This window comes from Streptomyces sp. NPDC028635 (assembly GCF_040637635.1).
Taxonomy (GTDB): domain Bacteria; phylum Actinomycetota; class Actinomycetes; order Streptomycetales; family Streptomycetaceae; genus Streptomyces.
On record NZ_JBEZWX010000020.1, the window covers coordinates 1 to 56657 of the forward strand.

Consider the following 56657-nt stretch of genomic DNA (forward strand, 5'->3'; position numbering starts at 1 on the left):
CCGCCCGCAGCGGCCGGCACCGAGACACTGAGCGCTCGTCGGGAACGGGCGGCCGGACCGAGGACGGACACCCCCCACCCCGGCCCCGACTCACGAACCGCCAGTAGGCGCGACGCACGCCACGACGCGACCGCAACGGGCCGCCGCAGGCACAAAAGGGGCGCGGGGAACTGCGCGACCAGCCCCCACCGGCCCGCAGACGAACGGCATGCCCCACGCACCCCCAAACGAACGCCGCCCCCACGCACCCGCAGCCAAGCGACCCGCCCCCCCATGCCATCCTGACCCCCATGACCACCCCCATCCGCGTCCTCCTCGCCGACGACCAGGCCCTGCTCCGCAGTGCCTTCCGCGTGCTCGTCGACTCCGAGCCCGACATGGAGGTGGTCGGCGAGGCGTCCGACGGCGCCGAAGCCGTCGCCCTCGCCAAGGAGCACCGCGCCGACGTCGTCCTCATGGACATCCGCATGCCCGGCACCGACGGCCTCGCCGCCACCCGCCTGATCAGCGCCGACCCCGATCTGGCCGGCGTCCGCGTCGTGATCCTCACGACCTTCGAGGTCGACGACTACGTCGTGCGATCCCTGCGCGCCGGAGCCTCCGGCTTCCTCGGCAAGGGCTCGGAACCCGACGAACTCCTCAACGCCATCCGCGTCGCCGCCGCCGGCGAGGCGCTGCTGTCGCCCGCCGCCACCCGCGGCCTCATCGCCCGCTTCCTCGCCCAGAGCGACCCGGCCGACGGGGACGGCGACCGCGACTCCGCCCGCGCCGACCGCCTCGCCGCCCTCACCGTCCGCGAGCGCGAGGTGCTGGTGCAGGTCGCCGGCGGCCATTCCAACGACGAGATCGCCGAGCGCCTCGAGGTCAGCCCGCTCACCGTGAAGACGCACGTCAACCGTGCCATGGCCAAGCTCGGCGCCCGCGACCGCGCCCAGCTCGTGGTGATCGCCTACGAGTCCGGCCTGGTCCGTCCACGGGTGGAGTGACCTCAACCCGGCCGTACTGCACCCGGAGTATGCGCCGCATAAGGAAACGGGACCTGCGGCCTACGGAACGGCACCCGGGCATGCCACAAGGTGAGAGGGCCACGCTTCTGCCGCTCGCAGAAGCCACCGCTTCTGCCGCTCACAGAAGGAAGACCCTGACGCCATGTCCTGGCTGTCCCGATTCAGCCTGGCACAACGTGCCCTGATAGGCCTGATGTCCCTCATCGCGCTGGTGTTCGGCGCGATCGCCATCCCGCAGCTGAAACAGCAGCTCCTGCCCACCATCGAACTGCCGATGGTCTCCGTCATCGCTCCCTACCAGGGCGCCTCCCCTGACGTCGTCGAGAAGCAGGTCGTCGAGCCGATCGAGGACCGCCTCGACGCCGTCGACGGCATCACCGGCGTCACCTCCAAGGCCGGCGAGGGCAACGCCGTGATCATGGCGTCCTTCGACTACGGCAACGACACCAAGCGGATCGTCGCCGACGTCCAGCAGGCCGTGAACCGCGCCCGCGTCCAGCTCCCGGACTCCGTCGACCCGCAGGTCGTCGCGGGCTCCACCGACGACATGCCGACCGTCGTCCTCGCCGTGACCTCCGGCAAGGACCAGCAGGCCCTCGCCGACCAGCTCGACAAGACGGTCGTGCCGGCGCTGAAGGACATCGACGGCGTCGGCCAGGTCACCGTCAGCGGTGTGCGCGACCTCCAGGTCGCCGTCACCCCGGACGACGCCAAGCTGGCGGCGGCGGGTCTGACCGCGCAGTCCCTCGCCCAGGCCCTCCAGGCGGGCGGCGCGACGATGCCGGCCGGCGCCTTCGACGAGGGCGGCCACAACCGCACCGTCCAGGTCGGCGGCGGCTTCACCTCCCTGGAGCAGATCCAGAACCTGACGATCCCCGCCCGGGACGGTCACCGGGCGGCCCGGCTCGGCGACGTGGCGACGGTGAGGCAGCAGGAGGCCCCGGCGGACTCCATCACCCGCACCGACGGCAAGCCCAGCCTCGCCGTGATGGCCACCATGGACCATGACGGCAGCGCCGTGGCGATCTCCGACGCGGTCAACGACAAGCTCCCGGACCTGCGCAAGGACCTCGGCAAGGACGCGACGATCACCGTCGTCAGCGATCAGGGCCCGGCGGTGTCCAAGTCGATCTCCGGCCTGACCACCGAGGGCGCGCTCGGCCTGCTCTTCGCGGTCCTCGTCATCCTGGTCTTCCTGGCGTCGATCCGCTCCACCCTGGTCACCGCGGTCAGCATCCCGCTGTCCGTCGTCCTGGCGCTGATCGTGCTGTGGACGCGCGACCTGTCCCTGAACATGCTCACCCTGGGCGCGCTGACCATCGCCATCGGCCGGGTCGTGGACGACTCGATCGTGGTGCTGGAGAACATCAAGCGCCACCTCGGCTACGGCGAGGAGCGCCAGGAGGCGATCCTGAACGCGGTGCGCGAGGTCGCGGGCGCGGTCACCTCCTCCACCCTCACCACGGTCGCCGTGTTCCTGCCGATCGGCCTGGTCGGCGGCATGGTGGGGGCCCTGTTCGGCTCGTTCAGCATCACGGTGACGGCCGCCCTGCTGGCCTCGCTGGTGGTGTCGCTGACGGTCGTACCGGTGCTGTCGTTCTGGTTCCTGCGCGCCCCGAAGGGCACCCCCGAGGACGCCGAGGAGGCCCGCCGCAAGGCCGAGGAGAAGGAGGCGAACAGCCGCCTCCAGCGCTTCTACGTCCCCGTCCTGCGCTTCGCCACCCGCCGCCGCCTCACCAGCGTGCTCATCGCCGTCGTCGTCCTCGTCGCCACCTTCGGCATGGCGCCGCTGCTGAAGACGAACTTCTTCGACTCCGGCGACCAGAAGGTCCTCACCCTGAAGCAGAAGCTCCAGCCGGGCACCAGCCTGGCCGCGACCGACGCGCAGGCCGAGAAGGTCGAGCGGCTGCTCGCCTCCACCGACGGCGTCAAGGACTACCAGGTCACCATCGGCTCCTCCGGCTTCATGGCGGCCTTCGGCGGCGGCACCGACAGCAACCAGGCCTCCTACCAGGTCATGCTGGAGGACTCCGCGACGTACGACGACGTGCAGGACCGCATCGAGACCGGCCTGAAGAAGCTCCACGGCATCGGTTCGACCACCGTGTCCGCCGGTGACGGCTTCGGCAGCCAGGACCTCAGCGTGGTCGTGAAGGCCGCCGACGGCAGTGTCCTGCGCACCGCCGCGGAACAGGTCCGCAAGACCGTCGCCTCGCTGGACGACGTCACGGACGTCACGAGCGACCTCTCGCAGAGCGTGCCGCGCATCTCGGTGAAGGCCAACGCCAAGGCGGCCGCGGCCGGCTTCGACGACCAGACGCTGGGTGCCGCGGTCGGGCAGGCCGTGCGCGGCACCCCGGCGGCCAAGGCGGTCCTGGACGACACCGAGCGCGACGTCGTCATCACCTCCGCCAAGCCGGCGCGGACGCTGGACGAGCTGCGCAACCTGCGGCTCGGCCCGGTGAAGCTCGGTGACATCGCCGAGGTGAAGCTGGTGGACGGACCCGTCTCCATGACCCGGATCGACGGACAGCGCGCGGCGACCATCACCGCCAAGCCGACCGCCGACAACACCGGCGCGGTCAGCGCGGACCTCCAGTCGAAGATCAAGGCGCTGAAGCTCCCGGCGGGTGCGACGGCCGAGATCGGCGGCGTGACGCAGGACCAGGACGACGCGTTCAAGAACCTCGGCCTGGCCATGCTCGCGGCGATCGCGATCGTCTTCATGCTGCTCGTCGCGACGTTCCGCTCGCTGGCCCAGCCGCTGATCCTGCTGGTGTCCATCCCGTTCGCGGCGACGGGCGCGCTCGGCCTGCTGGTCGCCACCGGCACCCCGATGGGCGTCCCCGTGATGATCGGCATGCTGATGCTGATCGGCATCGTGGTGACGAACGCGATCGTCCTGATCGACCTGATCAACCAGTACCGCGGCCAGGGCTACGGCGTCGTCGAGGCCGTGATCGAGGGTGGCCGCCACCGTCTGCGTCCCATCCTGATGACGGCACTGGCGACGATCTTCGCCCTGCTCCCGATGGCGCTCGGGGTCACCGGCGAGGGCGGCTTCATCGCCCAGCCGCTCGCCGTGGTCGTCATCGGCGGCCTGATCACCTCCACCCTGCTGACCCTCCTCCTCGTCCCGACGCTCTACGCGATGCTGGAGCTCCGCAAGGAGCGCCGTGCGAAGAAGCGCGCCGCCAAGCGGGAGGCGAAGCCGCAGGAGGAGCTGGAACCGGCCGGGGTCTGACCCCCGGCGGATGCAACGGCACCGCTGCCTATCCTGTGACCCTGTGCTGCTGAACGGGGGAAGGGGAGTGGGGGAGCGGTGCCGCTGCGCAAGGATGACCCCAGGTCGGTCGGCGGGTACCGGATCGTCGACCGGCTCGGGGCGGGCGGCATGGGTGTCGTCTACCGCGGCCGGTCGCGTTCGGGCCGTGAGGTCGCCGTCAAGGTGGTGCACGCCCAGTACGCCGCGGACGGTGTGTTCCGGGCCCGTTTCCGGCAGGAGATCGCGGCCGTCCGAAGGGTGAGCGGCGCGTTCACCGCGCCCGTGGTGGACGCCGACCCGGAGGCCGCGCGGCCGTGGATGGCCACGCAGTACGTGCCGGGGCCGTCGCTGGCCCTGCTGATCCGCACTCAGGGCGCGATCGTGGGACCGGCGTTGCGGAGCCTGGCCCTGGGCCTGGTGGAGGCGCTGCGCGACATCCACCGCGCCGGGGTGGTGCACCGCGACCTCAAGCCCGGCAACGTCCTGATGGCCGACGACGGGCCCCGGGTCATCGACTTCGGCATCTCCCGGGCGGCGGGCGACCAGACGCTGACCGAGACCGGGCATCTGATGGGCACCCCGCCGTTCATGTCGCCGGAACAGCTCACGGACGCCCGCTCGGTGGGCCCGGCGTCGGACGTCTTCTCGCTGGGCGCGCTGCTGGTGTTCGCGGTGACCGGGCGCGGCCCCTTCGACACGGACAGCCCCTATCTGACGGCGTACCGGGTCCTGCACGAGGAGCCGGAGCTCGGGGCCGTACCGCGTCCGCTGCGGGACCTGCTCGCCCGCTGTCTGGCCAAGGAGCCGGCCGACCGGCCCGCACTGGACGTCCTCGCCCGGGAGTTCGCCGCCCTGCTGCCGGAGGAGACGCCGGACGACCGGCTCACGATGGACCTGGGCCGTGCCCCGGCTCCGGAGGCCGCCGGCGAGCGCCCCCGGCGCCGTGGCCGTGCGCCGGCGATGACGGCCGCCACCGTCGGCACGGTCGGCCTGGCGCTCACGGCGTATCTGCTGTGGGGAGGCGCAGGCGGCACCGAGCGCACCGCGGCCCGGTCGTCCGCGACGGCTTCGCCGGCCGCGCGGTGGGGGGCGGTGCCGCAGGGCTGGCATCCGTGGCGGACGACCCTGCACGACCCCGCCACGGGGGGCGAGGACGGATCGCGGATGCTCAGCGGCGGGATGACGGACGCGGCGTCCTGCCGGGCGAGCGGGGGCGACCTCTACTGCGGCGGCTCCGCGGTCCGCCCCAAGCGGATCGACGGCCGCACCGGTGCGATCCGCTGGCGGGCCGCCCTGCCGCGGGGACTGCCCCTCAACCGGTACGAGTCCCATGTGCTCGGCGTGCGCGACGGGGTCGTGGTGGCGGTGCAGACCGTCAGCAGCGTCTCGCAGAGCCCCACCGTCACCGAGGTCGTGGCACTGGACACGCGCACCGGCCGGCAGGTGTGGTCGCGCGTGGTGACCGCCGACGACGTCGGCCCGGCGATGTCCGCCGGTCTGGTGCTCACCCCGGAGGGCGACGGCCGTACGGTGACGGCGAGGTCACCGCGGGACGGCAGCAAGCGGTGGACGCTGACCCTGCCGGTCAGCGAGCACTGCACCCTGCGCGACGTGGAGGGCAGGCCGTACGCGCAGTGCGGCAGTTACGGGTCCGGGTCCGCGGACGGGCAGCTCGTCGTCGTCGATCCGTCCGACGGCTCGGCCCGCCGGCTGCGCGCGCCGTCCGGCCGGACGATCCTGATGGGCACGGTCTCGGGACGACTGCTCCTCGCCCAGTACGAGGAGGACGTGACCGCCGGTCCCACCGCCGACGTGTCCTGGACCCGCTTCGTGCTGCTGGATCCGGTCACCGGGGCACGCACGTCCGTCAAGGCGGCCGAGGAGTACCGGGGAGGGCTGACGCTGGCGGACGGCAGGCTCTACGTCGCCGGGTCCGCCGGCCGGGTCACCGCCGTGTCGCCCGGGACCGGCCGGCGACTGTGGCAGACCACGACGACGCTGCAGCAGCCGGGGAACGCCCTGGCCGACGAGCGGACCGGCACCGTGTACCTGGCCGGCGGGAACGGGCGGGTGGCCGCACTGGACGGGCGCAGTGGGGCCTTGCTGTGGGAATCCTCCGCGCAGGCGGACCGCGTCGACGGCGACAGCTGGACCAAGCCCGGGGCGGTGACGAACGACGGCACCCTGGTCGTGGACACCCCGGACGGCACCGTGTTCTCCCTCGACCCGGCTCACCCCGACCGCAGGCCCGCGGCGGGGTGAGCGGGATCGCCGGGACCGGCTACGGCAGCGCCAGCATCCGTTCCAGCGCCAGCTTCGCGAACGCCTCGGTCTCCTTGTCGACCTCGATGCGGTTGACGAGCTTGCCGTCGGCGAGGGACTCCAGGGCCCACACGAGGTGCGGCAGGTCGATGCGGTTCATCGTGGAGCAGAAGCAGACGGTCTTGTCGAGGAAGACGATCTCCTTGCCCTCGGGGGCGAAACGGTTCGCCAGGCGGCGGACCAGGTTCAGCTCCGTGCCGATGGCCCACTTGGAGCCGGCCGGGGCGGCCTCCAGCGTCTTGATGATGTACTCGGTCGAGCCGACGTAGTCCGCCGCGGCGACGACCTCGTGCCGGCACTCGGGGTGGACGAGCACGTTCACGCCGGGCACGCGCTCGCGCACGTCGTTGACCGAGTCCAGGCTGAAGCGGCCGTGCACCGAGCAGTGGCCCCGCCACAGGATCATCTTCGCCGCGCGCAGCTCCTCGGCGGTCAGCCCGCCGTTCGGCTTGTGCGGGTTGTAGAGCACGCAGTCCTCCAGGGACATGCCCATGTCCCGGACGGCGGTGTTGCGGCCGAGGTGCTGGTCCGGCAGGAACAGCACCTTCTCGCCCTGCTCGAACGCCCACTCGAGGGCGCGCTGCGCGTTGGAGGAGGTGCAGATCGTGCCGCCGTGCTTGCCGGTGAAGGCCTTGATGTCGGCGGAGGAGTTCATGTACGACACGGGCACCACCTGCTCGGCGATCCCGGCCTCGGTCAGCACGTCCCAGCACTCGGCCACCTGCTCGGCCGTCGCCATGTCGGCCATTGAGCAGCCGGCGGCGAGGTCGGGCAGGACGACCTTCTGGTCGTCGGAGGTGAGGATGTCCGCGGACTCCGCCATGAAGTGCACACCGCAGAACACGATGTACTCGGCCTCCGGCCGGGCGGCGGCGTCGCGGGCCAGCTTGAAGGAGTCGCCCGTGACGTCTGCGAACTGGATCACCTCGTCCCGCTGGTAGTGGTGACCGAGCACGAAGACCTTGTCGCCGAGCTTCTCCTTGGCCGCGCGGGCGCGCGCCACCAGGTCGGGGTCGGACGGCGACGGCAGGTCACCGGGGCACTCGACGCCCCGCTCGCTCTTCGGGTCGGCCTCGCGGCCGAGCAGCAGCAGGGCGAGGGGGCTCGGCTGCACGTCGAGCTCCGGGGTCTGGGCGGTGGTCACGACACGCACCCTTTCTACTTTTCGTCGAACTGACGCTATATATCATAACGGCTTCACGTCAGTTTGACGATGGCCCTCATGTCGATGTGACGTGAATCCCCATGCCCGGGTGTCCTCTCCCGCCGCGGGCCGCTGTGCGCCCACCGGTGCGTGTGCGAGCATGAAAAAGAGCCGAGGACGAAAGAACCGGGGACGTCCCGGAATGAATCCGTGGCCCTGCCGGTTGCACACGTCGGCAAGCAGTCTCCGTACAACCTTGGAGAGATGTAGATGTCCGTATCGGACGAGACCAGCACCGTGACCGACGGCATCGTCCTGACCGACGCCGCCGCGTCCAAGGTCAAGGCCCTGCTCGACCAGGAAGGCCGTGACGACCTCGCCCTGCGCGTCGCCGTCCAGCCCGGCGGCTGCTCCGGCCTGCGTTACCAGCTCTTCTTCGACGAGCGGTCCCTCGACGGCGACGTCGTCAAGGACTTCGGCGGGGTCAAGGTCGTCACCGACCGGATGAGCGCCCCGTACCTCGGTGGCGCCACCATCGACTTCGTGGACACCATCGAGAAGCAGGGCTTCACGATCGACAACCCGAACGCGACCGGCTCCTGCGCCTGCGGCGACTCCTTCAGCTGAGCCGCGCCGCACAGCCGGCACAGCGGAAGGCGGCGACCCCCGGGTGGGGGTCGCCGCCTTCGTGCGTACCGGCTACCGGGGGTCGGCCGGCAGCCGCGCCCCCACCTTCTGCAGCGGAATCCCGTGGCCGTCCGGCCCGACCACCCCGCGGTCGCCCAGCGGCTCCTTCAGCTGCACCGTGCGGTGGTAGAACTTCGCGATCATCGGGCAGATCTTGTCCTTCCACGGATGCGCGGTCACCGTGACCACCACCCGGTCGGTGCTCTCCCGCGCCGTCACGTCGTACGACGCGCACACCCCGCCCGTGAACGTCACGGTCAGCTCCCTGCCCTCGGCCGTGTAGCCCTCGGCCCGCACGCCGTACGGCGCCGGGGCCGAGCCGTTCGCGGGCCCCGTCGGCCGGGGGCTGGGCCGCCCGGTCGGCTCACCGGGCGGCGCCGACGGCGGCGTCGAGGGCCGGGCCGGGGTCAGGTACTTCGGGTCGAGCGCCGGATACGTCACCGTGGAGTCCTCCCGGGCGCCCGCCGGCCGCACCTGGAACAGCCAGGACGGGACCAGCACCTGCCGCCCCGCCGAGTAGTGCGTGGCCAGCCCGAACACCGCCTTGCGCACGGTGACCACCTCCCGCTGCCCCGCGCCCGGGGACCGCCCGCAGGGCGCCTCCAGCCGGTCTTTCAGCGGTACCGGACTGGCGCAGCCGCCGATGCCCATCCGGTGCTCGGTACTCGTCCCCGGCGCCGCGTTCATCAGCGCCAGCGTCCGCTCCGCGCTCAGCACGGGATAGGTGTCGCCCTTGACCGGTGTGCGCAGCATCCCGCTGCCGCCGACCACCTGCCCCTGAGCGTCGACGATCACCCCGGTGGTCCAGCCGTAGGTGGGCAGCCCGCCGATCTCCGGGTCCGCGTTCACCGCCCGGCGCACGCCCATCACCTGGCTCGCGTCCAGCTTCGCGTCGTCCTGGCCCACCGCCTTCAGCACCGGCGCGGCCGCCTTCTCGGCCACCGCCACGCTCACCGGGTCCCCGGCGCCGGCGGTCCCGGCCTGGCCCGGCGCGCACACGGACCCCTTGCAGTTGTCGGTGCCGGGCGCGAACCGGGTGAACGTCCACGTCCCGGGCGCCTGCCGGTTCACCTGGAGCATCGGTCCGGCACCGTCCTTGCTCGTGCCCACCCGCCAGGTCTGCCCCTCGGCCACCGGCGCCCCCTCCAGGCCGAGCGCCTTCGCCAGCCGGGCCACGTCCTCGCGGGGCACCTCGCCCGCCGCCCGGTACACCGGCGCCGAACCGGGCCCCTCGGGCAGCGTGCCGCCGGCCCGGTAGGTCACGCCGTACGGATTCGGCTCCCCGGGCGCGATCCCGTTCGTGCCGCCGGTCCCCGGGGACGCCGGCCCCGTACCGGCCGCGTAGTCGTCGAGTGCCAGGGGCGTCGGCGAGCCGTTCTTGCCGGACGCCCCGGCTCCCTGTGAGCCGCCGGCGGCGTTCGCCGCGAGATACGCCCCGCCGCCTCCGACCAGCAGCACCGCGGCCGCCACGGAGGCGACGGCCAGCGGAGACCGCCGGCGCGCGGCGCCCCGCTCACCGATGGTCCCGTGCTCCTCGGGGCCGGCCGGTGCGTCGTCGTTGTCGGGTCGCTCGGTGTTCACCGCATCGCTCCTTCGGCTGCGCAGCTGTCCCTCAACCCTGACCAGGCCCTGTCAAAGGTGCCTGCTGGAGGGTCGTATCGCCCGTCCCCTTTCCGGGGGACAGCGATGGGACGCAGCGGGGGAGCGTACGGTTCCCTTCCGTACGCCGAGCCGGACGCGCGGGCGCGCGCCGTCAGTCGCCGTAGTCCGACATCGCCTCCAGCAGCCTGGCGGAGGTGTCCGGAACCCGCACGCCGTGGATGTGCGAGGGAGGTACGGGACGGGACGCGGCCCGCTCGGGGGTCGCCCAGTGCGGAGCCATCCGGGCGCTGTCACCGATGAGCGAGGCCAGGCCGCCCTCCGGGTCGGCGGGCGCGGTCCGCGGGAACTCGAGGTTCGTCATAACGGAACCGTAGGCACCGGCCGCGCCGCCGGGAAAGATCTACTATCGGGTAGTTTCGTCCACTGCGCAGCCGGCCCTCCAGCGGGTAGCGTGAACTGTCAATCCCCCTCCACACAGGAGCGTCCACGCCGTGCGCATCGCAGTCACCGGCTCCATCGCCACCGACCACCTCATGACCTTCCCCGGCCGCTTCGCCGACCAGTTCGTCGCGGACCAGCTGCACACGGTCTCCCTCTCCTTCCTGGTCGACCAGCTGGACGTACGGCGCGGAGGGGTCGGCGCGAACATCGCCTTCGGCATGGGCCAGCTCGGCACCCGGCCCGTCCTCGTCGGCGCCGCCGGGGCCGACTTCGACGAGTACCGGGCCTGGCTGGACCGGCACGGCGTCGACACCGGCTCGGTCCGTATCTCCGAGACGCTGCACACGGCCCGCTTCGTGTGCACCACCGACGCCGACCACAACCAGATCGGCTCCTTCTACACCGGCGCCATGAGCGAGGCCCGCCTCATCGAGCTCAAGACCGTCGCCGACCGCGTCGGCGGCCTCGACCTCGTCCTGATCGGCGCCGACGACCCCGAGGCGATGCTGCGCCACACGGAGGAGTGCCGCTCCCGCGCCATCCCCTTCGCCGCCGACTTCTCCCAGCAGATCGCCCGGATGAGCGGCGACGAGATCCGGATACTGCTGGACGGCGCGACGTACCTGTTCTCCAACGAGTACGAGAAGGGCCTCATCGAGAACAAGACCGGCTGGAGCGACGAGGAGATCCTCTCCCGCGTCGGCCACCGCGTCACCACGCTCGGCGCGCGCGGCGTGCGCATCGAGAAGGCCGGCGAGGACGCGATCGAGGTCGGCTGCCCGGAGGAGGACCGCAAGGCCGACCCGACGGGTGTCGGCGACGCCTTCCGGGCCGGCTTCCTGTCGGGCCTGGTGTGGGGCGTGTCCCTGGAGCGGGCGGCGCAGGTGGGCTGCATGCTGGCGACCCTCGTCATCGAGACGGTGGGCACGCAGGAGTACCAGCTGCGGCGCGGCCACTTCATGGAGCGCTTCACGAAGGCGTACGGCGACGAGGCCGCCTCGGAGGTCCAGAAGCACCTGTCCTGAACGCCGGGCGGCCTTTCGTCCTGGTCGCGGGGGGCGCCGGGGGATGTCCCCGGCCCCCTTCAGCTCACCCGGCGCACCAGGTAGGCCGTCCCCTTCACAGCCGGCTCCTCGCCGGCGTACTCCTGGCCGCGCATCTCGCACCACGCCGGGATGTCCAGGCGGGCCGCCTCGTCGTCGGAGAGGACACGGACGGTGCCGCCGACCGGTACCGTGCCAATGACCTTGGCCAGCTCGATCACCGGCAGGGGGCAGCGCTTGCCGAGGGCGTCCACGACCAGTTCGTCCCCGGTGACCGCCGCCACGGCCGGCGCCGGCGCCCCGAGCTGCTCCCGGACGCCCGCCACCGCCTCCGGCAGCACCTGAAGGAACCGCTCGACCTCCTCCTCCGGCGTCCCCGGGGGCAGCGACACCCGGACGTTGCCCTCGCTCAGCACGCCCATCGCCTTCAGCACGTGGCTCGGCGTCAGGGTGCTCGACGTACAGGACGAACCGGACGAGACGGAGAAACCCGCCCGGTCCAGCGCGTGCAGCAGCGCCTCCCCGTCGACATAGAGACAGGAGAAGGTGACGATGTGCGGCAGCCGCCGCTCCGCGTCGCCCACCACCTCGGCGTCCGGCACCAGTCGCGGCACCGCCGCCCGGATCCGGCGCGTCAGCTCCCGCAGCCGTACCGCCTCCTGGGCCGCCTCGGCGCGCACGGCCCGCAGCGAGGCCGCCGCCGCCACGATCGCCGGGATGTTCTCGAAGCCGGCCGCCCGCCCCGACTCCCGCTCGTCCGGCGGCCCTTGCGCCGCGAACCGCACCCCCTTGCGCACGGCGAGCAGCCCCACCCCGGACGGCCCGCCCCATTTGTGCGCGCTCGCCGCCAGCAGCGACCAGTCGCCCTCGACGGGTCCCCACGCCAGCGACTGGGCCGCGTCCACCAGCAACGGCACCCCGGCCGACCGGCACGCCGCGGCCACCTCGGCGACCGGCTGCACCGTCCCCACCTCATGGTTGGCCGCCTGCAGACACGCCAGCGCGGTGTCCTCCCGCAGGGCGGCGCCGTACGCCGAAGCGTCCACCCGGCCGCCCCGGTCCACGCCCACCTCGGTCACCGTGCCCCCGTCCGCCCGGTGCGCCTCGGCCGAATGGAGGACAGAGGAGTGTTCGACAGCCGACACGATCAGGTGACGTCCGACGCGCCGCCGCCCGGCCAGCGCCCCCGCGACCCCCGTATGAACGGCCCGGGTCCCCGACGAGGTGAACACCAGCTCATCGGCCCGGCACCCCACGACTTCGGCGGCAGCCTCCCGCGAGGCGTCCAGCAGCATCCGCGCCCTGCGCCCTTCCCTGTACAGCCGGGCAGGATCCGCCCACCCCTCATCCAAAGAGGCCAACAGCGCCTGACGAGCAACGGGATGGAGAGGAGCACCGGAAGCAGCGTCGAAGTAGCCCATACGGCAACGTTAGAACCACGGTCAGGGCAGCATCCCCAGGGGCGCGGGGAACTGCGCGACCAGCCGCGACGGGCCCGCACCCGCCAATCCAGCGAACCCACGGAGTGACTAGGCACCCCTCCCCGCGAACCCTCGGAGAGCGTCGGCTAGGGTTTGGTCCGCATAAACATCCAAACCCCTGCCCGACGCAGGGCGGCGACCGACCAGCGAGAAGGCCGCAGCCGAACAGCGCGGGCGAGACTCTCGGGAAGGCGCTACGTGAGTCCCAACGGCTCCGACCGCTCGCCGCGGCGCCCGATGCGGCGGAAGCTGCTGCAGGCACTGACCGCGGGCCTGGTCCTGGCGACCGCAACCGGTTGCACATACAAGGACTTCCCCCGCCTTGGTATGCCCACCCCGACCACGGAAGAGGCTCCGCGGATCCTCTCCCTGTGGCAGGGCTCCTGGGCTGCCGCGCTCGCCGTTGGCGTGCTGGTGTGGGGTCTGATTCTGTGGAGTGCTTTCTTCCACCGGCGCAGCCGCACCAAGATCGAGGTTCCTCCGCAGACCCGCTACAACCTCCCCATCGAGGCCCTGTACACGGTCGTTCCGATCCTCATCGTCTCGGTGCTGTTCTACTTCACCGCCCGCGACGAGTCGAAGCTGCTCAGCCTCGACAAGAAGCCCGACGTCACGGTCAACGTGGTCGGCTTCCAGTGGAGCTGGTGCTTCAACTACATCGAGAGCGTCAACGGTTCCTCCGGTGACGCCAAGACCGCCCCGGAACTCAACGCGATCCCGGAGCGGTTCACCAAGGCGTTCCCGGCCGGCGCCGGCGGCGTCTACGACTGCGGTGTCCCGGGCAGCCGGAACCCGCAGACGAACAACCCCGGTCCGACCCTCTGGCTGCCCAAGGGCAAGACGGTCCGGTTCGTCCTCACCTCGCGGGACGTCATCCACTCGTTCTGGGTGCTGCCGTTCCTGATGAAGCAGGACGTCATCCCGGGCCACACCAACGCGTTCCAGGTGACCCCCAACGCGGAGGGCACCTTCCGGGGCAAGTGCGCCGAGCTCTGCGGCGTCGACCACTCCCGGATGCTGTTCAACGTGAAGGTCGTCTCTCCCGAGCGCTACGAGCAGCACCTGAAGGACCTCGTCAAGAAGGGGCAGACCGGTTACGTTCCCGCCGGCATCGCGCAGACGGGGCACGAGAAGAACCGGGAGTCGAACGTCCTGTGAGCATCGTCAACGAACCCCAGGGTGCCTCGGCGGCCGACAAGCCGTATTACGAGGACGAGCTGCCGGTGCGGCGCAAGCAGCCCGGCAACGTCGTGGTCAAGTGGCTCACCACCACCGACCACAAGACCATCGGAACGCTGTACCTGGTCACGTCGTTCGCGTTCTTCTGCATCGGCGGCGTCATGGCGCTGCTCATGCGCGCCGAGCTGGCGCGCCCGGGCCTGCAGATCATGTCGAACGAGCAGTTCAACCAGGCGTTCACGATGCACGGCACGATCATGCTGCTGATGTTCGCGACGCCGCTGTTCGCGGGCTTTGCCAACTGGATCATGCCGCTCCAGATCGGTGCCCCCGACGTCGCCTTCCCGCGGCTGAACATGTTCGCCTACTGGCTGTACCTGTTCGGCTCGACGATCGCCGTGGGCGGCTTCCTCACCCCGCAGGGTGCGGCCGACTTCGGCTGGTTCGCCTACTCCCCGCTGTCGGACGCGGTCCGCTCGCCGGGCATCGGCGCCGACATGTGGATCATGGGTCTGGCCTTCTCCGGCTTCGGCACCATCCTCGGCTCGGTCAACTTCATCACCACGATCATCTGCATGCGCGCTCCGGGCATGACGATGTTCCGCATGCCGATCTTCGTGTGGAACGTGCTGCTGACCGGTGTCCTGGTCCTGCTGGCCTTCCCGGTCCTCGCGGCCGCGCTGTTCGCCCTGGAGGCGGACCGCAAGTTCGGTGCCCACGTCTTCGACGCCACCAACGGCGGCGCACTGCTGTGGCAACACCTCTTCTGGTTCTTCGGACACCCAGAGGTGTACATCATCGCCCTGCCGTTCTTCGGCATCATCTCCGAGGTCATCCCGGTCTTCTCGCGTAAGCCGATGTTCGGCTACATGGGTCTGATCGCGGCCACCATCGCGATCGCCGGTCTGTCCGTGACGGTGTGGGCGCACCACATGTACGTCACCGGCGGTGTGCTGCTGCCGTTCTTCTCCTTCATGACCTTCCTGATCGCGGTCCCGACCGGTGTGAAGTTCTTCAACTGGATCGGCACCATGTGGAAGGGCAGTCTGTCCTTCGAGACGCCGATGCTGTGGGCGACCGGCTTCCTGATCACCTTCACCTTCGGTGGTCTGACCGGTGTCATCCTGGCCGCGCCGCCGATGGACTTCCACGTCTCGGACTCGTACTTCGTGGTGGCGCACTTCCACTACGTCGTGTTCGGCACCGTCGTCTTCGCGATGTTCTCCGGCTTCCACTTCTGGTGGCCGAAGTTCACCGGCAAGATGCTCGACGAGCGCCTGGGCAAGATCACCTTCTGGCTGCTGTTCGTCGGCTTCCACGGCACCTTCCTGATCCAGCACTGGCTGGGCGCCGAGGGCATGCCGCGCCGTTACGCCGACTACCTGGCCGCGGACGGCTTCACCGCCCTGAACACGATCTCGACGATCGCGTCCTTCGTGCTCGGCCTGTCGATCCTGCCGTTCCTCTACAACGTGTGGAAGACGGCCAAGTACGGCAAGCCGGTCGGCGTCGACGACCCGTGGGGCTACGGCCGCTCCCTGGAGTGGGCCACCTCGTGCCCGCCGCCGCGGCACAACTTCCTCACCCTGCCGCGGATCCGCAGCGAATCCCCGGCGTTCGACCTGCACCACCCGGAGATCGCCGAGCTCGACCAGCTGGCGCACGCCGGCCACGGTGAGAAGGCCATCGCGGGCGGCAAGGAGGCCGGCAAGTGAAGATCCAGGGCAAGATGTTCATCTGGCTGAGCGTCTTCATCCTCGTCATGGCGTGCGTCTATGGCGTGTGGTCGAAGGAGCCGGCCGGTACCACCGCACTCTTCCTGGCCTTCGGCCTGTCCATCATGATCGGCTTCTACCTCGGCTTCACGGCCAAGCGGGTCGACACCGGTGCGCAGGACAACAAGGAGGCCGACGTCGCGGACGACGCGGGCGAGCTGGGCTTCTTCAGCCCGCACAGCTGGCAGCCGCTCGCCCTCGGCATCGGCGGTGCGATCGCCTTCCTCGGTGTCGCGGTCGGCTGGTGGCTGCTGTACTTCTCGGTCCCGATCATCCTGATCGGCATCTGGGGCTGGGTCTTCGAGTACTACCGCGGTGAGAACCGCACCCAGTAACACGCGCTGGACCCCGCTGAGCCCGGACACTCCTCACGGAGCGTCCGGGCTCACGCGTTCGCAGGGGCCCGCGTGTCCGTTCGCCGTAATCCTCTTCACTCAGGAGAGTGACCCCGCGCGCCGCCATTGACGAAGCTTCCTAGCGTGAAGTCATGAGCACGCCTTCCCGCCCCCGCACAGCCGTCGGCTGCACGCTGCTGGTGATCGCCCTGAGCGCGGCCGCCACCGCCTGCGGCTCGGACGGCAACCCGCTCGCCGACCGCCCCTACGACGCGGCCGACCAGATCGCCTTCAACGGCCCCTCAGGGGACGGGAAGAAGGCCGACCCGGACAAGCCCCTGGAAGTCACCGCCGAGGACGACGACCGGATCACGGACGTCACCGCCGTGGACGCCACAGGGCGCTTCGTGGCGGGCGAACTCTCCGCCGACGGCACCCGCTGGCACAGCACCGAGCCGCTGGCCGCCAACGCCCACTACACGGTCCGGGTGAGCACCGAGGACGACGACGGCGCCCCCGGGCGCAAGGTCCTCACCTTCGACACCGGCAAGCCCACGGCGAAGAAGACCCTCACCGTGAAGTTCGGCCCCAAGTCCGGCACCTACGGCGTCGGACAGCCCATCACCGCCGAGCTGAGCCAGCCCATCAAGGACAAGAACCAGCGGGCCGTCGTCGAACGCGCCCTGAAGGTGACCTCCACCCCCGCCGTGCAGGGCTCCTGGTACTGGGTCGACGACAAGCAGCTCCACTTCCGGCCCCAGGAGTACTGGCCCGCCCACGCCACCATCGAGGTGCGCAGCAACCTGGACGGCATCAAGATCGGCGACCGGCTCTGGGGCGGCAAGTCCGCCCCGGTGAAGCTCTCCACGGGCGATCGGGTCATCGCGGTCACGGACGCCGCGGCGCACACGCTGACGTACTACAAGAACGGTGAGGAGGTCGAACAGTTCCCCGTCACCACCGGCAAGCCCGGCTTCGACACCCGTAACGGTGTCAAGGTCGTGCTCGGCAAGGAGTACTTCGTACGGATGCGCGGCACCACCATCGGCATCGCCGAGGGCAGCGCGGACTCCTACGACCTGCCGGTCTACTACGCCACCCGGGTGACCTGGAGCGGCGAGTACGTGCACGCCGCCCCGTGGTCCGTCGGCTCCCAGGGCTACGCCAACGTCTCCCACGGCTGCACCGGCATGAGCACCGCCAACGCCGAGTGGTTCTTCGACCACGTCCGCGAGGGCGACGTCGTCCAGGTCGTGAACTCGGCCGGCGAGACGATGGAACCCTTCGGCAACGGCTTCGGCGACTGGAACCTGGACTGGAAGAAGTGGCGCACGGGCAGCGCCGTCACCAACGCCAAGACCAACACGACCAGCTCCCAGGACGCGGCCCGTCTCCAGCCCAGGGCACTCTGAGCAACCCAGGGGCGCGGGGCTGCACCGACGTGCGGCTCCGCCGCGTGGGCGCGACCGGCCACGGACGGCCCGCAGGCGCCCGAAGGCCTCGCGCCCCGACTCCCCAGGCGCTGGCCGGCCCGAGTCCCTAGGCGCTGGCCAGCCGCTCCGTGCGCAGCAGAGAGGCCAGCGCCCCGGCGAACTCCACGGGCTCCACCGGCAGCGCCACCGCCGCGTCCGCCCGGCTCCACGTCGCCAGCCACGCGTCCTGCGGCCGTGCGATCAGTACCAGCACCGGCGGGCACTGGAAGATCTCGTCCTTGAGCTGCCGGCACATCCCCATGCCGCCCATCGGCACGGCCTCGCCGTCCAGCACACAGGCGTCGATGCCGCCCTTGTCCATCTCCCGCAGGACCGCCTCGGGCGTCGCGCACTCGATGAACTCCACCACCGGGGCGTCCGGCGCGGGCCGCCGTCCCGTCGCGAGCCGTACCTGCTCCCGCGTGTTGGAGTCGTCGCTGTAGACCAGCACCGTGGCGGTCGGCCGCATGGTTCCTCCGAGACGTCAGCGTCGTAAGAGACAAGCCCGTTGCGGCGGATGCTACTCCCTCGCGCAGCCCGTCAACACCTGTTGGAACACCTCTGCGATGGGCCATCCGGGCAGTACACACCCGGGGAACACTCCGAACGGCACCCCCCGGAGTGAGGGCGGGATAAGCGACCGACATAATGTCGGTCGTGGCGACAGCAACGACAGTAGATACCGGGCACGCGCACCCGTCGGTCAATCGGCCGAACCTCACCAGCGTCGGAACCATCATCTGGCTGAGTTCCGAGCTGATGTTCTTCGCGGCCCTCTTCGCGATGTACTTCACCCTGCGTTCGGTGACGGGTGCCGATCACTGGAAGGAGATGGCGCATGCCCTGAACGTGCCCTTCTCCGCGACGAACACCACGATCCTGGTGCTCTCCTCCCTCACCTGCCAGCTCGGCGTGTTCGCGGCCGAGCGCGGGGATGTGAAGAAGCTCCGGGGCTGGTTCATCGTCACCTTCATCATGGGTGCGATCTTCATCGGCGGTCAGATCTACGAGTACACCGAGCTGGTGAAGAAGGACGGCATCTCGCTGTCCTCGGACCCCTACGGTTCGGTGTTCTACCTGACCACCGGCTTCCACGGCCTGCACGTGACGGGCGGTCTCATCGCCTTCCTGCTGGTCCTCGGCCGTACCTACGCGGCCAAGAGGTTCACGCACGAGCAGGCGACCGCCGCCATCGTCGTGTCCTACTACTGGCACTTCGTCGATGTCGTCTGGATCGGCCTCTTCGCCACGATCTACCTGATCAAGTAGCGAGAAGATCCCACGCGCGTTCTCGCAACGCACCACCCAGAAGCATCGACGCTGAAGATCCTGACACCGGGGTAATCCGTGAAAAAGCTTTCCGCACGACGACGCCATCCGCTGGCGGCGGTCGTCGTCCTACTCCTCGCGCTGGCGGCCACGGGGGGTCTGTACGCCGCGTTCGCGCCCGCGGGCAAGGCGCAGGCCGACGACTCCTCCCAGTCCCTCGCCATCGACGAGGGCAAGAAGCTCTACACCGTGGGCTGCGCCAGCTGCCACGGCACCGGCGGTCAGGGCTCCTCCGACGGTCCGAGCCTGGTCGGCGTGGGCGCCGCCGCGGTCGACTTCCAGGTGGGCACCGGCCGTATGCCGGCCTCCACCTCGCAGATGGCCCAGATCCCGCGCAAGAAGAACATCTACACGCAGGCCCAGATCGACCAGATCGCGGCCTACGTGGCCTCGCTCGGCGCCGGCCCGGCCGTCCCGACGAAGCAGCAGTACGGCCCGGAGGGCGCGGACATCGCCAAGGGTGGCGAGCTGTTCCGCACCAACTGCGCGCAGTGCCACAACTTCACCGGCAAGGGCGGCGCGCTGACGAACGGCAAGTTCGCCCCGACGCTCGAGGACGTGGACCCCAAGCACATCTACGAGGCCATGCAGACGGGCCCGCAGAACATGCCGTCGTTCCCCGACACCACCATGTCGGAGCAGAACAAGAAGGACATCATCGCGTACCTGCACGCGGTCAACGGCAGCGAGACGGAGAACCCCGGCGGTCTCGAGCTGGGCGGCCTCGGCCCGGTCAGTGAGGGTCTGTTCGCCTGGATCTTCGGCCTCGGCGCCCTGATCGCGGTCGCCGTCTGGGTCGCCGCTCGGACCGCAAAGGCCAAGAAGTCATGAGTAGCCAAGACATTCCAGAAGAGAACCTGCCCGCAGAGCAGGCCCACGCGCACGGCGCGGTAGGCGTCGCGGACGGCGAGAACCCGTTCGCCGACCCCGGCCTGCCGCCCCACGAGCACCGGATCCAGGACATCGACGAGCGGGCCGCCAAGCGGTCCGAGCGTGTGGTCGCCCTGCTGTTCACGGTGTCGATGCTGGCCACCCTCGGCTTCATCGCCGCGTACGTGACGATCCCGCATCACAAGTCGATCTTCGTCTTCCCGATCGGCCACCTCAGCGCGATGAACTTCGCGCTGGGTCTGACCCTCGGCACGGCGCTGTTCTGCATCGGCGCGGGCGCGGTCCACTGGGCCCGCACCCTGATGTCCGACGTGGAGGTCGCCGACGAGCGTCACCCGATCGAGGCCTCCCCGGAGGTCCGGGCGAAGGTCCACGCGGACTTCCGCCAGGGCGCCAAGGAGTCGGCGCTGGGCCGGCGCAAGCTGATCCGCAACACGATGTTCGGCGCGCTGACCCTGGTCCCGCTGTCGGGCCTGTTCCTGCTGCGCGACCTCGGTCCGCTGCCCGGGACGAGCCTGCGTCACACGCTGTGGTCCAAGGGCAAGCTCCTCGTCAACGTGAACACGAACGAGCCGCTGCGTCCCGAGGACGTCGCGGTCGGTTCGCTCACCTTCGCCAAGCCCGAGGGCCTGGAGGAGCACGACGAGAACTTCCAGACCGAGATCGCCAAGGCGGCCCTGATGATCGTCCGGCTCCAGCCGGAGAACATCAAGGACAAGCGTGAGCTGGAGTGGTCGCACGAGGGCATCGTGGCGTACTCCAAGATCTGCACCCACGTCGGTTGCCCGATCTCGCTGTACGAGCAGCAGACGCACCACGTGCTGTGCCCCTGCCACCAGTCCACCTTCGACCTGTCCGACGGTGCCCGTGTGATCTTCGGTCCCGCCGGTCACGCCCTGCCGCAGCTGCGCATCGGTGTGAACGACGAGGGCTACCTCGAGGCGCTCGGCGACTTCGAGGAGCCCGTCGGTCCTGCTTTCTGGGAGCGCGGATGAGTACTCACGCCAACGAAGCACCCCGCTCACGCGGGAAGGCACCGGCCGGCGAGCGCGTCGCCGACTGGGCCGACGGCCGGCTGGGGATCTACTCCCTCGCCAAGTCCAACATGCGCAAGATCTTCCCCGACCACTGGTCGTTCATGTTGGGCGAAGTGTGCATGTACAGCTTCCTCATCATCATTCTGACGGGTGTCTATCTGACGCTGTTCTTCCACCCGTCGATGAACGAGGTCGAGTACCACGGCACGTATGTCCCGCTGCAGGGGCAGATGATGTCCGAGGCGTTCAAGTCGACCCTGCACATCTCCTTCGACGTGCGCGGTGGTCTGCTCATCCGGCAGATCCACCACTGGGCCGCGCTGATCTTCCTCGCGGGCATGTTCGTGCACATGATGCGCGTGTTCTTCACGGGCGCGTTCCGCAAGCCGCGTGAGGTCAACTGGCTGTTCGGCTTCCTGCTGTTCGTCCTGGGCATGTTCACCGGCTTCACCGGTTACTCGCTCCCGGACGACCTGCTCTCCGGCACCGGTGTCCGCTTCATGGAGGGCGCGATCCTGTCCGTGCCGATCGTCGGCACGTACCTGTCGTTCTTCCTCTTCGGCGGCGAGTTCCCGGGCGGCGACTTCGTGGCCCGCTTCTACTCGATCCACATCCTGCTGCTGCCGGGCATCATGCTGGGCCTGATGGTGGCCCACCTGATCCTGGTCTTCTACCACAAGCACACCCAGTTCGCGGGCCCCGGCAAGACGAACAAGAACGTCGTCGGCATGCCGCTGCTTCCGGTGTACATGGCGAAGGCGGGCGGCTTCTTCTTCCTGGTCTTCGGTGTCATCGCGGTCATCTCCGCGATCGCGCAGATCAACCCGATCTGGGCCATGGGCCCCTACCGGCCGGACCAGGTGTCCACGGGCGCCCAGCCCGACTGGTACATGGGCTTCTCCGAGGGTCTGATCCGCTTCATGCCGGGCTGGGAGATCAACTTCTGGGGTCACACGCTGGTCCTCGGCGTGTTCATCCCGCTGGTGATCTTCCCGCTGGTCCTGGTGGCGATCGCGGTCTACCCGTTCATCGAGGCCTGGGTCACCGGTGACAAGCGTGAGCACCACATCCTGGACCGCCCGCGCAACGCCCCGACGCGCACGGGTCTCGGCGTCGCCTGGATGACGGTGTACCTGACCCTGCTGATCGGTGGCGGCAACGACCTGTGGGCCACGCACTTCCACCTGTCGATCAACGCGGTCACCTGGTTCGTCCGGATCTTCGTCTTCGTCGGACCGGTCCTCGCGTTCCTGATCACCAAGCGGATCTGCCTCGGCCTGCAGCGCCGGGACAAGGAGAAGGTGCTGCACGGTCGCGAGACCGGCACCATCAAGCGCCTGCCGCACGGTGAGTTCATCGAGGTCCACGAGCCCCTCAGCCAGGAGGCGCTGCACACCCTCACCGCGCACGAGCAGTACCAGCCGCTCGAGATCGGCCCCACGGTCGACGAGAACGGTGTCGAGCGCAAGGTGAAGGGCGGAGAGAAGCTGCGCGCCAAGCTCAGCGAGGCGTACTTCGGTGAGGAGGCGCAGGTTCCGAAGCCGACCGCCGAGGAGTACAGGGAGATCACGAGCGGCCACGGCCACCACTGATCGCTGCGTCAGCCACGCCACGGTCGAAGGGCCCCGTCCGGTGTTCGGACGGGGCCCTTCGCCGTGTCCGCCCGGCCACCGTGCCCGCCCGGTCGCCGTGCCCGCCCGGGCTTCCCCGGGGGAGGGGGGGCTGCGGCCTGTACGGCCGCCGCCTGCCGCCGGGCTCCGTCCGGTGTTCGGACGGGGCCCTTCGCCGTGGGCGGGGCTGGATAGGGTGGAGGTGTCATTCGATGCGTGAGACGACCAGGAGCGGCTGATGAGCGCTGTGACCCCCGCTGGAGGCGACACCGCGGCGGGCCGTTCCTGGCCCCGTGTGCTGAACGGCCTGCTCGAGGGCCGTGACCAGAGTGCCGAGGACACCGCCTGGGCGATGGACCAGATCATGCTCGGTGAGGCCACCGACGCGCAGATCGCCGGGTTCGCGGTCGCGCTGCGGGCCAAGGGCGAGACGGTCGAGGAGATCACCGGCCTCGTCCGGGCGATGTACGACCACGCCAACGTCATCGAGGTGCCCGGTCCGACCGTCGACATCGTCGGCACCGGCGGCGACGGCGCGAAGACGGTGAACATCTCCACGATGTCCTCGATCGTCGTGGCCGGCACGGGCGCGAAGGTCGTCAAGCACGGCAACCGCGCCGCGTCCTCGGCCTCCGGCGCCTCGGACGTGCTCGAGAAGCTCGGCGTCAATCTCAACCTGCCGCTGCACCGGGTGCCCCAGGTGGCCGAGGAGGCCGGCATCACCTTCTGCTTCGCGGTGAAGTTCCACCCGGCGCTGCGTCATGTGGCCGCCGCGCGAGGCCAGTTGGGCATCCGCACCACCTTCAACGTGCTGGGTCCGCTGACCAACCCGGCGAAGGTGCGGGCGCAGGCCGTCGGTGTCGCCGACGCGAAGATGGCGCCCATCGTGGCCGGCGTCTTCGCCGAGCGCGGCAACTCCTCCCTGGTCTTCCGGGGCGACGACGGCCTGGACGAACTGACGATCACCTCCACGTCCCGGGTCTGGATCGTCCGCGACGGCAAGGTGACCGAGGAGACCTTCGACCCGCGGGAGGTCGGCATCGACCTGGCCCCCGTGGAGGCCCTGCGCGGCGCCGACGCCTCCTACAACGCCGAGGTGGCCCGGCGCCTGCTGGACGGCGAGCAGGGCCCCGTCCGGGACGCCGTCGTGCTCAACTCGGCGGCCGCGCTGGTCGCCCTGGCGCCGACCGACGCCCCCCTGGCCGACCAGATCCGCGCCGGCATGGCGAAGGCCGCCCACTCCATCGACTCCGGCTCCGCCAAGCGCACGCTGGAGCGCTGGGTGGCCGCCAGCAACTCCTAGCGTCCACCGAAACGCGTCCCGCGATCCGGACTCGGGTTGCGGGACGCCGATCACTTCCGTTACGTTCCTTGACCAGGTCATGAGTGACAGTCATGAGGCCCCGGCCGACTGTCCGGCAACCCTCCGTCCGTGGCGGGGTGCCCCGGGTGAAGACCAGGCCGCAGTCAGCAAGGTCTGCGGCAAGCGCGGACCCCTCGCGAACCCAGGGGTCCTGGTCGTCGAGGAGTCTTCCGTGAGCAAGCGAATGCGCTAGGGCCGCAGAGCCCCGCCTCCGCACACCCTCTTTCACTCGTTCCCGCGCCGTCTCGCGCGTCCTCACGGGAGTTCCGCCATGTCTGTCCCCACCGCTGCCTCCGACCGTTCCGTTTGTGCCCCGCTGCCCGTTCTGGGCCGGGATGTCACCGTCCCGCTCGTCACCGGCGGCGAGGTCACCTACGCGGCACTCGACTACGCCGCCAGCGCCCCCGCCCTGCAGCGCGTCTGGGACGACGTGGCCGCGTACGCGCCGTACTACGGCAGCGTGCACCGCGGTGCCGGCTACCTCTCCCAGCTGTCCACGGACCTGTTCGAGAACGCCCGGAAGACGGTCGCGGAGTTCCTCGACTGCCGCGAGGGCGACCAGGTCGTGTTCACCCGCTCCACGACGGACTCGCTCAACCTGCTGGCCCGGGCGATCCCGGCCGACTGCCAGGTCTTCGTCTTCGAGACCGAGCACCACGCCTCGCTGCTGCCCTGGCAGCACGCCGAGGTCACCTACCTCAACGCCCCGCGCACCCCGCAGCAGGCCGTCGAGACCCTGGAGCGCGCCCTCGCCGGCCGAGACCCCCACGGTCCGGCCCTGGTCTGCGTCACCGGCGCCTCCAACGTCACCGGCGAGCTGTGGCCGGTGCGCGAGCTGGCCGCCGCCGCGCACGCCCACGGCGCCCGGATCGTCCTGGACGCCGCCCAGCTCGCCCCGCACCACCCGGTGAGCGTGCGCGACCTCGACGTCGACTGGGTCGCCTTCTCCGGCCACAAGCTGTACGCCCCCTTCGGCTCCGGCGTCCTCGCCGGCCGCGCCGACTGGCTCCGGGCCGCCGACCCCTACCTCGCCGGCGGCGGCGCCAGCCGCAAGGTCGCCCGGCGCGAGGACGGTGGAGTGGACGTGGAGTGGCACGACAGCGCCGCCCGCCACGAGGCCGGCTCCCCGAACGTGATCGGCGTCCACTCCATCGCCTCCGCCTGCAAGGCGCTGACCGAGGCCGGCTGGGACACCCTGGTCGCGCGCGAGCAGCACCTGATCGCCGCGGTCCGCGAGGGCCTGGCGGACGTGCCCGAGGTGAAGATCCTCTCCCTGTTCGGCGACGACGCGCCGCGGGTGGGCGTGATCTCGTTCGTCGTCGAGGGCTGGAACAGCTCGCATTTCGCCGCGGCCCTGTCCGCCGAGTACGGCATCGGCGTCCGCGACGGCCTCTTCTGCGCCCACCCGCTGGTGCGCACCCTGCTCGGCAGCGACCCCCAGACCCAGGGCGAGTGCGGCGCCCCCGAGGCGGCCCCCGGCGAGAAGTCCCTCAACGCCATCCGCGTGAGCTTCGGCGCGGGCACCCCGGACGAGCACGTCGAGCGCTTCGTCACGGCGGTGCGGGAACTGGTCACCCAGGGCGCCCGCTGGACGTACCGGACGGAGGACGGCCGCTGCGTCCCGGCGGTCTGAGGGGACCCGACGCCCGGGGAGGCGGTGTGCGCGCGGTCAGGAGTCCAGACCGATGGCGAACGCCGCCTCCAGGTCGTGCTGGGAGTACGTCCGGAACGCCACGTGCGTGTCCGTGCCCTCCACGCCGGGGATCTTGCTGATCCGTCCCGGGATGACCTCCGCCAGGTCCTCGTGCCGGCGCACCCGCACCATGGCGATCAGGTCGTACGTGCCCGTCACGGAGAAGACCTCGCTCACCGACTCCAGCGAAGCGATCTGCTCGGCGATCTCGGGGATCCGGTCCACGCTGGTCTTGATGAGGACGATCGCGGTGATCACGGCTGGTTCTCTCCCTCGGGGGCCGGAGCAGGGGCGGCTTTCACTCTAGTGGTACGGCGGAAGAGGGCCCACGCGACCAGGAAGCCCAGCCCGAACCCGATCAGATGCGCCAGGTACGCCACCCCCGGCCCCTCGGTCGCCCGCCCCGCCGCCAGCCACTGCAGCGCCGCCCAGAACGGCAGGACGACCCACGCCGGGAAGCGCAGCGGCACGAAGAACAGGAACGGCAGGAGACTGGTCACCCGGGCGCGGGGAAAGAGGGAGAGAAACGCGCCGAGGACCGCAGAGATCGCCCCCGAGGCGCCGACCAGCGACTGCTCGGATGCGGCGTGTGCGGCGGCGTATCCCAGCAGGGCCAGGCAGCCGCAGCCGACGTAGAAGACGACGAACCGGCCGCGGCCCATCCGTTCCTCGGTCATCGCTCCGAAGACGTAGAGGAAGAGCATGTTGCCGAGCAGATGCACCCAGCTGCCGTGCACGAACAGGGCGGTCACGGGTGTCAGGACCGCTCGCGGGGAGCCCTGGAGGAGTTCGGCCGGGACCACGCCCCAGCGCCGGAAATACGCCCGCTGGGCGGTGAGCAGCTCGTCACCGTGGCCGTAGACGGGGTTGACGCCCGCCGCCGGCCCCAGCAGGAAGATCAGGCAGCACACGGCGATCAGTCCGTACGTCACCGGGGCCGAGGTGCGCCGGAGGGTCCTGGCCGCCTTGCCGGCCGCGGTCGTCCAGTTGCCGATCATGTCTACAGAGCATGACGTAACGGGATGCATCGGACGAGGCCGCCTCGCCGCCGTGGACGGACCAGCGGCGAGTCACCGCCAGGCCGTAGGGTTACGAGCCACACGCACCGGGGAGCCCGGTGCGTCACGGACACTGGAAGAAAGCGAACAGTCACGATGACGGTTCCCCTGCCGACCGCCACGACGCGGTGGCGCTGCACGCTCTGCGGCAACCTCACCCGCTTCGACGTGACCCGCTCGTCGAAGGTCGTCGAGTACGTGCACCTCGATCTCGCGGGCGAGCCCAAGGTCGAGGAGCGCGAGGTGCTCAGTGAGACCATCGAGTCGGTGCGCTGCCGCTGGTGCAACGCCGTGGACCAGGTGGAGCTCGTGGACCGGCCCGCGGCCGAGGCCTGAGCGCAGCGCCCCGCACGGCCGACAGGGAACCGTACGACAGGTACAGGAGTGACGGATGGTGGAGACCACAGGCGGGGGGCCGGGCGACGGCGCCGCTGAGGTGCTCGACCGTCCGCTGCCCGACGGCGTGCGCCGCAGAGTCGTCCAGATCGTCGCGGACGGCTTCGGCGGACTGACCGTCGGCGAACTGCCCGCGCAGCTTCGGCAGTACGCGCGGTTCGCGCCGAACCGGCGGGCCAAGTTCGCCGGGAACGCGATGGCGGCCGCGCTGGAGACCGATCCGCTGTTCCGGCAGCGGATCGGCGAGAAGTTCAGAGAGGCGCAGCCGGAGCTGGCCGGCGCCCTGGACTCCGGCTCGCCGCCCCCGGCCGCGGACCCGCTCGACGTGGCGGCCGCGGCCTATGTGCTGCGGCCGGCGGCCTGGGTCAAGCTGGTCACGGCGGCCGGCGAGGAGGCGCAGCGCGCCCACGCCGAGCGCGTCGACGAGGAGAGCCGCGCCGAGCTGGAGCGGCTGCGCGAGCTGCTCGCGCAGACGAAGGAGCACACCCGGGCCGAGACCGATCGGCTGCGCGCGGAGCTGGACCAGGCCAGGAAGGAAGCGGAATCGCTTCACCGCAAGCTGCGTGCCGCCCTCAGCGACGTCAAGCGCGGTGAGGCGGCCGTGCGCAAGGTGCAGGCCGAGATGGAGGCCGTACGCGCCGAGACGCAGGCGCAGGTGTCCTCGGCGGAGAGCGAGTCACGGCGCCTCAAGGCGCGCCTGGGCGAGGCGGAGGCCGCCCTGGAGGCGACCCGCCGCGCGGCACGCGAGGGGCGCAGCGTGGAGGACATGCGCGTCCGGCTGCTGCTGGACACCCTGCTGGACGCCACCCAGGGGCTGCGGCGTGAACTCGCCCTGCCGCCGGTTTCCGTGCGCCCGGCCGAGACCGTGGACGCCGTCGAGCCGGGGCGGATGACGCCGAAGGACATCGCGGCGCGCGCCCTGTCGGAGAACGACCCGGCGATCCTCGACCAGTTGCTCGCGCTGCCGCAGGCACATCTGGTCGTCGACGGCTACAACGTCACCAAGACCGGCTATCCCCAGATGCCGCTGGAGAAGCAGCGCCTGAGGCTCCTCGGGCAGCTGTCCGCGCTCGCCGCGCAGACCGGCGCCGAGGTCACCTGTGTCTTCGACGGGGCCGAGCTGGTGGCGCCGGTGCTGCTGGCGCCGCCGCGCGGGGTGCGGGTGCTGTTCTCCAAGCCGGGCGTGACGGCGGACGAGCTGATCCGCCAGCTGGTGCGGGCCGAGCCGCCCGGCCGTCCGGTCATCGTCGCCTCCACCGACCGGGAGGTGGCCGACGGCGTCGCACGCGCCGGTGCCCGGCCCGTGGCTTCTGCGGTACTCCTCAAGCGACTGTCCTAGAAGGTGAACGCACGGCCCCAATGCCCGAATTGAGGCTCGTCGCGCTCCACGCACGGTCAATCCGGTGTCACCCCTGGTGAGTTGTGTGCAAAGAATGCATGGCGGGGCTGGATTTTTTGCTGTGAGGATTTGAATGATCACAAGAAGGTCACTAGGGTCTGCCATCGAACCTCCGAACGGGTGATCACTCACAAGAAGGAGTTCGCCTCCGTGGCGTCCCACCGTCGACCCAAGCAGCCGAGCCGTGCACGTGTGACCGTGCTGACCACCGCAGCCGCCGCTGCCGTCGCCATCAGCGCGCAGGCGGCCAGCGCCGCGCCGAGCGAGAAGCCGAGCAAGGACGAGGTCAAGGCCAAGGTCGACAAGCTCTACGAGGAGGCCGAGCAGGCCACCGAGAAGTACAACGGCGCCAAGGAGAAGCAGGAGAAGCTCCAGAAGGACATCTCCACCATCCAGGACAACGTGGCGCGCGGCCAGGAGGAACTCAACGAACTGCGGGACGGCATAGGCCAGGCGGCCGCCGCCCAGTACCGCAGCGGCAGCATCGACTCCTCCGTCCAGCTGTTCCTCTCCGCCGACCCGGACGACTACCTCGACAAGGCCTCCACGCTCGACCAGTTGAGCGGCCAGCAGGTCGAGGCGCTGAAGAAGATCCAGGAGAAGCAGCGCCAGCTCGCCCAGGAGCGTTCCGAGGCCGCCGCGAAGCTCAAGGACCTCTCCGCCACCCGCACCGAGCTGGGCAAGAAGAAGAAGGAAGTCCAGGGCAAGCTCGCCGAGGCGCAGAAGCTGCTCAACTCCCTGAGCGCCGCAGAGAAGGCCGCGATGGCCGCCGAGGACGCCCGCGCCAGCCGCTCCGCGAGCAGCCGCGTCGACCTCGGCAACTCCAAGGCCGCCTCCGGCCGCGCCGCCGCCGCGTTCTCGGCCGCCCAGTCCAGGCTCGGTTCCCCGTACGTCTACGGCGCCACCGGCCCCTCCTCCTTCGACTGCTCGGGCCTGACCTCCTGGGCCTACGCCCAGGCCGGGGTCTCCATCCCCCGCACCTCCCAGGCCCAGGCCAACGCCGGCACGCGCATCTACTCCATGAGCGACCTCCAGGTCGGCGACCTGGTGCTCTTCTACGGCGACCTGCACCACGTGGGCCTGTACGCGGGCAACGGCCAGGTGCTCCACGCCCCGCGCACCGGCACCGTCGTGCGGTACGAGTCGATCAACAACATGCCGTTCCAGTTCGGCGTGCGGATCTGACCCTCGTCGAGCGCGCCGGGACACCCCGGAGTCGACAAGATCAACACGTCGTGCCGCCCGAACGGGCGAATCCTGGCGACGGGAAATGACCCCACGCCCCGCCGATGACCTGCGTCAGCGGCGGGGCGTCACCGTGTGTGGCCGCGGCGGTCTTTGGCCGCCGGCCCGTGGCGGGGCTACTGTCTGCCGCGTTTCCCCGGCCTTCGCCGTTCACGGTGTTCCCGGTGCCGTGGGGAGCAGTCCTGTTCCCCAGTGGAAGGAGCGCGGCCTCCCGTGGGTTCCCATCGCCGTCGCCTCGCGCACTCCGGGTTCGACCGGGGCGCGTGCGCCGCCCTCAGTGTGCTGTCCGTCGCGGCCGCCGCCCTCGGTGCCGTACCGGCCGGTTCCGCCGTGGCCGCGCCGCAGGGCGATGCCCGGGCCGAGGTCGACCGCCTCTACGAGGAGGCCGAGAAGGCCACCGAGGCGTACAACAAGGCCGACGAGCGGACCGACACGCTGCGCCGTCAGGTGGGCGACAGCCAGGATCTGATCGCCCGTCAGCAGGAGAAGGTCAACGAACTGCGGGAGACGCTGGGTTCGCTGGCCGGCGCCCAGTACCGCTCCGGCGGCATGGACCCGGCCGTGGCGCTGCTGTTCTCCGCCGACCCGGACGACTACCTGGACAAGGCCTCCGTGCTCGACCGGATCACCGCCCACCAGGCGGGCCAGCTGCACGAACTGCAGGGCGCCCTGCGCGAACTCGCCCAGGAACGCGCCGAAGCGACCCGGCAGCTGGCCGAACTCGAGCGCAGCCGCGCGGCCGTCGCCCGGCACAAGAAGACGGTCGAGCACAAGCTCGCCAAGGCGCGCCAGTTGCTCAACTCCCTGCCGGACGCGGAACGCGCCGCCTACGAGCGCACCTCGCGCTCCGGCCGCACCGATCTGCCCGACCCCGTCGGCGCCGTGCCGGCCTCCGGGCGGGCCGCCGCCGCGGTCGCCGCCGCCCGCGCCGCTCTCGGCAGGCCCTACGTGTGGGGCGCCAACGGCCCCACCGGGTTCGACTGCTCGGGTCTGATGCAGTGGGCGTACGCCCGGGCCGGGGTGCACCTGCCGCGCACCTCGCAGGAACAGCGCTTCGCCGGCCGGCAGGTACCGCTCTCCCAGGCCCGCCCCGGCGACCTGGTCGTCTACCGCTCCGACGCCAGCCACGTCGGGATGTACGTAGGCAACGGCCGCGTCATCCACGCCCCCTACCCGGGCGCCCCGGTGCGCTACGACCCGGTCGGCATGATGCCGATCTCGTCGGTGACCAGGGTCTGACCGGGCCCTGTCCCCGTACCCTCGGGAAGGTGGCTGGTCGAGGGCGTGCGTCGGGGATGTCGGTTCTCGTCTCGGTGTGCCTGCTGCTCGCCTCCCTCGTGGGGTGCGGAGCCCGGCTCGGCGCCGGCGGTGTGCAGGCGGACGTGCAGCGTCTGCTCGACCGGCGGGCGCAGGCGGTGCTGGACCACGACGCGCAGACCTATGGCAGCACGGGGACGCGGGCCGGGTTCGCCGAGGTGGGCGCGGTGCCGCTCGCCTCGTGGGCGTACCGGGTCACCGGGGTGCGCCGCAGCGGCAACACCGCGACCGCGGACGCCGAGCTGCGCTACCGGGTGCGCGGGTACGACCAGGCGCCGGTGACGGCGGGGCGCACGCTCACGCTCACCCGTTCCCCGGACGGCCGCTGGTCGGTCACCGCCGACCGGCCCGCGCCGAAGTCGGCCGACCAGCTCTGGGACCAGGGCGCGGTACGGGTCGTGCGCGGGCAGCACAGCCTCGTGCTCGGTGTCGGCCAGTCCGACGGGCAGCTGCGCGCCTACGCCTCGCTCGCCGACCGGGCGGTGCCCGCGGTGACCGACGCCTGGGGGACGAACTGGCCCGGCCGGGTGGTGGTGCTGGTGCCCAGGTCGCTGGACGGGATGGCACGGCTGCTCGGCTCTCCCGCCTCCTCCTACCGCGGCATCGCCGCCGTCACCACCGGCGAGACCGGGGCGCCGGCCAAGGCGGCCGCCGACCGGGTCATCGTCAACCCCGACGCCTACGGCATGCTCGGCTCGCTCGGCCGGCAGGTGGTCCTCACGCACGAGACCACGCATGTCGCCACCCGGCGCGCCACCGACGCCGCGACGCCGCTGTGGCTGTCGGAGGGGTACGCCGACTGGGTCGGCTACCGGGGCAGCGGACGCACCGCCGCGCAGGCCGCGCCGGAACTCCAGCGGGCCGTGACCGACGGCGAGGTGCCGACCGCGCTGCCGAGCGATCAGGACTTCGGCTTCGCCGGGGACGCCGGGCGGCTGGCGCGGGCGTACGAGAGCGGCTGGCTGGCCTGCCGGATGATCGCCGAGCGGTGGGGTGAGGCCCGGCTGCGCGCGTTCTACCGCGCGGTGGGCGAGCACCGGGAGCGGGCCGGGGCGGTGGAGGACGCGATGCGGACGACGCTCGGCGTGAGTCTGCCGGACTTCACCGCAAAGTGGCGGGACTATCTGCGGGTCCAGCTGGGCTGAGGGCGGCGCCCGCGGCAGCAAGGCCCGCCGGGCTGTGGCGGCAGGCCGGACGGTCAGCCGGACTTCTCCAGCAGCCCGATCGCCTCCCGCAGCCAGGCCCGCTCCGCCTCGCCGGTCGCCCGGGCCACCCGCAGCATGCCCTCGCGGAACAGATCGCCGGCCTCCTCCGCGCGCACCGGGCTGCCGTCCCGGTAGAAGAAGCTCGCGGGGGTCTCCAGGAACTCCAGACGGCGGCGCAGAACGGCCGCCTGCTCCCCGCGGTCCGGCAGGTGGCGCAGGAACGCCAGGACCACGTTGAAGCGGACCTGGTCGGTGATCTCCACCTGCTTCGGCCGCCGCAGGCGCTCCAGCAGGTCCGCTCGGCCGGCCCCGGTGAGGGAGAGCACCCGGCGGGGGGCCGCGCTCGCGCCCTCCTCGGTGTGCTGGGCGAGCTTGCCCGCGCCGACCAGGCGGGTGATCGCCGGGTACAGCGCGCCGTCGCTCACCGGGCGGACATGGCCCTGGAGGCCCTTGATGCGCTCCTTCAGTTCGTAGCCGTGCAACGGCTCCTCGGCGAGGAAGCCCAGGATCGACAGCTCCAGCACGAGTCCTCCTTGCGGGGGGTCTTCCCGTCATGGTACCTCTGGTCGAGCTACCTCGATACGAGGTATGTATGTGGTCCGCGGTACTCAGCCGCTGCCGAGGGGGACGTCATGGACGCGCATCGCAGGCAACTGATCGCACTCGCTCACCCGGTCTACTTCTCCCTGCTGGCCTCCGTCGCCGCCGGGATCATCAACACCGTCTGGGTCTCCCGGCTCGGCGGCCCCGCCGTGGCCGCCGTGGCCGTGGCCACCAACACGGAGAACGTGCTGCTCGGAGTGGCCCTCGTCTTCGCCTCCGGCACGACCGTGCTCGTCGCGCACGCCCGAGGGGCGCGGGATCCGGGGGCGGTGCGCTCGGCCGTACGGGGCGGGTGGGCGCTGTTCGGGGTCGTCACCCCGGTCGTCGTGGCGGGCGGGTTCCTGCTGCGCGAACCGCTGGCCCGGCTCGTGCTCGGCGGCGGGGACACTGCCGCCGTGCGGCCGGCCACGGCCTACTTCGCCGTCTCCCTGCCGGGCGTCGCCGTCTTCTACGCGCAGCAGCTGCTCGACGCCGTCCTCAAGGGCACCGGCGACACCCGCACCCCGATGCGCCTGGCCCTGCTGGCCAACGGCCTGATCCTGGCCGCCGACCCGCTCTTCATCCACCTCTACGGCGTCCGGGGCGCCGCCGCCTCCACCGTCGCGTGCCGCTGCGTCGCCCTCGCCGCGGGATTCCTCGCCCTGCGCCGCAACGCACTGCTGCGCGCGGCCGCAGCGGCGCAGGCCGCCGAACCGGTCCCGGCCGCCCTGCGGCGGACCCTGGTGACCGGGCTGCCGATGTCCGCCGACTTCACCGTGCGGCAGACCGGCGCGCTCGTCCTCGTCGCGATCGTGGCACGGATCGGGGTGACGGCGGTGGCCGCCTATGCCATCGCCTACAAGGTCATGTACGTGGCGACCATGGCCTTCTACTCGGTCCGGCAGGCCGCCTCCATCCACACCGCGCACACCCGCGGCGAGGGCCGCGACGCGCGGGGGGCGATCGGCCGGCAGGCCGTGGTGGTCTCCGGGGCCGTGGGGCTCGCCGCGTCCGCGCTGCTCGCCCTCGCGGCCCCCTGGATCATGGCCGCCTTCGGCGCCGGGCCCGCGGTGGCCCACGACGGGGTGCTCTTCCTGCGCTGCGTCGGCCCCTACCTGCTGCTGATGGCCTGCTTCATCGCGCTGGGCGGGGTCTTCGAAGGCAGCGGCGGAGCGCCCGCTCTGCTGCGGGTCACCCTCGCCGGTACGGCCGTCCAGCTGCCGCTCGCCCTGGCGCTGGCCGGGCTCGGACTGCCCGGGGTGTGCCTGGCGCTCGCCCTGGCGATGGCCGTTCAGTGCGCGGCGGTGGCGCTGCTGCTCAGGCGCTCCCCGGCGCCGGAGGAGGAGAAGGTCTCCCTGGTGCGGGCCGTCTGAGGGCCGGTCCGCCTCAGGAGACCACCGGCGTCCTGTCGGGGTCGGCGGTGCGGGCGGGCAGGGTCCGGCGCGGTGCCGGTGGCACCGTCGAACGCCACAGCACGACGGCGGCGGTGACGGTGGCGGCGACCAGCAGGCCGTTGCGGGCGAACAGCAGCGTCATGCCCAGGTTGTCGCTCGCGACCACATTGCCGAAGTGGACCGGGAACTCCAGCACCGTGAACAGCGTCGCCGCCAGCACGAGCGCCGCCGGCCACCGCATCCGGGTCGAGCGGAAGCACAGGCACACGGCCGCCAGACCGACCAGCCACACCAGGTACTGCGGGCTGATCACCCGGCTCGTCGTGGTGAACAGCAGCACCGCGGTGAACGCGGCGTCCGCCAGGGAGTGCGGCGAGAACTCCGAGGCCAGCACCCGCCACAGCAGCAGCCAGGCGAACACGGCCCCGGTCAGCGCCAGCGCCGCGGTGCTGACGACCTGGACGTACGGGCCGAGGAATTCCACCGAGCCGTAGTTCAGCAGCACCTGCCCGTTCCAGCCGAAGTGCCGGGCCACATGGAAGACCATCGACCCGAGGGACTCCACCTCGGTGCCCCGGTCCCGCTGGGCGGTGAGGAAGGCGAAGGCGCCGGGCATCCAGAGCGCGAAACCGGCCGCCAGCACCGCGGCGGTCACCGCGGCCGACGTCCAGGCCCGTCGCCGGGCCGCGCCCCACGCGCCGACCAGCAGCAGCGCCGGCCACACCTTCAGCATCGCCCCGAAGGCGGCCAGCGCCCCCATCAGCCGCGGCCGGCGCACCCCGGCGAGCAGCGCGGCCACGGCCACCGCGGTCACCATCACGTCGTAACGGGCGTACACCGTCGGGCCGAGCAGCGGGACGCCGACCGCCCACATCCAGGGACCCCACAGGCACTTGCCGGGGCGCAGGCCCGCGTACACGAGCAGCGCGAACGCCACCAGGTCGGCGAGGAAGGCGAGGACGAAGAAGGCGTGCGCGAAGCCGAGGAAGGGCAGCGCGGCGGGGGAGAGGATCGCCAGCGCGGCCGCGGGCGGGTACTGCCAGGTGACGTCCTGCTGAGGGAACGTTCCGCCGCGCAGGACGTCGTACCAGCCCTGGTAGATCACCCACACGTCGCTGGTGACGTCCGGGCCGGGGAAGACGTACACCCGGAAGACGAACAGGAGCAGCAGCAGCCGGGTCACCGCCCACACGGCGAGCAGTCCGGTCAGGGACCACCTGGTGGCCGTCGTCTTCACGTGATCCCCGTCCGTTCGAATACCTGCCTGAAGGACATGATGGCGTGCCCGGCTGTGTGCCTGCCACATTCGGCGGCTCTTGTAAGGTCGGCGGCGATGCACAAGACCCTGATCGTGACGAACGACTTCCCGCCCCGGCCGGGCGGCATCCAGGCCTTCCTGCACAACATGGCCCTCCGGCTGGATCCCGAGCGGGTCGTCGTCTACGCCTCCACCTGGAAGCGCGGCCGGGAAGGCGCCGAGGCGACCGCGGCCTTCGACGCCGAACAGCCCTTCACCGTCGTACGCGACGCGACGACGATGCTGCTGCCGACCCCCCGGGTGACCCGGCGCGCGGTGGGACTGCTGCGCGAGCACGGGTGCACGTCGGTGTGGTTCGGGGCGGCCGCGCCGCTCGGGCTGATGGCACCGGCGCTGCGCAGGGCGGGGGCGCGGCGGCTGGTCGCCACCACCCACGGGCACGAGGCCGGCTGGGCCCAGCTGCCCGCGGCACGGCAGCTGCTGCGCCGGATCGGCGAGGGCACCGACACGATCACCTACCTCGGCGAGTACACGCGCTCGCGGATCGCCGGTGCGCTGACCTCCGAGGCGGCCGCGCGGATGGTGCAACTGCCGCCCGGGGTCGACGAGAAGACCTTCCATCCCGGGTCCGGAGGCGACCGGGTGCGCGCCCGGCTCGGGCTCACCGACCGGCCCGTCGTCGTGTGCGTCTCCCGGCTGGTGCCGCGCAAGGGGCAGGACACGCTGATCCGGGCGATGCCGCGCGTCCTGGCCGCCGAGCCGGACGCCGTGCTGCTGATCGTCGGCGGCGGACCGTACGAGAAGGACCTGCGCCGCCTCGCCGCCGAGACCGGTGTCGCCGCCTCGGTGCGCTTCACCGGCGCCGTGCCCTGGTCGGACCTGCCGGCCCACTTCGGTGCCGGGGACGTCTTCGCCATGCCGTGCCGGACGCGGCGCGGCGGGCTCGACGTCGAGGGCCTCGGGATCGTCTACCTGGAGGCCTCCGCGACCGGACTGCCCGTCGTCGCGGGCGACTCCGGCGGGGCGCCCGACGCGGTCCTCGACGGCGAGACCGGCTGGGTCGTGCGCGGCGGCTCCCCCGAGGAGGCCGCCGAGCGGATCGTCACCCTGCTCGGCGACGCGGAGCTGCGCCGCCGAATGGGGGAGCGGGGCCGGCAGTGGGTCGAGGAGAAGTGGCGCTGGGACCTGCTGGCGGAGAACCTGAAAGCGCTGCTGTAGGACGACGCGCCCCGAAGGGGCGCGGGGCCGATCCGATGCGCGGCTGCGCCGCGCGGGCGTGACCGGCCACCGACGACGACCGGTGGCCGCCGGCGCACGGAGCCCGGCACCCCCGAAGGCGCCCTACTTCGCGTAGATGGCCTCGATCTCGTCCGCGTAGTCCTTCGCCACCACGTTCCGCTTCAGCTTCAGCGACGGGGTCAGATGGCCCGACTCCTCGGTGAACTGGTGGGAGAGGATGCGGAACTTGCGCACCGACTCGGCCTTCGACACCGCCGCGTTGCCGTCGTCGACCGCCGACTGGATCGCCGCCAGCAGGTCCGCGTCGTCCCGCAGCGACGCCACCGTGGCGCCGGCCGGCTTGCCGTGCTCCGCCGCCCAGCGGCCGAGGAACTCCTCGTCGATGGTGACCAGCGCGCCGACGAACGGCCGTCCGTCGCCCACCACCATGCACTCCGCGACCAGCGCGTGCGCCCGGATCCGGTCCTCGATCACGGCCGGCGCCACGTTCTTGCCGCCCGCCGTGACGATGATCTCCTTCTTCCGGCCGGTGATGCGCAGGTAGCCGTCCTCGTCGAGGGTGCCGATGTCCCCGGTGTGGAACCAGCCGTCGGCCAGCGCCTCGCCGGTCGCGCCCGGGTTGTTCCAGTACTCCTTGAACAGGTGCTCGCCGTGCAGCAGCACCTCGCCGTCGTCGGCGATGCGGACCACCGAGCCGGGCAGCGGCTGGCCGACCGTGCCGATCTTCTGCCGGTCCCACGGGTTGAACGCCGTCGCCGCGCAGGACTCGGTCAGGCCGTAGCCCTCCAGCACCGTGAAGCCGATGCCCCGGAAGAAGTGGCCGAGCCGCTCGCCGAGGGGGGCGCCGCCCGAGATGGCGTACTCGCCCCGGCCGCCGAGCACCGCGCGCAGCTTGCTGTAGACCAGCCGGTCGAAGACCTTGTGCTTGACCTTCAGGCCGAACGACGGGCCGGAGGCGCTGTCCAGCGCCTTGCTGTAGGCGATCGCGGTGTCCGCGGCCTTGTCGAAGATCGCGCCCTTGCCGTCGGCCTGCGCCTTGGCGCGCGCCGAGTTGTACACCTTCTCGAACACCCGCGGCACGCCGAGGATCAGCGTCGGGCGGAAGGCGGCCAGCTCGTCGGTGAGGTTCTTGATGTCCGGGACACAGCCCAGCTTGATCGGCGCCATCATCGGCGCGACCTGCACCAGCCGGCCGAAGACGTGGGCGAGCGGGAGGAACAGCAGCACCGAGCACTCGCCGGTACGGAACAGCGGGCGCAGCCGCTCGACGACGTTGCCGCACTCGGCGAAGAAGCTGCGGTGGGTGAGCACGCAGCCCTTGGGGCGGCCGGTGGTGCCGGAGGTGTAGACGATCGTCGCCGGGTCGTCGGCCTTGGCGAGCGAGCCGCGCTCCTCCACCGTCTCGTCGGAGACGTCCCGGCCGGCCCGGCCCAGCTCCTCCAGCGCACCGGCCTCGATCTGCCAGACGTGCTTGAGCGCGGGAAGGTGCTCGCGCACCGACTCCACGGCGGCGGTGTGGGTGTCCAGCTCGGTGATGCAGGCGGTGGCGCCGGAGTCGGACAGGATCCACTGCACCTGCTCAGGGGAGCTGGTCTCGTACACCGGCACGGTGATCGCGCCCGCGCTCCAGATCGCGAAGTCGAGCAGGGTCCACTCGTAACGGGTGCGGGACATCAGGCCCACCCGGTCGCCCGGCTGCACACCGGAGGCGATCAGGCCCTTGGCGGCGGCGTGGACCTCGGCCAGGAACGCCGTGGCCGTCACGTCCTGCCAGGCCCCTGCGACCTTACGGGCGATGACGGCGACGTCCGGGTGCTGCGCGGCGTTTCTGCGGACGATGTCGGTCAGGTTGCCGTCCGCAGGGACCTCGTACAAAGCCGGAAGGCTGAACTCGCGCAAGACTGCTGCTCCTCATAGGGCGCCGGCGCCACGACGTTGTGTGATGCGACGGTCCGGTCCAAGGCTCGGTCAGGTGCTCGGGAGGACGCCAGGAGGATGGGGAGCCCACTGGTTGAAATCCTGAGCACGACTGGACTGCCCGGACGTTACCCGCCGGTATGGCTTCTTCGACAGGGGGTCCCGGCGAGATGTTCGCTGCGTCACACAGATTGGTGTTCCTTCGCGCACAGTAGTCCACGGCTTTCCTGACTAGCCAGTAACCGCAGGCCGGGCTGCCACTGTTCACAGGTGCATCGCTGCGCCTACGCTTGATCGCCATGTCATCCACACCGGCCCGCGGGCGCAGGACACGTGTTCATGTGGTCAGTGACGTGCACGGCAACGCCCGGGACCTGGCCCGGGCCGGAGACGGCGCCGACGCCCTGGTCTGCCTGGGCGATCTCGTCCTCTTCCTCGACTACGCCGACCACTCCCGCGGCATCTTCCCCGACCTGTTCGGGACCGAGAACGCCGACCGCCTCGTCGCGCTGCGCACCGCCCGCCGCTTCAAGGAGGCCGGCGAGCTCGGCGCCCGGCTCTGGGCGGGCATCGAGGGCGACCGCGCCACGGTGATCGAACAGGCGGTGCGGCGGCAGTACGCGGAGCTGTTCGCGGCGTTCCCCACGCCGACGTACGCCACCTACGGCAACGTCGACATGCCGGCGCTGTGGAAGGAGTACGCCGGCTCCGGCACCACCGTCCTCGACGGCGAGCGCGTCGAGATCGGCGGCTGGACCTTCGGTTTCGTCGGCGGCGGCCTGCGCACGCCGATGCGCACCCCCTACGAGATCTCCGACGAGGAGTACGCCGCGAAGATCGAGGCGGTCGGCGAGGTCGACGTGCTGTGCACGCACATCCCGCCCGAGGTGCCGGAGCTGGTCTACGACACCGTCGCGCGCCGCTTCGAGCGCGGCAGCCGCGCCCTGCTCGACGCGATCCGGCGCACCCGGCCGCGGTACGCGCTGTTCGGGCACGTGCACCAGCCGCTGGTGAAGCGGATGCGGATCGGAGCCACCGAGTGCGTGAACGTCGGGCACTTCGCGGGGACGGGCGAGCCGTGGGCGCTGGAGTGGTGACCGGCGGTGAAGGCGGCTGGTCGCGGGCGCGGTAGCCTTCACAGCGCACCTGTTACCACTCCCAACCGGCCCGCATCTGGAGGAGCCACGGCGATGGCGGAACACACCAGCTCGAGCATCGTGATCGAGGCGGCACCGGCCGACGTCATGGCGGTCATCGCCGACTTCGCCCGCTATCCCGACTGGACCGGTGAGGTGAAGGAGGCGGAGGTCCTCAAGACCGACGAGGCGGGGCGCGCGCAGCAGGTGCGGCTCGTGATGGACGCGGGTGCGATCAAGGACGACCAGACGCTGGCGTACACCTGGACCGGGGGCGACGAGGTCTCCTGGACGCTGGTGAAGTCGCAGATGCTGCGGTCGCTGGACGGCTCGTACCTGCTGAAGCCGGTGGGCACGGGGTCGACGGAGGTCACCTACTCCCTCACCGTGGACGTCAAGATCCCCATGCTCGGCATGATCAAGCGCAAGGCCGAGAAGGTCATCATCGACCGGGCCCTGGCCGGGCTGAAGAAGCGGGTCGAGTCGGGCCAGTAGCGGCGCCCATGCGCCGGGCGCGGCCGGTGGGTGGCTGGTCGCGCGGTTGCCCTCGCTGCCCGGGGCGGGCCGCGGCACCGGCGGCCGCGCGGCCGACGCCGGCTTCGGTACCGTTCACCCTCATGCGCACCCTCTTGATCACCGGTCCCGGTGGCAGCGGCCGTACGACGGTCGCCGCTGCCACCGCACTCGCCGCAGCTCGGGAGGGCACCCGCACCCTCGTCCTCGGTGCCGACCGCACCGACACCCTCGGCGCCGCCCTCGGCACACCCACCGGGGCGACCCCCACCCCGGTCACCGAGCACCTCACCGCCTGGCGCCCCGACGCCACCGCCGGATTCCGCGACGACCTCACCGGCTTCCAGCACCGCGCCGCGAACCTCCTCGACCTGCTCGGCGCCTCCCGCCTGGACGCCGAAGAGGTCACCCCGCTGCCCGGCGCCGAGGAACTCACCCTGCTGCGCGCCCTGCGCGACGCCGCCCTCGCCGAGACCCACGACCTCCTCGTCGTCGACCTTCCGGCCACGCCCGAGGCCCTCGCCCTGCTCTCCCTCCCCGAGGAGCTGCGCCGCTACCTGCGCCGCCTGCTCCCGCCGGAGCGGCAGGCCGCCCGCGCGCTGCGCCCGGTCCTCGGCCGCCTGGCCGGCGTCCCCATGCCGGCCGACTGGCTGTACGACACCGCCGGCCGCTGGGACACCGAGCTGGCGGCGGTCGAGGCCGTCCTCGCCGACCGGAACACCGCCGTACGCCTCGTCGCCGAACCCGGCCCCGGGGGCAGCGACGCGCTGCGCACCGCCACCCTGGGGCTCGCCCTGCGCGCCCTGCCCGTGGAGTCGGCCGTCGCCAACCGCGTCCTGCCGGAGGACGCCGCCGGCCCCTGGCTCGCCGGCCCCCTCGCCCAGCAGCGCAAGGCCCTTCAGGAGTGGCGGGAGACCTACGGCCCGGTCCACGAGGTCGGCCACCTGGGCCGCGACCCGCGCGGCACCGACGACCTCGCCGCCCTCGCCGTGCCCGGCGCCGATCCGGCGCCCGCCCCCGTCGAGTGGCCCCTCACCGACCGCATCGCCGACGACGGCGTCCTCGTCTGGCGCGTCCCCCTGCCCGGCGCCGTACGGGAGGAGCTCGACCTCGTGCGGCGCGGCGACGAACTCGTCGTCACCGCGGGTCCCTTCCGCCGTATCGTCCCGCTGCCCTCGGCCCTGCGCCGCTGCACCGTCGACGGGGCCGCCCTGCGCGAGGGCGAGCTGTGCGTCCGGTTCGCTCCCGACCCCGCGCTGTGGCCCCGCGAGCGGTGAACCGCCTACCGCCGTTCGGGTAACGTCGTAAGGACCAGCCGTAGTCAGGAGTGCGTCATGAGCGAAGAGCGCCCCCCGTCCGGTGCCGGTGAGCAGGAGAACGCCGGCGAGGAGTTCCGCGCCACCGACGCCGACGCCTGGGCCAGCGCCTGTGCCGAGGACCTGGCGGCGGAGAAGGCCCGCCGGCGCGCCCAGCACGGCCCGCCGCCCGGCTCGGCCGCCGAGGAGCTGAAGAAGCTGGTCGACTCGGTCGCCGAGAAGCTCTCCGGCATCCAGTCACCGCTGCTCGGCTCGGTCGCCGGGCCGGCCGCCCAGCAGGTGGTGCGGCAGGTCGTGGAGCAGGCCAAGGCCGCCGTCGAGCCGGTCATCGAACGCAACCCGGACGTCTTCGACCACCTCGCCGCGGCCGGCAGCGAGCTGCTCGCCGCCTACCGCTCGGCCGTGCAGGCCCAGGAGAAGCGCTGGACCGCCGGCGCGAGCGACCTGGACGAGGACCTGCGCGGACGCGGCGGCGACGACGGCCCCGGCCAGCGCATCGACCTCGACTGAGCCCCGCCCGCTTCGGCGCCGGGTCCACCGGGCGGACGACGGCGACCCGAGGGCAAACGCCTCGGGTACCGTTGGCCGTAGCGGGGCTCGACCGAAACTGAGGGATTCATGGGACTCACCATCGGCGTCGACATCGGCGGCACGAAGATCGCGGCCGGCGTGGTCGACGAGGAAGGCAACATCCTCTCGACCTTCAAGGTGCCGACCCCCACCACGCCCGAGGCCATCATCGACGCCATCGCCTCGGCGGTGGAGGGCGCGCGCGCGGGGCACGAGATCGTCGGTGTGGGCATCGGCGCCGCCGGATACGTCAACCGGCAGCGCTCCACTGTCTACTTCGCGCCCAACATCGACTGGCGCAACGAGCCGCTGAAGGAGAAGGTCGAGGCGCGCACCGGCCTCCCGGTCGTCGTGGAGAACGACGCCAACGCCGCCGCGTGGGGCGAGTACAAGTTCGGCGCGGGCAAGGGCCACCGCAACGTCATCTGCATCACGCTCGGCACCGGTCTCGGCGGCGGCATCATCATCGGCAACAAGCTGCGCCGCGGCCACTTCGGCGTGGCCGCCGAGTTCGGCCACATCCGCATGGTGCCGGACGGCCTGCTGTGCGGCTGCGGCTCGCAGGGCTGCTGGGAGCAGTACGCCTCCGGCCGCGCCCTCGTGCGCTACGCCCGGCAGCGCGCCAACGCCACCCCGGAGCGCGCCGAGATCCTGCTCGGCCTCGGCGACGGCACCCCCGACGGCATCGAGGGCAAGCACATCTCCGTGGCCGCCCGCCAGGGCGACAAGGTCGCCGTGGACTCCTACCGCGAGCTGGCCCGCTGGGTCGGCGCCGGCCTCGCCGACCTGGCCTCGCTCTTCGACCCGTCCGCCTTCATCGTCGGCGGCGGCCTGTCCGACGAGGGCGAGCTGGTCCTCGACCCGATCCGCAAGTCGTACAAGCGCTGGCTGGTCGGCGGCAACTGGCGCCCGGTCGCCGAGGTCCGCGCCGCGGAACTGGGCAACGAGGCCGGCCTGGTGGGCGCGGCGGACCTGGCCCGGGAGCCCGACCCGATCATGTGACGCCACGTTCCGGCGCACGGCCACACCGCTGACCCGACGGGCGCGGGGAACTGCGCGACCAGCCACGACGAACCGGCGGTCGCGCACGTACCCCCGCGCCCGAGTCATGTGGCGCCCCCGGCTCCCGCAGCGGCTTAAATGGACGGCATGGCAACCCCGCTCCTCCCCAACTCCCGCACGGAGCCCGATGGTTCCGCCGTCATCCGCGTCCTGAGCTACAACATCCGCTCCCTGCGGGACGACACGGCGGCGCTGGCCCGCGTCATCCGCGCCTGCGCCCCCGACCTGGTCCTGATCCAGGAGGCCCCGCGCTTCTTCCGCTGGCGCAAGAAGCTCGCCCGTCTCGCCCACGCGGCCGACCTCGTCATGGTCACCGGCGGCGCCACCACCACCGGGCCGGCGATCCTGTCCAGCCTGCGCGCCACCGTCGAGCGCACCGAGGACGTCCTGCTGCCCCCGCCCCGCGATCCGGATCTGCACCGCCGCGGCCTCGCCATGGCGGTGGTCCGCTTCGGCGGGGTCCGCCTCGGCGTCGTCAGCTGCCACCTCTCCCTCGACGACGAGGAGCGCAGCACGCAGGCCGGCCTGTTCCTGGACCGGCTGGCCACGCTCGGTGTGGACCACGTCGTGGCAGGGGGCGACATCAACGAACGTCCCGACGGCCCCGCCTTCCGCCGTATCGCGGGCTCGTTGCAGGACTGCCATGCCGTGGCGCCCTGGGGGCGGGCGCACACCTGGACCCCGGCCGACCCCTACCAGCGCATCGACGCGATCTTCGCCACGAAGGAGATCGAGGTGCTCGGCTGCGGTGTGCCCGTCGGCGCCCCGGGTGTCTCGGAGGCAGACCTGAGGGCGGCCACCGACCATCTGCCGGTCCTGGCCGCCCTCAGAGTTCCCGTCGGTTAGACGACCGCCCCGCGCCCGGGGTCCCCGTCGTCCTCCTCGTCCGTCCGCATCCGCATCACCAGCGTCACGCAGCCGCCGAGGAAGCCGCCGACCGAGAGGGTCGTCAGCCACCACGTCATGTCCCAGCGCAGCAGCACCGCCAGCAGGAGCAGCACCGGGCCGCCGATGACACCGAGCCAGGCGAACTTCGCCGTGGCGTCCGCCTCGGGCAGCGGCGGCGGCTCCGGTGGGACGAAGTGGCCCTCGTCGTCCTCGTCGAAGTCGTCGTCGGAGGGGTCGGGCGGGGTGTGGTCGCGCGGGCCGAGACCGGGGGCGAAGGAGATCGAGCTGCCGAGCGGCCGGGCCGGTTTCGCCGGCCCCCGCTTCCCGGGCTCGTCGTCCGTGTCCGGTTCCGGCAGCGCCAGATCCTCCACCGGCCGGAACGGTCTCCTGCCGGACGTCCCCCCGGCGAAACCAGGGGGGTCCGGCGGCTCCTCACCGTAGGCGGCGATGATCGCCTTCCACGCGGCCTCCTCGTCGAAGGGGACGCTCTGCTCCTGGGGCTCGCGCGCGTCGCGCTCGTCGCGGCCCTCGCGCTCCTCGCGCTCCGAGTCGTGCTCAGCCACCTGCCGCCGTCCCTTCCTTGCCGAAGCTGGGTGCGAGCCGGCCGATGAACGCGAGGCTCTCGGCGAAGATGCGGTCCGCGTCGTGGTCCAACGTCGCCACGTGGTAGCTCTGTTCCAGCAGGATCTCCGTGACGTCGGTGGACGAAACGCGGCTGAGGACGCGCGCCGAGTCGGCCGGCGGGACGACATGGTCCTGCGGGCTGCGCAGGAGCAGCAGCGGCTGCGTGACCTGCGGCAGCTCGCTGTCGACCAGCCGGAAGAAGTTCCGCAGCGAGTGCGCGGCGTGCAGCGGCACCCGGTCGTAGCCCAGCTCGGCGCTGTTCGGCTTGGCGATGTCGCTGGCGATGCCCTTCGTCGCCGGCACCAGGTGACGTACGACGGGAAGGGCGTGCGCGGCGAGGCCGTGCACCTTGTTCGCCGGGTTGACCACGACGACGCCCTCCACCGCGTCCCCGTGCCGCGCGGCGAGGCGCAGGGCGAGCGCGCCGCCCATGGACAGCCCGGCCACGAAGACGCGCGCACACCGCTCGCGCAGGGCGCGCAGCTCGCGGTCCACCTCCGCGTACCAGTCGGGCCAGCCGGTGACCTGCATGTCCTCCCAGCGGGTGCCGTGCCCGGGCAGCAGCGGCAGCGAGACGGTCAGGCCGTGCCCGGCGAGGTACTCCGCCCAGGGGCGCAGCGACTGCGGGGAACCGGTGAAGCCGTGGCAGAGGAGGACCCCCACCTCCCCGCCCTCGTGGCGGTACGGCTCGGCTCCAGGAAGGACCGGCACGGTCGGTCTCCTGTTCGTGAGAAGGGTGTGAACTGCTCCCAAGACTTCCAGGTGAGCTTCACCGTACGCGACGGCACTGACACCGACCAGGGGCGTCGGTCTCTTCGCGGCCCTCCGGGTTAAGGTCTGTTCGACACATACAGGAGGCACTCGGTTGTTGTACGGCGCGATGAAGGTTTCTATCGGAGGGTCGCTGAAGCTCGTCTTCCGGCCCTGGGTGGAAGGCCTGGAGAACGTCCCGGCCGAGGGCCCGGCGATCCTGGCGAGCAACCACCTGTCGTTCTCCGACTCGTTCTTCCTGCCCGCGGTGCTCGACCGCAAGGTCACGTTCATCGCGAAGGCCGAGTACTTCACCACCCCCGGGGTCAAGGGCCGGCTGACGGCGGCGTTCTTCAAGGGCGTCGGCCAGCTCCCGGTGGACCGCTCCGGGGCGCGCGGTGCCGGTGAGGCCGCGATCAAGAGCGGCATCGACGTGCTGGAGCGCGGCGAGCTGTTCGGGATCTACCCCGAGGGCACCCGCTCGCCCGACGGCCGCCTCTACCGGGGCAAGCCGGGCGGCCTCGCGCGCGTGGCGCTCGCCACCGGCGCGCCCGTGATCCCCGTCGCGATGATCGACACGGAGAAGATCCAGCCGCCCGGGAAGGTCGTCCCGAAGGTCATGCGGCCCGGCATCCGCATCGGCAAGCCGCTCGACTTCTCCCGCTACCAGGGCATGGAGCACGACCGGTTCGTGCTGCGCGCGGTGACCGACGAGGTCATGTACGAGATCATGAAGCTCTCCGGCCAGGAGTACGTCGACATGTACGCGACCGCCGCCAAGCGGCAGATCGCGGAGGCGGCGAAGGCGCAGAAGGAGGCCGACGCGGCGCTCGCGAAGGCCGAGAAGGAGCAGGCGAAGAAGGAGAAGGACGCTTAAGGCGCCTGCGGACCGACGGGGGTGGGGGACGTGGCTGGACGCGAGCGGGTCATGCGCATGTCGGTGGAGCTGCCGCTGTGGCGCGCGCTGACCGCCTACCGGGTGCTCACCATGCTGTACGCGGTCGGACTGTTCGCCACCGCCTACGGCCGCTTCACCCGCCCCTGGCTGGCCATCGCCTACTACGCGGTGCTGTGCGTGTGGACCCTCGCCACCCTGCCCCGGGTCGCCAACGCGCGGAGCTGCACCCGGCGTTTCCTCGCCGCCGACCTGACCGTGGCGCTCGCCGGCATCCTGCTGACCCCGCTCGCCGACGACCACCAGCGGATCATGGACGGTGGTCCGACGCTGCCGTCGATATGGACCGCCGGCGCGGTGCTCGCCTTCGCCGTCAAGGGCGGCTGGCGCTGGGCGGCGTACGCCTCCACGCTCGTCGCCGTCGCGAACCTCCTCGAACGCGGTGCCCCGGCCCGCGACACCGTCCACAACGTGATCCTCGTCTGGGTCGCCTCCATCGCCATCGGCTACGTCGTCGAGGTGGCCCGCGCCTCCGAGCGCACCCTGGCCCGGGCCCTGGAGATCGAGGCCGCGACCAGGGAGCGGGAGCGGCTCGCCCGGGACATCCACGACAGCGTGCTGCAGGTGCTCGCCATGGTGAAGCGGCGCGGTGCCGCGCTCGGCGGTGAGGCGGGCGAACTGGGCCGGCTGGCCGGAGAGCAGGAGGTGGCGCTGCGCACCCTGGTCTCCGGCGGCCTGGTGCCCGTCTCGCGGGTGTCCGAGGACGCCGCCGAGGGGGCGTTCGTGCGGGCCGTGGAGGAACCGGACGACGACGCCGGCCCGGTCGACCTGCGCGCCCTGCTGGCGCCGTACGCAGCGGACCGGGTCTCCTTCGCCGAGCCCGGCGCGCCCGTGGAGCTGGAGCCGCTCGCCGCGCGGGAGCTGGCCGCGGCGGTCGGGGCGGCGCTGGACAACGTCCGCCGGCACGCCGGGGAGGGCGCCCGGGCCTGGATCCTGCTGGAGGACGAGGCCGACGAGATCGTGGTGACGGTCCGCGACGACGGCCCCGGCATCCCCGAGGGGCGGCTCGCGCAGGCCGAGGGGGAGGGGCGGCTCGGCGTCGCCCTGTCGATCCGGGGCCGGCTGCGCGACCTCGGCGGCAGCGCCGAGGTGATCTCGACGCCCGGGCAGGGCACCGAAGTGGAACTGAAGGTACCGAAGGCGAAGGCCGCACGGGGGAAGGCGGGACAGCGATGAGTGAGCAGCAGGACCCGATCAAGGTCATGGTGGTCGACGACCACCCGATGTGGCGCGACGCCGTCGCGCGCGACCTGGCGGAGTCCGGCTTCGACGTGGTCGCCACCGCCGGCGACGGCGAGCAGGCCGTGCGCCGCGCCAGGGCCGCCGCGCCCGACGTGCTCGTCCTCGACCTCAACCTGCCTGCCAAGCCCGGCGTCCAGGTCTGCAAGGAGGTCGTCGCCGCCGACCCGGCGCTGCGCGTGCTGGTCCTCTCCGCGAGCGGCGAGCACGCCGACGTACTGGAGGCCGTGAAGTCCGGCGCCACCGGCTATCTGCTGAAGTCCGCCTCCACCGAGGAACTGCTGGACGCCGTGCGCCGCACCGCGGCCGGCGACCCGGTGTTCACGCCGGGCCTGGCCGGGCTGGTCCTCGGTGAGTACCGGCGCCTGGCCTCCGAGCCCGCGCCCGCCCCGGACGCCGGTGAGCCGAGCGCGCCCCGGCTCACCGAACGCGAGACCGAGGTGCTGCGGCTGGTCGCCAAAGGCCTGAGCTACAAGCAGATCGCCGAACGCCTCGTCATCTCCCACCGCACCGTGCAGAACCACGTGCAGAACACCCTCGGCAAGCTCCAGCTCCACAACCGGGTCGAGCTGGTGCGGTACGCGATAGAGCGCGGTCTCGACGACGAGTGAGTCGCCCGCGTACGGCCCCGTCGCACCGCTAGCGTGGAGAGCAGCAGCTCGCGGGGAGCAGCAGCGTGACGTCCGCGAAGGGACATCCCATGCGCGTCGGAGTACTGACCGGAGGCCGTGACTGCCCGGGCCTCAACGCCGTGGTGCGCGCCGTGGTCCGCAAGGGCGTCCAGGAGTACGGCGACGAGTTCGTCGGCTTCGTCGACGGCTGGCGCGGCCCGCTGGAGGGGGAGACCGTCCCCCTCGGCATCCCCCAGGTGCGCGGCACGCTGCCGCGCGGCGGCACCATCCTCGGCTCCTCGCGCACCCACCCGCTGGACGATCCGGACGGGGTCCGCCGGATCCGGGAGAACCTCGCCAAGGCCGAGGTGGAGGCGCTGATCACGATCGGCGGCCGGGACACGCTCGGCACCGCGGCCCGCCTCGCGGACGAGTACGGGCTGCCCCTGGTCGGCGTACCGAAGACCATAGACAACGACCTGTCCGGCACCGACTACACGGTGGGCTACGACACCGCCGTCTGCGTCGCGACCGCGGCGATCGACCGGCTGCACACCACCGCCGAGTCCCACAAGCGGGTGCTCGTCGTGGAGGTGATGGGCGGCGACTCGGGCTGGATCGCGCTGCGCTCGGGCCTGGCCGGCGGCGCGAACGTCATCCTGATCCCGGAGCAGCCCTTCGACGTCGACCAGGTGTGCGCGTGGGTCACCTCCCGCTTCCGGGCGTCCTACGCGCCGATCGTGGTCGTCGGCGACGGGGCGCGCCCGAGGGACGGGTCGATGGTGCTGCAGCACACGCCGGACGGCGGCCCCGGGCAGGTGCGGCTGTCGGGTGTCGGCGAGTGGCTCGCCCGGGAGATCGAGCACCGCTCCGGCAAGGAGGCCCGCACGACGGTCCTCGGCCACATCCAGCGCGGCGGTTCACCGAGCCCCTTCGACCGCTGGCTGGCCACCCGCTTCGGTCTGCACGCCATCGACGCCGTGCACGAGGGCGACTTCGGCACGATGGTCGCACTGCACGGCACGGACGTCGTACGGGTGCCGATCTCCGAGGCGACGGCCCGGGTGAAGAAGGTCGAGCCGAAGCTGTACGAGGAGGTCGGCGTGTTCTTCGGCTGAGCTCGGGCCGCTTCACGGGCGTCGGGCTGGACGTTCACGAGTGGGAGGCGGGCCTGTTCTTCCTCGACAAGTCCCTTCAGGCCACCGAGGACGACATCCCGGCCCGCCTCGTCACCTTCCCCGTCCTCGACTACACCGCGGGCCGCCGCTCGGGGAACGTGCTGGTGCCGCGCAGCTGACCCAGCAGCTCCCGCACCACCGCGGCGCCGTTCAGGGACAGCACCGACTCCGGGTGGAACTGCACCCCGCCGAACCCGGGACCCCGCACGGCGTGCACCTCGTGCGAGGCGTTACGGCTGACCTCGATGCCGTGCGCGGCCAGCTCCGCGGCGCTCTCGTCGTCGCAGCGGGCGACGAAGCTGTTGTAGAAGCCGACGGTCTCCTCGCGGCCGAACAGGTCGATCACCGTCTGCGCCCCCTGGTACGGCACCTCCTTGCGGACCAGGTCCAGGCCCAGCTCGGCCGCGATCAGCTCGTGCCCGAGGCAGACGCCGAGAACGCCGTGCCGGTGCCCGGCGAGGACGGCCGCGGTCAGCTCCCGCAGGACCCGCATCTTGGGATCGTCCAGGTCGCCGGGGTCGCCCGGGCCGGGGCCCAGCACCACCGGGCCCTCGTGCGCGAGGACCGCCCGGCGCAGGTCCGGCTCGTCGTAGCGCCGTACGGTGACGGTGAGCCCGGCGGCCCGCAGTACGTGCGCGAGCATCGCCGTGAAGGTGTCCTCACCGTCGACGACCAGGGCGTGTCCGGTCAGCTCCGCCGACGGCTCCTGCATCCGCAGCCAGAACGGCGCGAGGGAGGAGCGGCGCCCGTCGAGGGCGGCACGCACACGGGGATCGTCGGCGAGGCGCACGCGCGTGTGCTCTTCACGCGGGCGGGAGGGGCGCACGCCCAGCGCGGCGAGCACACCCGCCGCCTTCGCGTGGGTCTCCGCGACCTCACCGGCCGGGTCCGAGCCGCGCACCAGGGTGGCGCCGACCGGGACGCGCAGCCGGCCGGACGCGTCGATGTCGGCGGTGCGGATGAGGATGGGGGAGTCGAGGGTCTGCGCGCCGCCGGAGTCCCGGTCGAGCAGCGCCAGGGCGCCGGCGTAGTAGCCGCGTCCGCCCACCTCGTGCCGCTGGATGACCCGGCAGGCGTTCTGCACCGGCGAGCCGGTCACGGTCGCCGCGAACATCGTCTCGCGCAGCACCTCCCGGGCGTCCAGCGTCGACCTGCCGCGCAGCTCGTACTCGGTGTGCGCGAGGTGGGCCATCTCCTTCAGCCGCGGGCCCACGACGACCCCGCCCATGTCGCCGACGGTGCACATCATCTTCAGTTCCTCGTCGACGACCATCGACAGCTCCTCGATCTCCTTGCTGTCGGCGAGGAAGCCGAGCAGATGCTCCGGCGTCGGCCCTCCGGCGGGATAGCGGTACGTCCCGCTGATCGGGTTCATCACGACCGTGCCGCCGGACATCCGTACGTGCACCTCGGGACTCGCGCCGACGAGGGTGCGGTCCCCGGTGTGCACGACGAACGTCCAGTACGCCCCCCGCTCGCCCTCCAGCAGCCGCCGGAACAGGGCCAGCGCGTCGGCCCTCCCGAACCCCGGGACGCCGCCCTCGTAGGTGCGCCGGATGACGAAGTTGGCGCCCTCGCCCCGGCCGATCTCCTCGCGCAGCACCCGGGCGACGATCGCGCCGTACGCCTCGTCGTCGATGTCGAAGCCGCCGCCCTCGACCCGCACCGCGTGGGCGGGCAGCCCGGCGAGTGCGGTGTCGAGGGGCAGCGTGTGCCGCTCCTCGGGGACCAGCACCGCGAGCGGTGTGCCGTCGTCGCGGACATCGAAGCCGCGCTCGCGGATCTGCCGGAACGGCACCAGCGCCAGGCACTCGTCGGGCAGGTCGGCGAGGCGGTCGTGGTGGGTGACCGGGCCGATCAGCAGCTCGACCACGTCCTCGCGGTGGCCGGGGGTGCGGCGGCGCAGCAGGGCGAAGGGGCGGGGGTCGGACAGCAGGTCCGTGAGGTTCATGGGGTGGGTCCTTCTCGATCTGTCGATGGAGAGGAACGACCCCGGACACACCGAAGGCCGCCCCTCGGGCGGCCTTCGCGAAGTCTTGCGTACGCGCAGTCAGTGGGCCGCCGGAGTAGCGGTCCACCACCAGTTCTGGACGAGTTGCGCGAACATGCCGGGCACCCTACCCGATGCCGCCGCGGGTTACGATCCCCGTCTGCCTTTTTGGCATGTCCCTATCGACTCCACGGAAGGTGTGCATGGGACTCCTACGGGGAACCAGGCTGCTCGCCTGGCTCGCGGCCACGGCGGCGCTGCTGACGGCGCTGACCGTCCGTCCGGCCGCGGCCGCGGACACGCCGACGATGACGAAGCTCTCGCTCGGCGCCGACCAGTTCCAGCTCACGGACACCAGCTCCGTGTCGGCCGCGAACAACCTCTACACCAACCACCTCACCACTCACGCGACGCTGTCCGACGTCGTCACCACCGATCTCACCAGGAACTCCGCCGGCGCCGACGACCCCGGGCTGAACCTGCGCTCGATGCGCTCCTGCGCCGGCAGCGAGACCAAGGCCCTGCCCCCGGTGGGCACCAGGACGGCCTGGTGCTGGTCGCAGGCCCACGGCGACGACACCGACCCGCACTGGTGGCCGCAGGGCATGAGCAGCACCGGCACCGCCGACGGCGCCGACGGAACCATCCAGGGCCGCCACGCCCTGGCCGTCGCCTGGCACTACCGCACGCTCAGCGGCGAGACGTCCGCCGGCTGCCGGACCGACAACCTGCTCAGGCTCTCCCTGCTGGACCGCGACACCGGCAAGTACCGCCACATCCTGCTCGCCGAGCCCACCGGTACCGGCGGCAACTTCCGCTTCGTCACCGGCCACGGGGGCGGCATCGTCTGGTACGCCAACTACCTGTACGTCACGGACACCGCCCACGGCATCCGGGTCTTCGACCTGAACAAGCTCGCCAAGGTCGACACCTACGGCTCCGCAGTGAGCACCTACGGCATCGACGGCGCCGGCCGCTCCAGCGCCTGCGGCTACCCGTACGTCGTGCCGCAGGTGCACTACTACCAGCAGGCGGGCACCCCCTCCGACTGCTCGGGCCACAGCATCGACCCCGAGCAGCTGTGCTTCTCCTGGCTGTCCCTGGACAAGACCGGCGGCGCGCCCTACAAGCTGGTCGCCGGCGAGTGGCAGGGCTACACCGACGGTGGCCGTGTCGTGCGGTACCAGCTGAATCCGACCAGTGCCGGCACCTATCCGGGCCTGCTCAACATGTCCGGCGGCAGGACGGTGATCCAGGACGCCTGGGCCGCCTCCCGCTACCGGGGCCTGCAGGGCGGCATGACCTGGACCGACGGCCAGGGCGTGCTGAACTTCGCCTTCCACAAGGGCTGCGGCACCAAGCCCGGCGTCTACTCGCACACCTGGACGGGTGACACCCGGGCCGGCACCAGCTGCGCGGCCGGCGGCAACTGGTCGGCGGGCCCGCCGCAGGCCCTCAGCTACTGGCCCCGGCTCGGCGCCGAGCAGGTCGACGAGGTGTGGGGGCTGACCGAGGGCATCTGCGCGGGCACCGCCCTGAGGGCGGCGCACCCGGAGTTCACGGCCGCCACCGAGGAGGGCGACGCGTGCCTCGGCCACCAGGGCACCGGCAACCTCTCCCTGCGCGCGGTGTTCTCCGTCGGCTTCACCGATCCGGCGGTACAGGACCTGCACTGACGCCCCGGACGGGGTCCGCCTCGCACAGCCCGCGCGGCGGACCCGTCCGTCTCATCTTTTGAGCCACGGCATGGACGTCTGCGGTGACCCCGTAATGTTGAGGGCGTGACCGTGAACGCAACCAGCCCCAGCGCTGGCAACACCTGGCGAAACCTGCCCGCGGCGCAGCAGCCCGAGTACCCCGACCCCGAGGCTCTGCGCGCAGTGATCGCGGACCTCGAGTCGTATCCGCCGCTCGTCTTCGCGGGCGAGTGCGACCAGCTGCGCGCCCGGATGGCGGCCGTCGCCAAGGGAGAGGCGTTCCTCCTCCAGGGCGGCGACTGCGCCGAGGCTTTCGACGCGGTGTCCGCCGACCACATCCGCAACAAGCTCAAGACGCTGCTCCAGATGGGTGCCGTACTGACGTACGCCGCGTCCGTCCCGGTGGTGAAGGTGGGCCGGATCGCCGGCCAGTACTCCAAGCCGCGCTCGAAGCCGACCGAGACCCGGGACGGGGTGACGCTTCCGACCTACCGGGGCGACTCCGTCAACGGTTTCGAGTTCACCGAGGCCGCGCGGGTGCCGGACCCGGAGCGTCTGAAGCGCATGTACCACGCGTCGGCCTCGACGCTGAACCTGGTGCGCGCCTTCACCACCGGCGGCTACGCCGACCTGCGTCAGGTGCACGCCTGGAACCAGGACTTCGTGAAGTCCTCGCCGTCCGGGCAGCGCTACGAGCAGCTGGCGCGCGAGATCGACAACGCGCTGAACTTCATGCACGCCTGCGGGACGGACCCGGAGGAGTTCAAGACGGTCGAGTTCTACGCCTCGCACGAGGCGCTGCTCCTCGACTACGAGACGGCGCTGACCCGTGTCGACTCGCGCACCGGGAAGCTGTACGACGTCTCCGGGCACATGGTGTGGATCGGTGAGCGCACCCGGCAGCTCGACCACGCGCACATCGAGTTCGCCTCGAAGATCCGCAACCCGATCGGGATCAAGCTCGGCCCGTCCACGACGGCCGAGGAGGCGCTGCAGTACATCGAGCGCCTCGACCCCGACCGCGAGCCGGGCCGGCTGACGTTCATCGTCCGCATGGGCGCCGGAAAGGTCCGCGACAAGCTCCCCGAGCTGGTCGAGAAGGTCACCGCCTCCGGTGCCACGGTGGCGTGGGTGACCGACCCGATGCACGGCAACACCTTCGAGGCGGCCTCCGGGCACAAGACCCGCCGCTTCGACGACGTGCTCGACGAGGTCAAGGGCTTCTTCGAGGTCCACAAGGCCCTCGGCACCCACCCGGGCGGCATCCACGTGGAGCTGACCGGCGACGACGTCACGGAGTGCGTGGGCGGTGGCGACGAGATCTTCGTCGACGACCTGCACCAGCGCTACGAGACGGCCTGCGACCCGCGGCTGAACCGCAGCCAGTCGCTGGACCTGGCGTTCCTGGTCGCGGAGATGTACCGGGACCAGTGAGCGACCTGTACGGCGGCCAGTGACGGGGCCCGCTCGTAGGGGTTGTTTTCGGCCAAGAAGTGGGGCGCGGATCACACACGATCCGCGCCCCACGGCTCTTTTCCGGCCCCCGCACGGCAGGTAAGGTTAGGTTAGCCTCACCGATCAAGGGTCGGAGTGGCACGACCCCGACCGACCGGGAGGTGACCCGCGTGTTCGTCTGCAGCTGCTTCGGTGTGACCGAGGCCCAGGTCAAGCAGCACGCGGAGAACGGCGCCTGCACCCCCCGCCAGATCGCCTCCGCCTGCAAGGCCGGCACGGACTGCGGCTCCTGCGTGCGCCGCATCCAGGCGCTGCTGGGCCGGGGCTCCTGCCCGCGCCGCGACCTCGCCGACCAGGGCAAGCCGGTCCTCGCCGAGCTGCAGGATCTGGACGAGGCCGCCTAGGTGCCGGAGCCGCTCGGCCGTTCGGTCCTCGCGGTGGCTCAGCTCTCCGGCTGCTCGATGAGCTGCGCGATGTACAGCGCCTCGCCGAGCTTCTCGACCAGCTCCAGCTGGGTGTCGAGGTAGTCGATGTGGTGCTCCTCGTCGGCGAGGATCTCCTCGAAAATGTTCGCGGACGTGATGTCACCCTTTTCGCGCATCACCTTGATGCCGCGCCGGAGCCGGTCGATCGCCTCCACCTCGATCTGCCGGTCGGCCTGAAACATCTCCGTGACCGTCTGCCCGACCCGTACGTGGAACAGCCGCTGGTAGTTCGGCAGCCCGTCCAGGAACAGGATCCGGTCGGTGAGCACCTCGGCGTGCTTCATCTCGTCGAACGACTCGTGCCGCGTGTACTTGGCGAGCTTGGTCCAGCCGAAGTTCTCCTGCATCTTCGCGTGCAGGAAGTACTGGTTGATCGCGGTCAGCTCACCGGTCAGCTGCTCGTTGAGGAACTCGATGACCTCGGGGTCGCCCTGCATCGCGGCGGGCTCCTTCCACCTGGGGGATCGGGAGGTTGCGGCGGCATGATTGCACCGGCCTCGAGGATCGTCCAGTAAGTGCGCACTTAGTAAGTAAGTCCATGCTTAGCGGATTTGGCGGCGAGTTGTCCGGTTCAGGGGCGGCCTGGTCCTGTGCACTGCTCCCGGTCTGTCAGGATGGATACATGGGTCATCCGGTGGAGCGAGAATCTGGAGAAGCAGCAGCGTCCGAGCTTCCGCCGGGACAGCGAGTGCAGAAAGGCTGGCCGGTCACGCACTACGGACCGGTGCCCAAGTTCCGGCCCGAGCGCTGGGAGTTCCGGGTGTTCGGGGCCACCGCCGACGGCGCGAAGCACTGCTGGACCCACGAGGAGTTCACGGCGCTGCCGTACACCACGGTCGTCGCCGATCTGCACTGCGTGACCAAGTTCAGCATGCTGGGCGCCGAGTGGGGCGGCATCCCCGCCCGGGTCATCCTGGACATCGCGCCGCCCGCCCCCGAGGTCACCCATGTGATGGTGTGGGCGGAGTACGGCTTCAGCTCCAATCTGCGCCTCGCCGACTTCGCCGCCGAGCGCACGCTCTTCGCCACGCACAAGGACGGCGAGCTGCTGACCGCCGAGCACGGATTCCCGCTCCGGCTGGTCGTGCCCCATCTGTACGCCTGGAAGGGCCCCAAGTGGGTGCGGGGCGTGGAGTACATGACCGCCGACCGCCGCGGCTTCTGGGAGGAGCGCGGCTACCACAACATCGGCGACCCCTGGAAGGAGCAGCGCTACTCCTACCAGGAAGAGCCCGGGGACGGCCCCGAGCTCTGAGTCCTGCCGCCGCCGCGGGCCGGTGGCGGTACCGGTGCGTGGGTCGGTGGCGGTACTGGCGCGCGGGTCAGTGGTGGTACTGGTGCACCACCGCGTGGCCCTTGCCGCGGCCGATCATCCACTTGTTCACCGGGGTCGTCGCGACGAAGGCCAGTGCCAGCGAGATCGCCAGCGCGCCCCAGAACAGCAGATCGCCCAGCTGGGCGTCCATCGCCGCCGGCCACAGCGCGATCACACCGTTGTCGAT

The 56657-nt window shown here is 71.5% G+C and carries 52 protein-coding genes, 1 pseudogene and 1 riboswitch (1 of these 54 running past the window's edge); of the genes and pseudogenes, 37 read left to right on the top strand and 16 right to left on the bottom strand.

Annotated elements, in window-relative coordinates; genetic code table 11:
- Nucleotides 1-290: 290 nt before the first annotated feature.
- The 3 genes from AB0E88_RS21435 (at nucleotide 291) to AB0E88_RS21445 (ending at nucleotide 6534) form a co-directional block, all read left to right on the top strand.
- Nucleotides 291-986, top strand: a complete 696-nt coding sequence (locus AB0E88_RS21435) for a response regulator transcription factor (RefSeq protein WP_361632636.1) — start codon at nucleotides 291-293, stop codon at nucleotides 984-986.
- 163 nt (nucleotides 987-1149) lie between these two features.
- Nucleotides 1150-4251, top strand: coding sequence for an efflux RND transporter permease subunit (locus AB0E88_RS21440; RefSeq protein ID WP_361632638.1), 3102 nt, complete (start codon nucleotides 1150-1152; stop codon nucleotides 4249-4251).
- Between the two features lie 78 nt (nucleotides 4252-4329).
- Nucleotides 4330-6534: a PQQ-binding-like beta-propeller repeat protein gene (locus tag AB0E88_RS21445; protein WP_361632640.1), complete on the top strand. Its 2205-nt coding sequence runs from the start codon at nucleotides 4330-4332 to the stop codon at nucleotides 6532-6534.
- A gap of 19 nt (nucleotides 6535-6553) precedes the next feature.
- Here the strand turns inward: AB0E88_RS21445 and nadA are convergent, their stop codons facing one another.
- Nucleotides 6554-7738: a quinolinate synthase NadA gene (gene nadA, locus AB0E88_RS21450; protein ID WP_361632642.1), complete on the bottom strand. Its 1185-nt coding sequence runs from the start codon at nucleotides 7736-7738 to the stop codon at nucleotides 6554-6556.
- A 270-nt stretch (nucleotides 7739-8008) separates the two neighbouring features.
- Between nadA and erpA the strand changes: the two genes are divergently transcribed.
- The gene (erpA, locus tag AB0E88_RS21455; protein WP_009188190.1) at nucleotides 8009-8365 is read left to right on the top strand and encodes an iron-sulfur cluster insertion protein ErpA; all 357 of its coding nucleotides are present in this window, start codon (nucleotides 8009-8011) and stop codon (nucleotides 8363-8365) included.
- Nucleotides 8366-8437: 72 nt separating this feature from the next.
- Here the strand turns inward: erpA and AB0E88_RS21460 are convergent, their stop codons facing one another.
- Nucleotides 8438-10006, bottom strand: a complete 1569-nt coding sequence (locus tag AB0E88_RS21460) for a hypothetical protein (protein ID WP_361632644.1) — start codon at nucleotides 10004-10006, stop codon at nucleotides 8438-8440.
- A 172-nt stretch (nucleotides 10007-10178) separates the two neighbouring features.
- Entirely contained in the window at nucleotides 10179-10388 is a 210-nt protein-coding gene (locus AB0E88_RS21465; RefSeq protein ID WP_361632646.1) for a hypothetical protein, read from the bottom strand.
- A gap of 130 nt (nucleotides 10389-10518) precedes the next feature.
- On the opposite strand from AB0E88_RS21465, the gene AB0E88_RS21470 reads away from it, so the two are divergent.
- Nucleotides 10519-11493, top strand: coding sequence for a carbohydrate kinase family protein (locus tag AB0E88_RS21470; protein WP_361632648.1), 975 nt, complete (start codon nucleotides 10519-10521; stop codon nucleotides 11491-11493).
- 59 nt (nucleotides 11494-11552) lie between these two features.
- Here AB0E88_RS21470 and AB0E88_RS21475 read toward each other — a convergent pair whose 3' ends face one another.
- A complete protein-coding gene (locus AB0E88_RS21475; RefSeq protein WP_361632650.1) occupies nucleotides 11553-12932 on the bottom strand; it encodes an aminotransferase class V-fold PLP-dependent enzyme in 1380 nt (459 codons plus the stop codon).
- A gap of 258 nt (nucleotides 12933-13190) precedes the next feature.
- On the opposite strand from AB0E88_RS21475, the gene coxB reads away from it, so the two are divergent.
- The 4 genes from coxB to AB0E88_RS21495 all read left to right on the top strand — a co-directional run bounded on the left by coxB (nucleotide 13191) and on the right by AB0E88_RS21495 (nucleotide 17693).
- Nucleotides 13191-14150: a cytochrome c oxidase subunit II gene (gene coxB / locus AB0E88_RS21480; RefSeq protein ID WP_361632652.1), complete on the top strand. Its 960-nt coding sequence runs from the start codon at nucleotides 13191-13193 to the stop codon at nucleotides 14148-14150.
- Nucleotides 14147-15886, top strand: a complete 1740-nt coding sequence (gene ctaD / locus AB0E88_RS21485; protein ID WP_361632654.1) for a cytochrome c oxidase subunit I — start codon at nucleotides 14147-14149, stop codon at nucleotides 15884-15886. Before coxB ends, ctaD begins: the two co-directional genes overlap by 4 nt.
- A complete protein-coding gene (locus AB0E88_RS21490) occupies nucleotides 15883-16281 on the top strand; it encodes a cytochrome c oxidase subunit 4 (protein ID WP_361632656.1) in 399 nt (132 codons plus the stop codon). The genes ctaD and AB0E88_RS21490 overlap by 4 nt, the downstream gene beginning before the upstream one ends.
- 152 nt (nucleotides 16282-16433) lie before the next feature.
- Complete coding sequence (locus tag AB0E88_RS21495; RefSeq protein ID WP_361632658.1) at nucleotides 16434-17693, top strand: Ig-like domain-containing protein; 1260 nt, start codon at nucleotides 16434-16436, stop codon at nucleotides 17691-17693.
- A 127-nt stretch (nucleotides 17694-17820) separates the two neighbouring features.
- On the opposite strand, the gene AB0E88_RS21500 is transcribed toward AB0E88_RS21495, so the two are convergent.
- The gene (locus AB0E88_RS21500; protein WP_361632660.1) at nucleotides 17821-18222 is read right to left on the bottom strand and encodes a hypothetical protein; all 402 of its coding nucleotides are present in this window, start codon (nucleotides 18220-18222) and stop codon (nucleotides 17821-17823) included.
- 179 nt (nucleotides 18223-18401) lie between these two features.
- Between AB0E88_RS21500 and AB0E88_RS21505 the strand changes: the two genes are divergently transcribed.
- The 6 genes from AB0E88_RS21505 (at nucleotide 18402) to AB0E88_RS21530 (ending at nucleotide 25616) form a co-directional block, all read left to right on the top strand.
- On the top strand, nucleotides 18402-19022 hold the full coding sequence (locus AB0E88_RS21505) for a heme-copper oxidase subunit III (protein WP_361632662.1): 621 nt from the start codon (nucleotides 18402-18404) through the stop codon (nucleotides 19020-19022).
- A 78-nt stretch (nucleotides 19023-19100) separates the two neighbouring features.
- Nucleotides 19101-19913 carry a c-type cytochrome gene (locus tag AB0E88_RS21510; RefSeq protein ID WP_361632664.1) on the top strand — a complete coding sequence of 271 codons (813 nt, stop codon included), beginning with the start codon at nucleotides 19101-19103 and terminating at the stop codon, nucleotides 19911-19913.
- Nucleotides 19910-20968, top strand: a complete 1059-nt coding sequence (locus AB0E88_RS21515; protein ID WP_361632666.1) for a Rieske 2Fe-2S domain-containing protein — start codon at nucleotides 19910-19912, stop codon at nucleotides 20966-20968. The genes AB0E88_RS21510 and AB0E88_RS21515 overlap by 4 nt, the downstream gene beginning before the upstream one ends.
- On the top strand, nucleotides 20965-22602 hold the full coding sequence (locus tag AB0E88_RS21520) for a cytochrome bc complex cytochrome b subunit (RefSeq protein WP_361632668.1): 1638 nt from the start codon (nucleotides 20965-20967) through the stop codon (nucleotides 22600-22602). Before AB0E88_RS21515 ends, AB0E88_RS21520 begins: the two co-directional genes overlap by 4 nt.
- A gap of 256 nt (nucleotides 22603-22858) precedes the next feature.
- Entirely contained in the window at nucleotides 22859-23923 is a 1065-nt protein-coding gene (gene trpD, locus AB0E88_RS21525; RefSeq protein WP_361632670.1) for an anthranilate phosphoribosyltransferase, read from the top strand.
- Nucleotides 23924-23998: 75 nt separating this feature from the next.
- A riboswitch (SAM riboswitch) is annotated at nucleotides 23999-24115 on the top strand.
- A gap of 139 nt (nucleotides 24116-24254) precedes the next feature.
- A complete protein-coding gene (locus tag AB0E88_RS21530) occupies nucleotides 24255-25616 on the top strand; it encodes an aminotransferase class V-fold PLP-dependent enzyme (RefSeq protein WP_361632672.1) in 1362 nt (453 codons plus the stop codon).
- A 36-nt stretch (nucleotides 25617-25652) separates the two neighbouring features.
- Here the strand turns inward: AB0E88_RS21530 and AB0E88_RS21535 are convergent, their stop codons facing one another.
- Both AB0E88_RS21535 and AB0E88_RS21540 read right to left on the bottom strand, forming a co-directional pair.
- Entirely contained in the window at nucleotides 25653-25934 is a 282-nt protein-coding gene (locus AB0E88_RS21535; protein WP_361632674.1) for an Lrp/AsnC ligand binding domain-containing protein, read from the bottom strand.
- Entirely contained in the window at nucleotides 25931-26674 is a 744-nt protein-coding gene (locus AB0E88_RS21540) for a rhomboid family intramembrane serine protease (RefSeq protein WP_361632676.1), read from the bottom strand. Before AB0E88_RS21540 ends, AB0E88_RS21535 begins: the two co-directional genes overlap by 4 nt.
- Nucleotides 26675-26830: 156 nt before the next feature.
- Between AB0E88_RS21540 and AB0E88_RS21545 the strand changes: the two genes are divergently transcribed.
- The 5 genes from AB0E88_RS21545 (at nucleotide 26831) to AB0E88_RS21565 (ending at nucleotide 32236) form a co-directional block, all read left to right on the top strand.
- Nucleotides 26831-27070 (top strand): hypothetical protein, encoded by a 240-nt coding sequence (locus AB0E88_RS21545; protein WP_361632678.1) that lies wholly within the window; start codon nucleotides 26831-26833, stop codon nucleotides 27068-27070.
- 55 nt (nucleotides 27071-27125) lie between these two features.
- Nucleotides 27126-28469, top strand: coding sequence for an NYN domain-containing protein (locus tag AB0E88_RS21550; protein WP_361632680.1), 1344 nt, complete (start codon nucleotides 27126-27128; stop codon nucleotides 28467-28469).
- A 210-nt stretch (nucleotides 28470-28679) separates the two neighbouring features.
- Nucleotides 28680-29714: an NlpC/P60 family protein gene (locus AB0E88_RS21555; RefSeq protein WP_361632841.1), complete on the top strand. Its 1035-nt coding sequence runs from the start codon at nucleotides 28680-28682 to the stop codon at nucleotides 29712-29714.
- 273 nt (nucleotides 29715-29987) lie between these two features.
- Entirely contained in the window at nucleotides 29988-31013 is a 1026-nt protein-coding gene (locus AB0E88_RS21560; protein ID WP_361632682.1) for an NlpC/P60 family protein, read from the top strand.
- Nucleotides 31014-31069: 56 nt separating this feature from the next.
- Nucleotides 31070-32236, top strand: a complete 1167-nt coding sequence (locus AB0E88_RS21565; RefSeq protein WP_361632684.1) for a hypothetical protein — start codon at nucleotides 31070-31072, stop codon at nucleotides 32234-32236.
- A gap of 53 nt (nucleotides 32237-32289) precedes the next feature.
- Here AB0E88_RS21565 and AB0E88_RS21570 read toward each other — a convergent pair whose 3' ends face one another.
- Nucleotides 32290-32820, bottom strand: a complete 531-nt coding sequence (locus AB0E88_RS21570; RefSeq protein WP_361632686.1) for a PadR family transcriptional regulator — start codon at nucleotides 32818-32820, stop codon at nucleotides 32290-32292.
- A 108-nt stretch (nucleotides 32821-32928) separates the two neighbouring features.
- Between AB0E88_RS21570 and AB0E88_RS21575 the strand changes: the two genes are divergently transcribed.
- On the top strand, nucleotides 32929-34251 hold the full coding sequence (locus AB0E88_RS21575; RefSeq protein WP_361632688.1) for an MATE family efflux transporter: 1323 nt from the start codon (nucleotides 32929-32931) through the stop codon (nucleotides 34249-34251).
- Nucleotides 34252-34264: 13 nt separating this feature from the next.
- Here AB0E88_RS21575 and AB0E88_RS21580 read toward each other — a convergent pair whose 3' ends face one another.
- A complete protein-coding gene (locus AB0E88_RS21580; RefSeq protein ID WP_361632690.1) occupies nucleotides 34265-35509 on the bottom strand; it encodes a glycosyltransferase family 87 protein in 1245 nt (414 codons plus the stop codon).
- Nucleotides 35510-35605: 96 nt separating this feature from the next.
- On the opposite strand from AB0E88_RS21580, the gene AB0E88_RS21585 reads away from it, so the two are divergent.
- On the top strand, nucleotides 35606-36748 hold the full coding sequence (locus AB0E88_RS21585; RefSeq protein ID WP_361632692.1) for a glycosyltransferase family 4 protein: 1143 nt from the start codon (nucleotides 35606-35608) through the stop codon (nucleotides 36746-36748).
- A 123-nt stretch (nucleotides 36749-36871) separates the two neighbouring features.
- On the opposite strand, the gene AB0E88_RS21590 is transcribed toward AB0E88_RS21585, so the two are convergent.
- The gene (locus AB0E88_RS21590; protein WP_361632694.1) at nucleotides 36872-38668 is read right to left on the bottom strand and encodes an AMP-dependent synthetase/ligase; all 1797 of its coding nucleotides are present in this window, start codon (nucleotides 38666-38668) and stop codon (nucleotides 36872-36874) included.
- Between the two features lie 317 nt (nucleotides 38669-38985).
- Here AB0E88_RS21590 and AB0E88_RS21595 point away from each other — a divergent pair, with 317 nt between their 5' ends.
- The 6 genes from AB0E88_RS21595 to AB0E88_RS21620 all read left to right on the top strand — a co-directional run bounded on the left by AB0E88_RS21595 (nucleotide 38986) and on the right by AB0E88_RS21620 (nucleotide 44129).
- Nucleotides 38986-39783, top strand: a complete 798-nt coding sequence (locus AB0E88_RS21595; protein ID WP_361632696.1) for a metallophosphoesterase — start codon at nucleotides 38986-38988, stop codon at nucleotides 39781-39783.
- A 93-nt stretch (nucleotides 39784-39876) separates the two neighbouring features.
- Nucleotides 39877-40317: an SRPBCC family protein gene (locus AB0E88_RS21600; RefSeq protein ID WP_361632698.1), complete on the top strand. Its 441-nt coding sequence runs from the start codon at nucleotides 39877-39879 to the stop codon at nucleotides 40315-40317.
- A gap of 122 nt (nucleotides 40318-40439) precedes the next feature.
- Nucleotides 40440-41612: an ArsA-related P-loop ATPase gene (locus AB0E88_RS21605; RefSeq protein WP_361632700.1), complete on the top strand. Its 1173-nt coding sequence runs from the start codon at nucleotides 40440-40442 to the stop codon at nucleotides 41610-41612.
- 57 nt (nucleotides 41613-41669) lie between these two features.
- Nucleotides 41670-42161: a DUF5304 domain-containing protein gene (locus AB0E88_RS21610; RefSeq protein ID WP_361632702.1), complete on the top strand. Its 492-nt coding sequence runs from the start codon at nucleotides 41670-41672 to the stop codon at nucleotides 42159-42161.
- Nucleotides 42162-42269: 108 nt separating this feature from the next.
- The gene (locus AB0E88_RS21615) at nucleotides 42270-43223 is read left to right on the top strand and encodes an ROK family glucokinase (protein ID WP_361632704.1); all 954 of its coding nucleotides are present in this window, start codon (nucleotides 42270-42272) and stop codon (nucleotides 43221-43223) included.
- Nucleotides 43224-43370: 147 nt separating this feature from the next.
- Nucleotides 43371-44129 (top strand): endonuclease/exonuclease/phosphatase family protein, encoded by a 759-nt coding sequence (locus AB0E88_RS21620; RefSeq protein WP_361632706.1) that lies wholly within the window; start codon nucleotides 43371-43373, stop codon nucleotides 44127-44129.
- On the opposite strand, the gene AB0E88_RS21625 is transcribed toward AB0E88_RS21620, so the two are convergent.
- On the bottom strand, nucleotides 44126-44734 hold the full coding sequence (locus AB0E88_RS21625; RefSeq protein WP_361632708.1) for a hypothetical protein: 609 nt from the start codon (nucleotides 44732-44734) through the stop codon (nucleotides 44126-44128). The two genes, AB0E88_RS21620 and AB0E88_RS21625, sit on opposite strands and share 4 nt — an antisense overlap.
- Complete coding sequence (locus AB0E88_RS21630) at nucleotides 44727-45506, bottom strand: alpha/beta fold hydrolase (RefSeq protein WP_361632710.1); 780 nt, start codon at nucleotides 45504-45506, stop codon at nucleotides 44727-44729. Before AB0E88_RS21630 ends, AB0E88_RS21625 begins: the two co-directional genes overlap by 8 nt.
- 169 nt (nucleotides 45507-45675) lie before the next feature.
- Between AB0E88_RS21630 and AB0E88_RS21635 the strand changes: the two genes are divergently transcribed.
- From AB0E88_RS21635 to AB0E88_RS21655, 5 genes and pseudogenes are all read left to right on the top strand, one after another.
- Nucleotides 45676-46422 (top strand): lysophospholipid acyltransferase family protein, encoded by a 747-nt coding sequence (locus tag AB0E88_RS21635; RefSeq protein WP_361632712.1) that lies wholly within the window; start codon nucleotides 45676-45678, stop codon nucleotides 46420-46422.
- 30 nt (nucleotides 46423-46452) lie between these two features.
- Nucleotides 46453-47676: a DUF5931 domain-containing protein gene (locus AB0E88_RS21640; protein WP_361632714.1), complete on the top strand. Its 1224-nt coding sequence runs from the start codon at nucleotides 46453-46455 to the stop codon at nucleotides 47674-47676.
- A complete protein-coding gene (locus tag AB0E88_RS21645; protein WP_361632716.1) occupies nucleotides 47673-48350 on the top strand; it encodes a response regulator transcription factor in 678 nt (225 codons plus the stop codon). Before AB0E88_RS21640 ends, AB0E88_RS21645 begins: the two co-directional genes overlap by 4 nt.
- A gap of 89 nt (nucleotides 48351-48439) precedes the next feature.
- Entirely contained in the window at nucleotides 48440-49468 is a 1029-nt protein-coding gene (locus AB0E88_RS21650) for a 6-phosphofructokinase (RefSeq protein ID WP_361632718.1), read from the top strand.
- Nucleotides 49465-49647, top strand: a pseudogene (locus AB0E88_RS21655) (2-hydroxyacid dehydrogenase); the annotation flags it as partial. The gene AB0E88_RS21650 and the pseudogene AB0E88_RS21655, both read left to right, overlap by 4 nt.
- Here AB0E88_RS21655 and AB0E88_RS21660 read toward each other — a convergent pair.
- Both AB0E88_RS21660 and AB0E88_RS21665 read right to left on the bottom strand, forming a co-directional pair.
- Nucleotides 49599-51479 (bottom strand): anthranilate synthase family protein, encoded by a 1881-nt coding sequence (locus AB0E88_RS21660; RefSeq protein WP_361632720.1) that lies wholly within the window; start codon nucleotides 51477-51479, stop codon nucleotides 49599-49601. The pseudogene AB0E88_RS21655 and the gene AB0E88_RS21660 overlap by 49 nt on opposite strands.
- 99 nt (nucleotides 51480-51578) lie before the next feature.
- A complete protein-coding gene (locus AB0E88_RS21665; protein WP_361632843.1) occupies nucleotides 51579-51635 on the bottom strand; it encodes a trp operon leader peptide in 57 nt (18 codons plus the stop codon).
- A gap of 86 nt (nucleotides 51636-51721) precedes the next feature.
- On the opposite strand from AB0E88_RS21665, the gene AB0E88_RS21670 reads away from it, so the two are divergent.
- The 3 genes from AB0E88_RS21670 to AB0E88_RS21680 all read left to right on the top strand — a co-directional run bounded on the left by AB0E88_RS21670 (nucleotide 51722) and on the right by AB0E88_RS21680 (nucleotide 55074).
- Nucleotides 51722-53194 (top strand): hypothetical protein, encoded by a 1473-nt coding sequence (locus AB0E88_RS21670; protein WP_361632722.1) that lies wholly within the window; start codon nucleotides 51722-51724, stop codon nucleotides 53192-53194.
- 105 nt (nucleotides 53195-53299) lie between these two features.
- Entirely contained in the window at nucleotides 53300-54649 is a 1350-nt protein-coding gene (locus AB0E88_RS21675) for a class II 3-deoxy-7-phosphoheptulonate synthase (RefSeq protein ID WP_361632724.1), read from the top strand.
- 182 nt (nucleotides 54650-54831) lie between these two features.
- On the top strand, nucleotides 54832-55074 hold the full coding sequence (locus tag AB0E88_RS21680) for a (2Fe-2S)-binding protein (protein WP_361632726.1): 243 nt from the start codon (nucleotides 54832-54834) through the stop codon (nucleotides 55072-55074).
- 38 nt (nucleotides 55075-55112) lie between these two features.
- Here AB0E88_RS21680 and bfr read toward each other — a convergent pair whose 3' ends face one another.
- A complete protein-coding gene (gene bfr, locus AB0E88_RS21685; protein ID WP_361632728.1) occupies nucleotides 55113-55592 on the bottom strand; it encodes a bacterioferritin in 480 nt (159 codons plus the stop codon).
- Nucleotides 55593-55777: 185 nt separating this feature from the next.
- On the opposite strand from bfr, the gene AB0E88_RS21690 reads away from it, so the two are divergent.
- A complete protein-coding gene (locus tag AB0E88_RS21690) occupies nucleotides 55778-56410 on the top strand; it encodes a sulfite oxidase-like oxidoreductase (protein ID WP_361632730.1) in 633 nt (210 codons plus the stop codon).
- 67 nt (nucleotides 56411-56477) lie between these two features.
- On the opposite strand, the gene AB0E88_RS21695 is transcribed toward AB0E88_RS21690, so the two are convergent.
- A protein-coding gene (locus AB0E88_RS21695; protein ID WP_361632732.1) for a DUF4396 domain-containing protein crosses the window boundary here: on the bottom strand, nucleotides 56478-56657 show its 3' end. It continues 384 nt past the right edge of the window; the window shows 180 of its 564 coding nt (coding positions 385-564); its start codon lies beyond the right edge, outside the window; its stop codon occupies nucleotides 56478-56480.

Excerpts from the sequence above, each read along its gene's own strand:
- AB0E88_RS21435 (WP_361632636.1), top strand. The coding sequence starts at position 291 with ATGACCACCCCCATCCGCGTCCTCCTCGCCGACGACCAGGCCCTGCTC.
- AB0E88_RS21440 (WP_361632638.1), top strand. The coding sequence starts at position 1,150 with ATGTCCTGGCTGTCCCGATTCAGCCTGGCACAACGTGCCCTGATAGGC.
- erpA (WP_009188190.1), top strand. The coding sequence starts at position 8,009 with ATGTCCGTATCGGACGAGACCAGCACCGTGACCGACGGCATCGTCCTG.
- AB0E88_RS21465 (WP_361632646.1), bottom strand. The coding sequence starts at position 10,388 with ATGACGAACCTCGAGTTCCCGCGGACCGCGCCCGCCGACCCGGAGGGC.
- AB0E88_RS21475 (WP_361632650.1), bottom strand. The coding sequence starts at position 12,932 with ATGGGCTACTTCGACGCTGCTTCCGGTGCTCCTCTCCATCCCGTTGCT.
- AB0E88_RS21495 (WP_361632658.1), top strand. The coding sequence starts at position 16,434 with ATGAGCACGCCTTCCCGCCCCCGCACAGCCGTCGGCTGCACGCTGCTG.
- AB0E88_RS21500 (WP_361632660.1), bottom strand. The coding sequence starts at position 18,222 with ATGCGGCCGACCGCCACGGTGCTGGTCTACAGCGACGACTCCAACACG.
- AB0E88_RS21505 (WP_361632662.1), top strand. The coding sequence starts at position 18,402 with ATGTCGGTCGTGGCGACAGCAACGACAGTAGATACCGGGCACGCGCAC.
- AB0E88_RS21515 (WP_361632666.1), top strand. The coding sequence starts at position 19,910 with ATGAGTAGCCAAGACATTCCAGAAGAGAACCTGCCCGCAGAGCAGGCC.
- AB0E88_RS21520 (WP_361632668.1), top strand. The coding sequence starts at position 20,965 with ATGAGTACTCACGCCAACGAAGCACCCCGCTCACGCGGGAAGGCACCG.
- trpD (WP_361632670.1), top strand. The coding sequence starts at position 22,859 with ATGAGCGCTGTGACCCCCGCTGGAGGCGACACCGCGGCGGGCCGTTCC.
- AB0E88_RS21530 (WP_361632672.1), top strand. The coding sequence starts at position 24,255 with ATGTCTGTCCCCACCGCTGCCTCCGACCGTTCCGTTTGTGCCCCGCTG.
- AB0E88_RS21540 (WP_361632676.1), bottom strand. The coding sequence starts at position 26,674 with ATGATCGGCAACTGGACGACCGCGGCCGGCAAGGCGGCCAGGACCCTC.
- AB0E88_RS21545 (WP_361632678.1), top strand. The coding sequence starts at position 26,831 with ATGACGGTTCCCCTGCCGACCGCCACGACGCGGTGGCGCTGCACGCTC.
- AB0E88_RS21550 (WP_361632680.1), top strand. The coding sequence starts at position 27,126 with ATGGTGGAGACCACAGGCGGGGGGCCGGGCGACGGCGCCGCTGAGGTG.
- AB0E88_RS21565 (WP_361632684.1), top strand. The coding sequence starts at position 31,070 with ATGTCGGTTCTCGTCTCGGTGTGCCTGCTGCTCGCCTCCCTCGTGGGG.
- AB0E88_RS21575 (WP_361632688.1), top strand. The coding sequence starts at position 32,929 with ATGGACGCGCATCGCAGGCAACTGATCGCACTCGCTCACCCGGTCTAC.
- AB0E88_RS21585 (WP_361632692.1), top strand. The coding sequence starts at position 35,606 with ATGCACAAGACCCTGATCGTGACGAACGACTTCCCGCCCCGGCCGGGC.
- AB0E88_RS21595 (WP_361632696.1), top strand. The coding sequence starts at position 38,986 with ATGTCATCCACACCGGCCCGCGGGCGCAGGACACGTGTTCATGTGGTC.
- AB0E88_RS21600 (WP_361632698.1), top strand. The coding sequence starts at position 39,877 with ATGGCGGAACACACCAGCTCGAGCATCGTGATCGAGGCGGCACCGGCC.
- AB0E88_RS21605 (WP_361632700.1), top strand. The coding sequence starts at position 40,440 with ATGCGCACCCTCTTGATCACCGGTCCCGGTGGCAGCGGCCGTACGACG.
- AB0E88_RS21610 (WP_361632702.1), top strand. The coding sequence starts at position 41,670 with ATGAGCGAAGAGCGCCCCCCGTCCGGTGCCGGTGAGCAGGAGAACGCC.
- AB0E88_RS21615 (WP_361632704.1), top strand. The coding sequence starts at position 42,270 with ATGGGACTCACCATCGGCGTCGACATCGGCGGCACGAAGATCGCGGCC.
- AB0E88_RS21620 (WP_361632706.1), top strand. The coding sequence starts at position 43,371 with ATGGCAACCCCGCTCCTCCCCAACTCCCGCACGGAGCCCGATGGTTCC.
- AB0E88_RS21635 (WP_361632712.1), top strand. The coding sequence starts at position 45,676 with ATGAAGGTTTCTATCGGAGGGTCGCTGAAGCTCGTCTTCCGGCCCTGG.
- AB0E88_RS21645 (WP_361632716.1), top strand. The coding sequence starts at position 47,673 with ATGAGTGAGCAGCAGGACCCGATCAAGGTCATGGTGGTCGACGACCAC.
- AB0E88_RS21650 (WP_361632718.1), top strand. The coding sequence starts at position 48,440 with ATGCGCGTCGGAGTACTGACCGGAGGCCGTGACTGCCCGGGCCTCAAC.
- AB0E88_RS21660 (WP_361632720.1), bottom strand. The coding sequence starts at position 51,479 with ATGAACCTCACGGACCTGCTGTCCGACCCCCGCCCCTTCGCCCTGCTG.
- AB0E88_RS21670 (WP_361632722.1), top strand. The coding sequence starts at position 51,722 with ATGGGACTCCTACGGGGAACCAGGCTGCTCGCCTGGCTCGCGGCCACG.
- bfr (WP_361632728.1), bottom strand. The coding sequence starts at position 55,592 with ATGCAGGGCGACCCCGAGGTCATCGAGTTCCTCAACGAGCAGCTGACC.
- AB0E88_RS21690 (WP_361632730.1), top strand. The coding sequence starts at position 55,778 with ATGGGTCATCCGGTGGAGCGAGAATCTGGAGAAGCAGCAGCGTCCGAG.